47 protein-coding genes, 1 tRNA gene and 1 pseudogene (1 of these 49 running past the window's edge) are annotated in these 57,671 nt (G+C 72.4%); 27 read left to right on the forward strand and 22 right to left on the reverse strand.

The annotated features are described in order from the left end of the window. The 5 genes from IG86_RS45365 to IG86_RS0115815 all read right to left on the reverse strand — a co-directional run. A partial coding sequence (locus tag IG86_RS45365; protein WP_338116748.1) for a carotenoid oxygenase family protein occupies positions 1 to 2,062 on the reverse strand: 2,062 nt, incomplete at its 3' end. Between the two features lie 164 nt (positions 2,063 to 2,226). Then, positions 2,227 to 4,227, reverse strand: a complete 2,001-nt coding sequence (locus IG86_RS0115800; RefSeq protein ID WP_051785206.1) for an AAA family ATPase — start codon at positions 4,225 to 4,227, stop codon at positions 2,227 to 2,229. Between the two features lie 114 nt (positions 4,228 to 4,341). Then, entirely contained in the window at positions 4,342 to 4,734 is a 393-nt protein-coding gene (locus tag IG86_RS0115805) for a nuclear transport factor 2 family protein (RefSeq protein WP_030897352.1), read from the reverse strand. Positions 4,735 to 4,845: 111 nt separating this feature from the next. Further along, positions 4,846 to 6,084: a cytochrome P450, cyclodipeptide synthase-associated gene (locus tag IG86_RS0115810; RefSeq protein WP_030828242.1), complete on the reverse strand. Its 1,239-nt coding sequence runs from the start codon at positions 6,082 to 6,084 to the stop codon at positions 4,846 to 4,848. A gap of 268 nt (positions 6,085 to 6,352) precedes the next feature. Continuing rightward, entirely contained in the window at positions 6,353 to 7,156 is an 804-nt protein-coding gene (locus IG86_RS0115815; RefSeq protein ID WP_078848605.1) for an IclR family transcriptional regulator, read from the reverse strand. Positions 7,157 to 7,555: 399 nt separating this feature from the next. On the opposite strand from IG86_RS0115815, the gene IG86_RS0115825 reads away from it, so the two are divergent. Further along, positions 7,556 to 8,968 carry a phenylacetate--CoA ligase family protein gene (locus tag IG86_RS0115825; RefSeq protein WP_030897355.1) on the forward strand — a complete coding sequence of 471 codons (1,413 nt, stop codon included), beginning with the start codon at positions 7,556 to 7,558 and terminating at the stop codon, positions 8,966 to 8,968. Further along, positions 8,965 to 9,876 (forward strand): hypothetical protein, encoded by a 912-nt coding sequence (locus IG86_RS0115830; protein ID WP_030828253.1) that lies wholly within the window; start codon positions 8,965 to 8,967, stop codon positions 9,874 to 9,876. The genes IG86_RS0115825 and IG86_RS0115830 overlap by 4 nt, the downstream gene beginning before the upstream one ends. Positions 9,877 to 9,910: 34 nt before the next feature. Here the strand turns inward: IG86_RS0115830 and IG86_RS0115835 are convergent, their stop codons facing one another. The 5 genes from IG86_RS0115835 to IG86_RS0115855 all read right to left on the reverse strand — a co-directional run bounded on the left by IG86_RS0115835 (position 9,911) and on the right by IG86_RS0115855 (position 17,710). Beyond that, positions 9,911 to 11,023 carry a substrate-binding domain-containing protein gene (locus tag IG86_RS0115835; RefSeq protein WP_051785231.1) on the reverse strand — a complete coding sequence of 371 codons (1,113 nt, stop codon included), beginning with the start codon at positions 11,021 to 11,023 and terminating at the stop codon, positions 9,911 to 9,913. A 50-nt stretch (positions 11,024 to 11,073) separates the two neighbouring features. Further along, on the reverse strand, positions 11,074 to 12,096 hold the full coding sequence (locus tag IG86_RS0115840) for an ABC transporter permease (RefSeq protein ID WP_045937334.1): 1,023 nt from the start codon (positions 12,094 to 12,096) through the stop codon (positions 11,074 to 11,076). Beyond that, positions 12,093 to 13,685 carry a sugar ABC transporter ATP-binding protein gene (locus IG86_RS0115845; RefSeq protein ID WP_030828262.1) on the reverse strand — a complete coding sequence of 531 codons (1,593 nt, stop codon included), beginning with the start codon at positions 13,683 to 13,685 and terminating at the stop codon, positions 12,093 to 12,095. Before IG86_RS0115845 ends, IG86_RS0115840 begins: the two co-directional genes overlap by 4 nt. A 94-nt stretch (positions 13,686 to 13,779) precedes the next feature. Continuing rightward, positions 13,780 to 16,641, reverse strand: a complete 2,862-nt coding sequence (locus IG86_RS0115850) for a SpoIIE family protein phosphatase (RefSeq protein ID WP_030828265.1) — start codon at positions 16,639 to 16,641, stop codon at positions 13,780 to 13,782. 133 nt (positions 16,642 to 16,774) lie between these two features. Next, complete coding sequence (locus tag IG86_RS0115855) at positions 16,775 to 17,710, reverse strand: cyclase family protein (protein WP_030828267.1); 936 nt, start codon at positions 17,708 to 17,710, stop codon at positions 16,775 to 16,777. Between the two features lie 317 nt (positions 17,711 to 18,027). Here IG86_RS0115855 and IG86_RS0115860 point away from each other — a divergent pair, with 317 nt between their 5' ends. From IG86_RS0115860 to IG86_RS0115870, 3 genes are all read left to right on the forward strand, one after another. Next, positions 18,028 to 19,173 (forward strand): PP2C family protein-serine/threonine phosphatase, encoded by a 1,146-nt coding sequence (locus IG86_RS0115860; protein WP_030828269.1) that lies wholly within the window; start codon positions 18,028 to 18,030, stop codon positions 19,171 to 19,173. Next, positions 19,170 to 20,792: a phospholipase D family protein gene (locus IG86_RS0115865; RefSeq protein ID WP_030897361.1), complete on the forward strand. Its 1,623-nt coding sequence runs from the start codon at positions 19,170 to 19,172 to the stop codon at positions 20,790 to 20,792. The genes IG86_RS0115860 and IG86_RS0115865 overlap by 4 nt, the downstream gene beginning before the upstream one ends. 127 nt (positions 20,793 to 20,919) lie before the next feature. Beyond that, complete coding sequence (locus IG86_RS0115870; protein WP_030828277.1) at positions 20,920 to 22,365, forward strand: glyceraldehyde-3-phosphate dehydrogenase; 1,446 nt, start codon at positions 20,920 to 20,922, stop codon at positions 22,363 to 22,365. An 87-nt stretch (positions 22,366 to 22,452) separates the two neighbouring features. Here IG86_RS0115870 and IG86_RS0115875 read toward each other — a convergent pair whose 3' ends face one another. From IG86_RS0115875 to IG86_RS0115885, 3 genes are all read right to left on the reverse strand, one after another. After that, the gene (locus IG86_RS0115875) at positions 22,453 to 23,643 is read right to left on the reverse strand and encodes an MFS transporter (protein WP_030897364.1); all 1,191 of its coding nucleotides are present in this window, start codon (positions 23,641 to 23,643) and stop codon (positions 22,453 to 22,455) included. A 238-nt stretch (positions 23,644 to 23,881) separates the two neighbouring features. After that, entirely contained in the window at positions 23,882 to 24,880 is a 999-nt protein-coding gene (locus IG86_RS45370; protein ID WP_107056243.1) for an NUDIX domain-containing protein, read from the reverse strand. 521 nt (positions 24,881 to 25,401) lie between these two features. Then, positions 25,402 to 26,025, reverse strand: coding sequence for a LysE/ArgO family amino acid transporter (locus IG86_RS0115885; protein ID WP_030828283.1), 624 nt, complete (start codon positions 26,023 to 26,025; stop codon positions 25,402 to 25,404). Between the two features lie 69 nt (positions 26,026 to 26,094). Here IG86_RS0115885 and IG86_RS0115890 point away from each other — a divergent pair, with 69 nt between their 5' ends. The 8 genes from IG86_RS0115890 to IG86_RS0115925 all read left to right on the forward strand — a co-directional run bounded on the left by IG86_RS0115890 (position 26,095) and on the right by IG86_RS0115925 (position 34,019). Next, positions 26,095 to 26,997 carry a LysR family transcriptional regulator ArgP gene (locus IG86_RS0115890; RefSeq protein WP_030828285.1) on the forward strand — a complete coding sequence of 301 codons (903 nt, stop codon included), beginning with the start codon at positions 26,095 to 26,097 and terminating at the stop codon, positions 26,995 to 26,997. 38 nt (positions 26,998 to 27,035) lie between these two features. Continuing rightward, a complete protein-coding gene (locus tag IG86_RS0115895) occupies positions 27,036 to 27,428 on the forward strand; it encodes a TOBE domain-containing protein (protein WP_030828288.1) in 393 nt (130 codons plus the stop codon). Between the two features lie 147 nt (positions 27,429 to 27,575). Next, complete coding sequence (gene corA, locus IG86_RS0115900) at positions 27,576 to 28,658, forward strand: magnesium/cobalt transporter CorA (RefSeq protein ID WP_037848960.1); 1,083 nt, start codon at positions 27,576 to 27,578, stop codon at positions 28,656 to 28,658. Positions 28,659 to 28,746: 88 nt separating this feature from the next. Beyond that, complete coding sequence (locus tag IG86_RS0115905; protein WP_030828293.1) at positions 28,747 to 29,328, forward strand: GNAT family N-acetyltransferase; 582 nt, start codon at positions 28,747 to 28,749, stop codon at positions 29,326 to 29,328. Between the two features lie 130 nt (positions 29,329 to 29,458). Further along, positions 29,459 to 30,283 (forward strand): chitosanase, encoded by an 825-nt coding sequence (locus tag IG86_RS0115910; protein WP_030828296.1) that lies wholly within the window; start codon positions 29,459 to 29,461, stop codon positions 30,281 to 30,283. Between the two features lie 279 nt (positions 30,284 to 30,562). Further along, positions 30,563 to 30,916 (forward strand): DUF805 domain-containing protein, encoded by a 354-nt coding sequence (locus IG86_RS0115915; RefSeq protein WP_030828299.1) that lies wholly within the window; start codon positions 30,563 to 30,565, stop codon positions 30,914 to 30,916. 221 nt (positions 30,917 to 31,137) lie between these two features. Continuing rightward, on the forward strand, positions 31,138 to 33,357 hold the full coding sequence (locus IG86_RS0115920) for an NADP-dependent isocitrate dehydrogenase (RefSeq protein ID WP_030828302.1): 2,220 nt from the start codon (positions 31,138 to 31,140) through the stop codon (positions 33,355 to 33,357). Positions 33,358 to 33,482: 125 nt separating this feature from the next. Then, positions 33,483 to 34,019, forward strand: a complete 537-nt coding sequence (locus IG86_RS0115925; RefSeq protein WP_030828305.1) for a GNAT family N-acetyltransferase — start codon at positions 33,483 to 33,485, stop codon at positions 34,017 to 34,019. A gap of 31 nt (positions 34,020 to 34,050) precedes the next feature. Here IG86_RS0115925 and IG86_RS0115930 read toward each other — a convergent pair whose 3' ends face one another. Then, positions 34,051 to 34,521, reverse strand: a complete 471-nt coding sequence (locus IG86_RS0115930) for a hypothetical protein (protein WP_157854833.1) — start codon at positions 34,519 to 34,521, stop codon at positions 34,051 to 34,053. A gap of 227 nt (positions 34,522 to 34,748) precedes the next feature. Here IG86_RS0115930 and IG86_RS0115935 point away from each other — a divergent pair, with 227 nt between their 5' ends. From IG86_RS0115935 to IG86_RS0115945, 3 genes are all read left to right on the forward strand, one after another. Beyond that, entirely contained in the window at positions 34,749 to 35,303 is a 555-nt protein-coding gene (locus IG86_RS0115935; RefSeq protein ID WP_030828308.1) for a hypothetical protein, read from the forward strand. 407 nt (positions 35,304 to 35,710) lie between these two features. Beyond that, entirely contained in the window at positions 35,711 to 37,375 is a 1,665-nt protein-coding gene (locus tag IG86_RS0115940) for a glycoside hydrolase family 71 protein (RefSeq protein WP_030897369.1), read from the forward strand. 111 nt (positions 37,376 to 37,486) lie between these two features. Continuing rightward, positions 37,487 to 38,698, forward strand: a complete 1,212-nt coding sequence (locus IG86_RS0115945; protein ID WP_244305882.1) for an aminotransferase class V-fold PLP-dependent enzyme — start codon at positions 37,487 to 37,489, stop codon at positions 38,696 to 38,698. Here the strand turns inward: IG86_RS0115945 and cobF are convergent. Continuing rightward, the gene (cobF, locus tag IG86_RS0115950; protein ID WP_030828316.1) at positions 38,685 to 39,437 is read right to left on the reverse strand and encodes a precorrin-6A synthase (deacetylating); all 753 of its coding nucleotides are present in this window, start codon (positions 39,435 to 39,437) and stop codon (positions 38,685 to 38,687) included. The two genes, IG86_RS0115945 and cobF, sit on opposite strands and share 14 nt — an antisense overlap. A gap of 18 nt (positions 39,438 to 39,455) precedes the next feature. Between cobF and IG86_RS0115955 the strand changes: the two genes are divergently transcribed. The 4 genes from IG86_RS0115955 to IG86_RS0115970 are packed head-to-tail and all read left to right on the forward strand — an operon-like array spanning position 39,456 to position 42,781. Beyond that, a complete protein-coding gene (locus IG86_RS0115955) occupies positions 39,456 to 40,250 on the forward strand; it encodes a (Fe-S)-binding protein (protein WP_030828320.1) in 795 nt (264 codons plus the stop codon). Positions 40,251 to 40,270: 20 nt separating this feature from the next. Further along, complete coding sequence (locus IG86_RS0115960) at positions 40,271 to 41,734, forward strand: lactate utilization protein B (RefSeq protein ID WP_030828323.1); 1,464 nt, start codon at positions 40,271 to 40,273, stop codon at positions 41,732 to 41,734. Then, positions 41,731 to 42,381, forward strand: coding sequence for a LutC/YkgG family protein (locus IG86_RS0115965; RefSeq protein WP_030828326.1), 651 nt, complete (start codon positions 41,731 to 41,733; stop codon positions 42,379 to 42,381). Before IG86_RS0115960 ends, IG86_RS0115965 begins: the two co-directional genes overlap by 4 nt. Positions 42,382 to 42,385: 4 nt before the next feature. Beyond that, positions 42,386 to 42,781 (forward strand): VOC family protein, encoded by a 396-nt coding sequence (locus tag IG86_RS0115970; RefSeq protein ID WP_030652441.1) that lies wholly within the window; start codon positions 42,386 to 42,388, stop codon positions 42,779 to 42,781. 51 nt (positions 42,782 to 42,832) lie between these two features. Here the strand turns inward: IG86_RS0115970 and IG86_RS0115975 are convergent, their stop codons facing one another. Next, entirely contained in the window at positions 42,833 to 43,219 is a 387-nt protein-coding gene (locus tag IG86_RS0115975; RefSeq protein ID WP_078905911.1) for a DUF309 domain-containing protein, read from the reverse strand. A gap of 202 nt (positions 43,220 to 43,421) precedes the next feature. On the opposite strand from IG86_RS0115975, the gene IG86_RS0115980 reads away from it, so the two are divergent. Beyond that, positions 43,422 to 43,498: transfer RNA gene (locus IG86_RS0115980), tRNA-Pro, on the forward strand. A gap of 401 nt (positions 43,499 to 43,899) precedes the next feature. On the opposite strand, the gene IG86_RS0115985 is transcribed toward IG86_RS0115980, so the two are convergent. Then, positions 43,900 to 45,213 carry a hypothetical protein gene (locus IG86_RS0115985; protein ID WP_030828332.1) on the reverse strand — a complete coding sequence of 438 codons (1,314 nt, stop codon included), beginning with the start codon at positions 45,211 to 45,213 and terminating at the stop codon, positions 43,900 to 43,902. A 210-nt stretch (positions 45,214 to 45,423) separates the two neighbouring features. Beyond that, a complete protein-coding gene (locus IG86_RS0115990) occupies positions 45,424 to 46,332 on the reverse strand; it encodes a LysR family transcriptional regulator (RefSeq protein ID WP_051785207.1) in 909 nt (302 codons plus the stop codon). A 272-nt stretch (positions 46,333 to 46,604) separates the two neighbouring features. Between IG86_RS0115990 and IG86_RS0115995 the strand changes: the two genes are divergently transcribed. The 5 genes from IG86_RS0115995 (at position 46,605) to aspA (ending at position 52,171) form a co-directional block, all read left to right on the forward strand. Continuing rightward, positions 46,605 to 47,399 carry a gamma-glutamyl-gamma-aminobutyrate hydrolase family protein gene (locus IG86_RS0115995; RefSeq protein WP_030828338.1) on the forward strand — a complete coding sequence of 265 codons (795 nt, stop codon included), beginning with the start codon at positions 46,605 to 46,607 and terminating at the stop codon, positions 47,397 to 47,399. 31 nt (positions 47,400 to 47,430) lie between these two features. Continuing rightward, a complete protein-coding gene (locus IG86_RS0116000; RefSeq protein WP_078613352.1) occupies positions 47,431 to 48,162 on the forward strand; it encodes a FadR/GntR family transcriptional regulator in 732 nt (243 codons plus the stop codon). Next, the gene (locus IG86_RS0116005; RefSeq protein WP_030897375.1) at positions 48,159 to 49,598 is read left to right on the forward strand and encodes an amino acid permease; all 1,440 of its coding nucleotides are present in this window, start codon (positions 48,159 to 48,161) and stop codon (positions 49,596 to 49,598) included. The genes IG86_RS0116000 and IG86_RS0116005 overlap by 4 nt, the downstream gene beginning before the upstream one ends. A gap of 90 nt (positions 49,599 to 49,688) precedes the next feature. Further along, complete coding sequence (locus tag IG86_RS0116010; protein WP_030828343.1) at positions 49,689 to 50,705, forward strand: asparaginase; 1,017 nt, start codon at positions 49,689 to 49,691, stop codon at positions 50,703 to 50,705. 56 nt (positions 50,706 to 50,761) lie between these two features. Beyond that, positions 50,762 to 52,171, forward strand: a complete 1,410-nt coding sequence (aspA, locus tag IG86_RS0116015; protein ID WP_030828345.1) for an aspartate ammonia-lyase — start codon at positions 50,762 to 50,764, stop codon at positions 52,169 to 52,171. Positions 52,172 to 52,268: 97 nt separating this feature from the next. On the opposite strand, the pseudogene IG86_RS44365 reads toward aspA, so the two are convergent. Together IG86_RS44365 and IG86_RS0116020 are read right to left on the reverse strand one after the other, a co-directional pair. Next, a pseudogene (locus IG86_RS44365) lies at positions 52,269 to 52,578 on the reverse strand (transposase); the annotation flags it as partial. A 115-nt stretch (positions 52,579 to 52,693) separates the two neighbouring features. After that, entirely contained in the window at positions 52,694 to 53,017 is a 324-nt protein-coding gene (locus IG86_RS0116020) for a helix-turn-helix domain-containing protein (protein ID WP_030828347.1), read from the reverse strand. On the opposite strand from IG86_RS0116020, the gene IG86_RS44370 reads away from it, so the two are divergent. Next, the gene (locus tag IG86_RS44370; RefSeq protein ID WP_167751150.1) at positions 53,010 to 53,252 is read left to right on the forward strand and encodes a hypothetical protein; all 243 of its coding nucleotides are present in this window, start codon (positions 53,010 to 53,012) and stop codon (positions 53,250 to 53,252) included. The genes IG86_RS0116020 and IG86_RS44370 overlap by 8 nt on opposite strands. 628 nt (positions 53,253 to 53,880) lie before the next feature. On the opposite strand, the gene IG86_RS0116030 is transcribed toward IG86_RS44370, so the two are convergent. Both IG86_RS0116030 and IG86_RS0116035 read right to left on the reverse strand, forming a co-directional pair. After that, entirely contained in the window at positions 53,881 to 57,507 is a 3,627-nt protein-coding gene (locus tag IG86_RS0116030) for a trypsin-like peptidase domain-containing protein (protein ID WP_157854834.1), read from the reverse strand. A gap of 39 nt (positions 57,508 to 57,546) precedes the next feature. After that, positions 57,547 to 57,671, reverse strand: partial view of a trypco2 family protein gene (locus IG86_RS0116035; RefSeq protein WP_051785208.1) — the 3' portion only. It continues 178 nt past the right edge of the window; 125 of the gene's 303 nt are visible here — the last part of the coding sequence; the start codon falls outside the window, past its right edge; its stop codon occupies positions 57,547 to 57,549.

Consider the following 57,671-nt stretch of genomic DNA (forward strand, 5'->3'; position numbering starts at 1 on the left):
GTGGCAGGGTCCGTCTCCGATCGGTGGCAAGGCCCGGCCCGGTTCGCCGATCGCGACGAACGCGGCCGGCACCCTGGTGGCGTTCGTCGACACCAATGGAAACCTTGTCAATGACTGGGTGAGCAACGGGGCGTGGCAGGGGCCGTCCGGCCTGGGCGGTCAGCCGCGCGGGGATTCCCCGCTGGCGTTCAATGCCGCCGGTGACCACATCTACTTCATCGACGGCAGCGGCGACGTCGCCAATGACTGGGTGAGCAATGGTGCCTGGCAGGGTCCGTCCCCGATCGGTGGCAAGGCGCGGGCAGGTTCCGGTCTCGCCACCGACGCCGCCGGTACGCATGTCGCGTTCGTCGACACCAATGGCAACCTCGCGAACGACTGGGTGAGCAACGGGGCGTGGCAGGGGCCGTCCGGTATGGGCGGTCAGCCGCGCGGGGACTCGCCACTGGCGTTCAATGCGGCCGGTGACCACATCTTCTTCATCGACGGCAGTGGCAGTGTCGCCAATGACTGGGTGAGCAACGGTGCGTGGCAGGGTCCGTCCGGGATCGGTGGCAAGGCGCGGGCGGGTTCGGGTCTCGCAACCGATGCCGCCGGTACGCATGTCGCGTTCGTCGACACCAACGGCAGCCTCGCCAACGACTGGGTGAGCAACGGGGCCTGGCAGGGGCCGTCCGGCCTCGGCGGCACCAGCCGCTGACCGCCACCCCGGCACGCGGGGGGTGTCGGGGATCCAGGAGCCGTGGAGGCCGGCGGTGACGCGGTGGGGGAGGTGGATGGTGGCGATCTTGTCGAGGCCGGTGGCGTCGAGGACGAGGAGCTGCGAGGCGTCCTGCTTGATGTCGGAGACGACGGTGAGGAGGTAGCCGTCGTCTTCGTTGGTGGCGCCGGTGGCGGGGACGTAGACGGCCTCGCTGGGCAGGCGGGCGTCGCCGACCTGGTGGATGCGGCGGGCGCCGGTGGTGCGGTCGTACTTGACCAGGCCGTAGCCGCCGAGGCCGTTCTCGTCGGGGAAGGCGATGGCGTACTGGTAGCGGTTCTCGCTGCCGAGGTAGTCCTCGTTGAGGGTGGGGAACTCGACGGGGAGGTCGTCGATGATGTGTTCGTCGACGGTGCCGGCGGTGAGGTCGATGGTCCAGCGGCGGGTGTAGGAGCGGGAGACGGGCTCGCTGCCCCGTCCGGGGGAGCCGGTCCACCAGTTCCAGGAGAGGCGGAAGCCCTCGCGGTCGACGGTGGGGCCTTCGAGGACGATGCGGCCCTGGCCGTCTTCGTAGGCGTTGGAGACGTGGAGCATGTTGCCGGGTTCGATCGAGAACCAGCGGACGTCGCGGGCTCCGTCGGCTCCGCGGGGCATGACGCCGATACGGGAGGGCTGCTGGTCGCTCCAGCCGTACGGGATGCCGGAGGGTTCGGTGGGGTCGAAGGTGACGTTGCCCTCGATGAAGACGACGTGGCGGCGGGTGAGGGCGAAGTCGTGCTTGAGGGCGCCGGTGGCTCCGGGGACTTCGGCGCTGTGGACGAGGGCGCCCTTGGCGTCGGCGACGTGGTAGGTCAGGAACGGGGGGACGGGCGAGGAGCCGAAGAAGTGGAGCTCGCCGGTGACCGGGTCTTCCTTGGGGTGGGCGGTCATCGCGGTGGGGAGCTTGCCGTCGAAGTCGTAGGCGCCTACGGTGCCGAGGTCGCGGTCGAGCTCGAAGGGCAGGTTGGCCTCGCACAGGGCGAGGAGCCGTCCGGCGTGTTCGATGACGTGGGTGCCGGCGGCGCTGGCGGTGAGGTCGGGGCCCTTCTCCGTCATGTAGGGGGCGCCGTCGAGGGCGGGGGTGTGGACCCAGCGGTTGCGGTACCACTCGGCGCGCCCGTCACGCAGGCGGATGCCGTGGACCATGCCGCTGCCCTTGAACCAGTGGGTGGGGGTGACGCCGGGCTTCGGGTTGTGGCTGTTGCGCAGCAGCCGGCCGGTCAGCTCGGGCGGAATGGCGCCCTCGATCGTCAGGTCCGTGGCGGTGACCTCCTCCACCACAGGAGTGAAATGACCGGTCAGATAGGGCTTCGATGTGGTCATGCCGAGATTCCTTCGATCGTTCGGGTCGGGACTTGAAGCGGGGGGACGTCCACGGCGCACAGACTCACGCCGGGCGGTGTCCACAATCCAGACCCACCGGAGGGGAGGGGTGTCCACTGCTGTCCGCACCTGTCCACCCGCCCCCGCCGGCCGTGCACGGCCGCCTAGCGCGGGCCGGTCAGCTCCCGCTGCCAGAGGGCCTCGGAGAGCAGGTCCAGGCCCTGGCGCAGATGGCGGCGGTAGGTGCCGTACGGGAGGCCGAGGCGGCGGGCCGCGCCCTCCTGGGTCGGCACCCCGGAGAGGTACCCCGCGGCCAGGGCGTCGCGGGCGCGCACCCCGCGCGGGTCACCGGCGAGGTCGTCGACGCTCTCGCGCAGCAGCGTGCGCAAGTCCTCGACGGGATCCCCGAGGTCGGCCGCGAGACGCGTACGCATCAGGGCGCAGGCGGCGAAGGCGTTCGGATCACGCCAGTGCGCCAGCGCTTCGCGCACGGCCTGGTCGAAGGCGCTGCGCGAGAGGGCCGACGGCGCCGAGGGGACCGGTAGGTCGGGCGTCGATATGAAACGGTGGAGCCAGCTCTCCACGGGGACCTCGCGCCAGTCGACGCCGAACACCCCGTAGGTGTGCTCGCCGACCCGGGGGCGCTCCCCGGTGTCGAGCAGGGTGCCCTTGACACGCGCGGCCCACGCCTCGGCGTCCTGGTAGACGGCGAAGCCGAAGGCGCGGCCGCGGGCGCGGGCCGCCTCCGCCTGGGCCCGGGAGCTGCTCAGGTCGATGACGCGTGAGGGCACTTGGTAGCGCTCGGGGTAGACCGAGAAACGGCTGATGCCGATGTGCTCGCCGGGGCTCACCGGGGCGGTGGCGTCCGTGTAGCGCCACGCGGCGGCGACGACGGGGTCGGTGGCGACGTCCTCGGGGTCGGGCGGGGCCGGCAGGGCGAGCCGGGCCGTGAAGGCGACGACGCGGCCCGTGCTCACGCGACGGTAGACGCTGAAGGCCTGCGGCTGGCGCCGCGCCCAGTAGCGGACCAGCTCCGCCGAGGCCGGCCCCTCGGTCTCCTGCGCCATCCGCAGCACCACGTCCATGTCCTCCGGGTGCAGCGGACGGTCGTGCACCTCGTCCTCGCGGGACCAGGTGCGCAGCCGGGCCAGGGTCTCGCCCTCCCGGAAGAGGTAGAAGAGCTCGTCGGTGACGGTCCACACCCGCTCCTCGGGTGCCTCGCGCAGGATGCGCAGGTATTCGTCCGCGAGGCGCTGGCGGATCGTCTCGAAGGCGTTGGGAGCACGCCAGCGCAGATCGGCGGCGAGTGTCTCGCGCGCCGCGTCGTGCGGGTGGAGTCCGCGGTGCGTGGACTCCATGAAGGGCAGGTCCCGCAGCCAGGAGAACAGCAGATGGGCGTCCTCCCCGGGCAGTACGCAGGACAGCAGTTCCTCGGACGTCGAGTGGGCCTGCGCCGCCACCTCCAGGGCGCGGCGATGGGCGGCCGTGGGGACCTCGCCGATCAGCCCCGCGAGCAGGGTGCGCAGGACGTCCGCCGACGGGGCCCAGATCTCCTCCCTGGCGCAGCCCGCCGATCCGGCCGCGGCGGCCAGGGACAGGGCCAGCGGGTTGCCACCGGCGAAACGCAGCACCCGGTCGCGCAGTTCGGGCCGGATCTGCGCCGCGACCAGCAGCGTCAGGGCCTGCTCCGGGGAGAACGGCTCCAGCTCGGTCACGTGCAGGAGACCGGACCAGGCCGGGTCGGCGGTCCACTGCGGCTGCGGGGCGCGCCGCCCGGCCAGGACGACCAGGGTGTCGTCCGCCGCGCGGGGCAGGAAATGGTGCCACAGCCAGCTCTCCAGCCACTGGCAGTGGTCGAACGAGTCCACGAACAGGACCGTGCCCGGGACGTCGAGGAACGGACCGGCGGCGTGCTCGAAATCGGCCGGGTCGCGGCTGACGAACCGGCCGTCGAGTTCGACGAGCAGCCGGCCGGCGTCCCGGGCGTGGTCGGCCAGACGCCGCAGCAGCGTGGACTTCCCGATGCCGCCCGGCCCGCACACGTAGAACGCGAACGGGGCCTGCGGGTCTGCGGCCAGCGCCTGCTCGAAGAGCCCGAGTTGTTCCTCACGGCCGATGAAGGCCTGTACCCGGGCCCTGTTGAGTCTTTCTCCTACGGACACCATGGTGGTTCGCATCCTCCTTGCAACAGCACCGGCCCTCCGTGCCCGAGGCACGGAGAGCGCTCTCTTTTGAGTCGGTTTCCCCCTGCGGAGCCCCTGCCGGAGCCCCTGTCCGCGTCACTTGACGCTGCCGAGGTTCCCGTCGTCGGGGTGGCCGGTGACCAGGAGGGTGGTTTCCTCGACGGACTGGAAGCGGCCGTCGGGGGCCATCCGGGCGAAGAGGTAGACCTCGGTGCTGGAGGTGCGTCCGTTGTGCTGGGTGACGGTGACGGTGTGCCGGTCCGCGTAGCGCTCCCCGTCCCGCAGCTCGTCGTGGACCTCGATGTGGCCGTCGCGGACCAGGCTGCGCAGTCGCGTCATGTGCTGTACGAAGTCGGTCCGGTCGCTCCAGACGCCGTCGGTGCGCTGGCGGTAGTCGGGGGTGAAGTGCCGGTCGAGGGCCTCGGTGAGGTCGAGGCCGGGGGTGAACAGCAGGTCGGTGATGGCTCTGGTGATGTCGGTCGATGTCATCGTCGTCTTCGCCTAGGGGTGGTGGGGGGTTTTCCGTAACCGGCTTACGGGGCCGGGGAGTACGGGCCACGGCCGGTCCGGGCCGTGGGCGTCATGCAAGACGGGAGTCAGTCACGGCAGGTTCCAGTTCGGTGTGACGGGAGTGAAGTCCAGCGACAGGGCGACCGGGCCCCGCGTGTACAGGCCGGTCTCCCGGTAGCGGAACCCGGGGCTGTAGCGGACCTCGTCCAGCAGCGGCAGGAGCATCGCGGCGACGGTCTCGATCTCGGCACGGGCGAAGGCCGCGCCGACGCACTGGTGCAGTCCGGTCCCGAAGGCCAGGTGCTGTGCCGCCGCGGTGAAGGAGCGGGCCGTGCCCAGGTCCGCGCGGTGGATGTCGAAGGTGTCCGGGGCGGTGAAGGCGGCCGGGTCCCGGTTGGCGGCTCCGATCATGCAGAAGACGGTGGCGCCCGCCGGGACGGTGGTGCCCGCCAGCACGGTGTCCTCCTCCGCCTGGCGGGGAATGAGCTGGACGGGCGGGGTGAAGCGCAGGGTCTCGGCGATCGCGGCGCCCAGCAGGTCCGGGTCCCGGCGGACCTGCGCCAACTGCTCGGGGTGGTCGATCAGATGCCTGAAGAGCAGTGCGAGGGTCTTGTCCGCGGGCTCGGCGGCGGCGATCAGCACGTTGAGGATCAGGGCGGTGACATCGCGATCGCTCATGGAGACGCCGTCGAACTCGGCGGTGCACAGGCCCGATATCAGGTCCTCGCCGGGGTCGCGGCGCCGCTGCTCGATCACCGGAGCGAGATAGGCCTCCAACTGCTCGGCGCAGTCGAGGCAGTGACGGCGGCGCTCTGGTGTGAGGGACAGGCTGGTGACGAACTCGGCGACGCCGCGGTGCCATTCGGCCACCTGCTGCCAGTCCGCACGGTCCAGGCCGAGTGCGTCGAGCGCCACGTGGACGGCGAACGGCTTGCCGAAGTCGCCCACCAGGTCCATCCGGCCGCGGGGGAGGAAGGGGGCCAGGAGTTCGGCGGCGTTGGTGCGGATGGCGCGTACCTGGGCCTGGAGGGCAGCCCCGGTGAATGCCCGTACGACGATCTTCCGCTTGGCGGTGTGCTCGGCTCCGGTCATCTGGGCGAGGACCCGCCCGCGCATCACCGGCTCGGCGCGCGCCTGGAACATCTCGGTGGTGAAGGCGTCGTGGTCGGTCAGTACCCGTTTCACGTCCTCGTGGCGGGAGACGAACCAGCTGTCGATCGCCGGCTCGTGGTGGACCGGGGCCTGCTCCCTGAGCTGTGCGTAGAAGTGGTGTGGCGCGGCGGCGAATTCATCGGACAGGACGCTGAAAGGGGGAGTTGCCAGGGGCATGTTCGGCCGACCTCTCGAAGGTTGCGCATCGTGCGGTGTGGGGGGCCGGGCGCGTTGGGCCGCGCCCGAAATTTCGAGGGATGGTACCGATGCCGAACGAACGACCGGCCGTACCCGCCGGTCGGTGACTGATGCGCCTCGACCTGCGCCGAACAGCATGGGCCGCGTACGGGCCGCGCACGGGCCGCGCACGGGCACGTAGGGGCACGTACGGGCCACCGCGCAGAGGCGGGGGCGACGGACGCCGCCCCCGCCCCCGCCCGCGTGCCTAGTGCCGTCGTGCCGGTGCCAGCACGGCGTGCGCGGCCCGGCCGGCCGGGCCCTGGGCGGGCTCCCACTCGCGGCGCGGCCGCGCCGTGGGGGCCGGCAGCCTCGACAGGTTGGCGCTGACCATCGCCGCCGTACGGACCACGGCCTCGCCCAGCGGTGCGATCCGCTTGCCGTCCAGTGCGGTCGCGGCCACCGCGGCCACCACGTGCCCCGCATCGGAGAACACCGGCGCCGCCACGCACGACAGCGCGCTCACACACTGCCCGTACTGGAAGGCCATGCCCTGCTCCCTGGCCCGCGCCGCCTCCCGCGACCACGCCGCCCGCGACCACCCCGCGGGCGCGCCCGCCTCCCGAGCGGACGCCGTCAGGATCAGCTCGGCCGCACTCCCCGGCGGCAGGACGACCCCGGGATGCAGCGCGAAGACGTCGTCCACCTCGCTGCGCGTGCTCCCCACCACGATGGCGTGTCCCGCCTCGGGAACGGACAGGCTGACCGTCAGCCTGCCGCTCGCCGAAGCCAGTTCACGCAAGGGCCGCGCCGAAGCCGCCCGCAGCGCCCGCGCCGGGTGCCACGCCTGCCCCAGCCGGAACGTCCTCGGGCCCAGCCGGTAGCGGCCCGAACAGCTCTGTACCGCGCCGAGCGCGACCAGTTGCCCGAGCAGCCGGTGCGCCGTGGCCTTGGGCAGTTCGGCGTCCGCCGCCAGCCTGGTCAGGCCGATTTCGTCGCCGTGCGCGAGCACCTCCATGAGTGCGAACGCGCCCTCCAGTACACCCCGCCCCTCAGTGCCGGATCTGGCCATGAGCGGTTCCCCCTTCCGTACGGACGCCACCGGTCGGATGGTGCCCGTAACTCCCCGTTCGTCCCGGCCCATCAGCAAGAACGGTGGTGCCGCCCTCCGCTTCCGCCGGTCCGTTGAACGGACCCGATCATTGCCCGCAACACCACGATCGCGCCAGGGTGTTGTCACCCAGGGACGCACGGACCGGCCCCTCACAGGGCACGGAACGTCCGTCCGCCAGGAGCGACAAAAGGAGGATCCGATGAGCGCGATCAAGACCGGCGCCAAGCAGTTCAAGTACGTCATGGGTGCCATGACGGCCGTCTTCTTCGGTTCTTGTTCTGCCAGCTGACGCAGATTCGGGGGGTGGGGGCGGCGTGCCGCCCCCACCCCTTTTCTTCACGTTCCAGGGAGGTACGAGTGCTGGAGACCGGTGTCCGGCAGGTCCGGGTGGCGATGGCCATGGTGTTCGGTCGGAAGCTGAACGTGAGGGCCGTGGAGCGGCTCGTCGCCGACGCCCTCGCCACGCTGGAGGAGTTCGGCTCCCTCGGCGACGACGTCGACGAACTGGCCGACGGACCGTTCGCCGACCCGGACGAGCGCCGTGACCTGCAGAACCGCGCCCTCCAGCGGACCGTGCGCCGACTCGCCAAACGCTCGCCCTTCTACCGCGAGCGGCTCGCCGGCATCGACCTCGACGGACTGACCACCGAGACGCTCACCCGGATCCCGGTCACCCGCAAGGCCGACCTGCTCGAGCGCCCGGCCGACTTCCTGTGCAGCACCCCCTACCTGGCGACCCAGACGACCGGCACCACCGGTCGCCCCGTCCAGATGTGGCTCTCCCGCTACGAGATGGAACTCTGGCCGGCGCTGATCGCGCTGTCCGTCGTGCTGCGCGGGGACATCCGCCCCGGCGACCGGATGCAGATCAACCTCAGCTCCCGGGCGACGGCCGCCGTGCAGGAGGACGTGGAGGTCTGCCGGCTCGTGAACGCCTCCTGCCACGTCGTCGGCCAGGTCCCGCCCGAGGAATCCGTCGAGCACCTGCTCGGCGGCAACGGCACCCGCCCCACCCTGCTCACCGGCAACCCCAGTTACCTGGCCCGGATGCTCACCGCGGCACGCCGTCGTGGCTACGGACCCGACGACTTCGGCCTCCGGTCGATCTACGCCGGCGGCGAGATCGTGTCACCGGCCTTCGTGGCGGCCCTGCGCGAGACCTTCGGCGCCGAGACCATCGGCGACAACTTCGGCATGACCGAACTGCTGCCCGTCGGCGGCCGCACCTGCAGCCACCACCACCTCCACATCGACCCCAACATGGGCTACACCGAGGTGCTCGGCCTCGACACGGGAGAACCCGTCGCCCCCGGACAGCTCGGGGAACTGACCGTCACGCCGTACTACCCCTACCGGGAGTGCATGCCGGTCCTGCGGTACAACACCGGCGACGTCGTCCGCACCCTGGAGGGCGAACCCGACTGCGAACTGGCCGCGGTGCCCGCCGTGTCGCAGATCCTCGGCAAGGCGGGCACCCTGCTGCGCACCGCCGACGGGGTCGTGACGCCGCGCGACGTCGTCGAGGCCCTGGACGGCACCCCGGGCATGCCCTGGCCGCTGCGCCACCGCGCGCAGGTCGGCTCCGACGGCCGCCTCCACGTGGAGGTCGCCTCGCGGACCGCGACGACGGCCGAGGTGACCGAGCGGCTGCTGGCCCGCGACATCGACGCGCGCGTCACCGTCCTGCCGCTGGACGACGAGGAGGCCGCGCGCCGCTTCCCCCTCCGCTGTGACCTGTTGGAGCACACCTTCACCCGGAGCCACGCATGACGGTCTTCTTCCAGCTCGCGGTCACCGCGGCCCTGGCCCTCGCGGTCGTCGTCGGCACCATCGCCTACTTCCGTGCCGTCCGCACGGCGAGGCCGCCCGTCGGCGTCTTCAACGGCCGGGACATCTTCATGATGATGGGCTTCGTCCTGGCGCTGCCGTACGTCTACCTCGCACTGCCGGGTGCCGTCCTCCCGGTCGTGCTCGCCCTGGTCTTCGCCGGCGGACTGTCCGTCGGCTACCAGCCGATCATCGGCAACGGCCGGCTGCGCTGGGCGCTGATCACCGCGTTGATCGCGAGCGTCCTCGTCACGCACCTGGCCTTCGGGGAGACCGCGCCGCCGTACTGGGTGGCGAACAGCTGTGTCGTCGGCCTGGTCGTCGTCTCCGCCACGAACCTCAACGTCCAGGGCGGCATGCGGCTGAAGAACGTGGCGTGGTTCCTGCTCGCCCTCGCCGCCTACGACGCCTTCTTCGCCTGGGTCGTCCCGCTGACCCAGGAGCTCGCCGACGCCGTCCAGGGCTATCCGTACGCACCGGCCGCGGGCCTGCGCATCGGTGAGGACCTCGGCGCCGTCGTCGGCATGGGCGACCTGCTGGCCTACGCCCTCTTCACGACCACCGCCTACAAGGCGTACGGGAAGCCGGGGCTGCGGACCGGGATCACCCTGGTGGTGCTCTTCGGGGCCGTGGCTCCCGTGGCGGCCCTGCACCTGATCTCGGCGGCCACCGGCGACGCCCCCGGCATCATCCCCGCCCAGGTGTTCTTCGGCCCGGCCGCCTTCGTCGCCTACCAGGTCCTGCGACGCCGGGGGCCGGAGCGCCGGATGGCCGACATCGTCTTCCGCGGCGACCGCGCGGACGCTCCGCGGCAGACCCCGGTACGCGCCGAGGCCCGGCCGGTGGCCTGAGCGGGCACGGCCGGGGGGCCCGGGGGCCGGGGCGCTACCCGCGCCAGATCTTCTCGTACGCCTCCTGGTACCCGCGGGGGTCCCAGGAGGTGGCCCCGCCGCTGTTGTCGGCCGTGACCACGTGGACCGGGGCGACGTAGCCGCTCGCGGGCCGGCCGGCGAAGGCTCGGTTGAACTCGTCGACGATCTGCCAGCCCTGCTGCGAGAGCGGCTCCGGAACGGTGGCGGCCTGGTACTGCCGGCTGTTGATGCGCTGGAAGGCGGACGGATCGCCGTCGCCGGCACCGATGTTGGACGGCGGTCCGCCGCCCGGCTTCCCGGCGGCGCGCAGGGCCGGGGCGGCGTCGGCGAAGTAGAGGTCGTTGATGGCGACCGAGTGGGTCCACTTCTTCCCGAAGCGGGACAGCAGGGAGGAGACCTCCTGCGGGGTGCGCCGGCTCGCGTCCGGGATCGGAATGTTCTCGTACGCCAGGAGGTCGACGCCGGGGCAGTCGGCGAGGCGCCGCTCGATCAGGTCGGCCTTCGTCCTGGCGAAGGGGATCGAGTCGTCGGTGAACAGGACGACGCCCGCTCCGCCGTCGGACCGGGCGATGATCCAGTCCGCGCTGATCCTCGCCACGTCCTGCACCTTCGTGGTGATGTTGGTGAAGAGCGGCGGGTTCGTGCTCGGGCCGGGTGAGTCGACCGCGTGCCAGCCGACGAGCGGGATGTCCGCGGCCCGGGCCCGCGCCACCTGCTGCGAGGTCAGGCGCGGGTCGAAACCGCCGATGACGATGCCCGAGGGCCTGAGGGTGACGGCCTGGCTCAGCGCCGCCTGGATCCCGGCCGGGCTGCCCTCCCCGTCGATCACCCGGACCTGCCAGCCGATGGTCTTCGCGGCCTGCTGGAGCCCCTGCGCGACTCCCGCCACGCCCGGATTGGTCATGGTCTGCGCGACGTAGACGATGCTCTTGCCGGGGACCGCGGCGGGCCCGGTCGTGGGCCCGGTCCACGAACTGTCGGTGCTCTCGGCCTTCGCGACGTCGGCCCGCGCCTCCTGGAGGACGGTCGGGCAGCCGGCCGCCGAGGGCCCGGTGGTGCCCGCCGTGCCGCCGCCGCATCCGGCGACGGCCGCCGTGAGCAGGGCTGCGGCCGCGAGAAGGGTCATGCGGTTGGGGTACACGGTGCTCCTGACGCTCTGTGCGCTGCGAAGGGGTCTCAGGGGGCGTCCTGCCGATCGTGCCGGGTCCGCGCGGCCCCTCCGGTCGCGGTGGCGCCGGCGCGCAGCCGGCGGCGGGCGGAGTAGCCGGCCAGGCCGACCGCGATGAGCAGGGTCGCGCCGTTGAACAGCGGGGTCGCCCAGAACTGTGCGCCGAGCTGCCCGATCCCGGCGAGGCCCACGGCGAGGACGGTCACGGCGACGAGGGTGCCCAGGGCGTTGGCACGGCCCGGTTTGATCGCGGTGGAGCCGAGCAGGGCGCCGACGAACGCGGGCAGCAGGTAGTCCAGCCCGACGCTGGGGTTGCCGATCTGCTGCTGCGCCGCGAGGAGGACCCCGGCGAAACCGACGATCAGGCCCGACGCGGCGAAGGCGACGACGGAGTAGCGGTGGGTGGGGATGCCGAGGATCGCGGCGGCCCGGGGGTTGGAGCCGATGACGTACAGGTACCGGCCGAGCGGCAGCCGTTCCAGCAGCACCCAGAGGGCGGCGACGAGGGCGAGCACGTAGAAGGCGGGGAGGGGCAGGCCGAGGAACCTGGAGTCGTACAGGCCGGTGAAGGCGGCCGGGAGGCCTTCGGGGCCGGGGACGATCCGGCCGCCGTCGGTGATCCAGCCGGTCGCCGCGTACATGATGCTGCCGGTGCCGAGGGTGGCGATGAGGGAGTCGATGCGCGCGAACTCGACGATGATGCCGTTCACGACGCCGGCCAGCGCCCCGCCGACGACGACCGTGAGGCAGGCCAACTGCCAGGGCCAGTGCTCGTCGACGATGAGGTGCATCACCATGACGTGCGCCAGGCCCAGGCCGTAGCCGATGGACAGGTCGAACCGGCCGGCCGCGATGGGCACCGTCACACCGAGCGCGAGGATGGCGGGGATCGACTGGTTGGACAGGATCGAGGAGACGTTGTCCATCGTCGGGAAGGTGTCCGGCAGGACGAGGGAGAAGACCAGGAAGAGCAGGACCGTCAGGGTCAGCAGGCCGTAGGTGCCGGCGAAGTGGGCGCGCCGGCGGATCACCGGCCCGAACCGTTTCCGGTGATCGCGGGCAGGGCCGAGGCGGTGCGCGTGAGCTCGGTGACGTTCAGCTTCCCGCCCGCCAGCTCGGCCACCACGGCGCCGCGGCCGAAGACCAGCGCACGGTGGCAGAGGTCGGCGACCTCCTCGAAGTCGGTGGAGATGAGCAGGACGGCGAGGCCCGAAGCCACCGCCTCGTCGAGGATGCGGTGGATCGCCGCCTTGGCTCCGACGTCCACGCTGGCGGTCGGCTCCTCCAGGATCAGCAGGCGCAGGTTCCCCCGCAGCCACCGGCCGACGACCACCTTCTGCTGGTTGCCGCCGGACAGGGTGGCGATGGGCACCTCGCTGTCCCGGGGGCGCACCGAGAACCGCTCGATCAGGGCGCGGGCCTCGGCGCGTTCGCGCCGCGGACCGGTCCAGCGCCAGTCGGGCACACCGGCGGCCCGCGGATTGGCGAGGAAGTTCTCCCGCACGGTCAGATCGGCGGCGCAGCCCTCCTCCTGACGGTTGCCGGCGACGAAGCCGACGCCGTGGCGCAGTGCCTCGGCGACCGTGTGCGGACGGTACGGGCTGCCGTCCAGCAGTGCCCGGCCGCCGAGGAGCGGCAGCGCGCCGGCGAGGGCGCGGCCCAGGTGCGTGTGGCCGGCGCCGGTCAGGCCCACCATGCCGAGGATCTCGCCCTCGCGCAGCTCCAGGGCGACGGGCCCCGTGCGTCCGGTCGACACGCTGTCGAGGCTCAGGACGGCGGGGCGCGCCGCGCGCGCGGAGCCGGAGGCGGCTGCGGATGAGGATGCGGGGGCGGGCGCGGGGTCGGTCCGGCGGCGGGCCGGTTCGTGGCCCACGATGTCCCGCACCAGGCGGGCGGGGGAGTAGGGGGCGAGCGGGCCGTGGCTGACGAGGCGGCCGTCGCGCAGGACGGCGAAGGTGTCGGCGACCTCGTACACCTCGTCGAGCCGGTGGCTGACGTAGAGGATGCCGTGTCCCCGGTCGCGCAGGGCGTGCAGGACGTCGAAGAGCCGGGCGCAGTCGGCGGCGGGGAGGGTGGCGGTCGGCTCGTCGAGGACGAAGAGCCGGGCGTTGCGCGCCAGCGCGCGGGCGATGGCGACCAGGGACCGCTCGGCGGGGGCGAGGTCGGCGATGCGGGCGTCGGCGTCCAGGTGTCCGGCGACGGTCCGCAGGGCCTCGTCGCAGCGCTCACGGGTCCGGCGCCACGAGATCAGGCCGCGGCGCAGCGGGTAGCCGGCGCCCAGGGCGATGTTCTCGGCGACCGTCATCCACTCGACGAGACCGAGGTCCTGGTGGATGAAGGACATCTGGCGGAAGGCGGCCTCTGAGGGGAGCGGGTGACCGGCCACCGTCACCTCGCCCGCGTCGGCGTGGTGGACCCCCGCGAGCACCTTGATCAGGGTGGACTTGCCGGCCCCGTTGGGTCCGAGGAGGGCGAGGACGCTGCCGCCGTGGATGTCGAGGCCGACCGAGTCCAGTGCGAGCGTGCCGCCGAACCGCTTGCTGAGACCGCGTATCCGGACGAGGGGTTCCCCGCCGGAACGCGGGGGCGGGCTCATCGAGGTGACGGGAGTGTCATGCACGGACTTCTCCGGGGCCGCCTGGGGGAGGTGGTGCTGCGTTACGGAACAGTCAGGATGCTACTTGGAGCTATCGCCACATGACGGACATTGCGGGTCATGCCGCGTCCAGGGCGCATTCGGCCCAGATGACCTTGCCCCGGGCGGTGTACCGGGCTCCCCAGGCCTGGGAGAGCTGCGCGACGAGGAACAGGCCGCGGCCGCCCTCGTCCGTGGTGGCGGCCCGCCGCAGGTGGGGGGCGGTGTTGCTGCCGTCGGAGACCTCGCAGATCAGGGTCCGGTCGTGGATCAGCCGGACCTGGATGGGCTCGCTGCCGTAGCGGACCGCGTTCGTGACCAGCTCGCTGAGCATCAGCTCGGCGGCGAAGGCGAGTTCGTCCAGCCCCCAGTCGGCGAGCTGGCGGGTGGCGGCGCCCCGGACGTCGGAGACGAGGGACGGGTCCGGGGCCAGGTCCCACGTGGCGATCCGGTCGGCGGGAACGGCACGGGTGCGGGCGACGAGCAGCGCGACGTCGTCGCCCGGATGCTCCGGAGCCACGGCCTCCATGACGGCCCGGCAGGTGTCCTCCGGGCTCCGGTCCGGGTGGGCCAGCGCGTGGCGCAGCTGGTCGAGCGACACGTCGATGTCGCGGTGGCGGCCGTCGACGAGACCGTCGGTGTACAGCACCAGCGTGCTGTGCTCGGGGAGGCGGATCTCGGCGGTCTCGAAGGGCAGCCCGCCCAGACCGAGGGGCGGTCCGGCGGGCAGGTCGGGGAAGGCGACGCTGCCGTCGGGGGCGACCAGGGCGGGCGGGGGGTGGCCGGCGCGGGCCATCGTGCACACCTGCGAGGTGGGGTCGTAGACGGCGTACAGGCAGGTGGCGCCGACGATGCCGTTGCTGCCGGTGGCGCTCGCGTCGTCCTCCTCCCGGTCCAGGCGCACCAAGAGGTTGTCCAGGTGGGTGAGCAGCTCGTCGGGCGCCAGCTCCAGCTCGGCGAAGTTGCGTGCCGCGATGCGCAGCCGGCCCATGGTGGCGGCGGCGTGCAGTCCGTGCCCGACGACGTCGCCGACCAGCAGCGCGACGCGGGTGCCGGAGAGGGGGATGACGTCGAACCAGTCGCCGCCCACCCCGGACTCGGCGGGCAGGTAGCGGTGGGCGACCTCCACGGCCCCCTGCTCGGGGAGGCCGCGCGGGAGAAGGCTGCGCTGCAGGGCCAGGGCGAGGGTGTGCTCGCGGGTGTAGCGGCGGGCGTTGTCGATGCAGAGTGCGGCGCGGGCGGCCAGTTCCTGGGCCAGCCGGGTGTCGTCGTCGCCGAAGGGGGCCGGGTCCTCCGAGCGGTAGAAGGTGGCGATGCCGAGCAGTACGCCGCGGGCGAGCAGCGGGACGCAGATCATGGAGTGCACGTTGTGGGCCAGGATTCCCCGGGCGTGGTCGAGGCCCGGGACCATCCAGGCAGGAGTGGTGGCCTGGAGGTCGGTCTCCAGAACGGCGGGCGCGCCCTCCAGACAGCGCATGTGGGGGGTGCCGGGGTCCAGCCGCACCTGGTGGCCGACGGGGTAGAAGGGGCAGTCGTCGCGGATGCCGTGGACCACCGTGCGGTGCAGCTCGGCCTGCGGGTGGGCGGACTCCTCGCCGCGAAGGACGGCCCCGGCCAGGTCGACCGTGACGTAGTCGGCCAGACGCGGCACGGCCGTCTCGGCGAGTTCCCAGGCGGTGCGGCTCACGTCCAGGGTGGTGCCGATCCGGGTGCTGGCCTCGGCCAGCAGCTCCAGGCGGCGGCGCGCGGCGACGGCGTACTTGCCCACCTCGGGCTCGCCCACCAGCACCAGGCCCCGGACCGCGCCGGGGGCGTCGGCCGCGTCGTCCACGCCGGTGGTCGGGCCGGCTGCCGGGCCCGCGGTCGGGCCTGCGGTCGGGTCGGCGGTCGGGCCGGTCTGCCCGTCGCCCCGGGCGGAGGCGTCGGCGAGGTGCCAGGTCAGCGACTCGGCGCGTTCCGTGGCGGCGAGGGCCAGGGCGCCGAGGGCGGAGGCGGTCGGCTTCGAGGCGGCGAGATGGTGCGCCGGCGGGGACTCGCCGGTGAGGACCGCCTCGACGACGACGCCCTCCACCCCGGACAGGCTCGTGACCGGGCTGCTCAGGAGGGTGACCCCGCGCCCGTGGGACAGGGACACCTCGACGGCGGCCCGCTGCGGGGAGCAGATGAGTTCGGTGGCCTTCGCCTTGAGGACCATCTGGTCCTGCCGGTCCAGGCCGCCGTCGGTGAGCTCGTCCAGTCCGATCAGCTGCCCGTCGTCGGCGGCCTCCCCGCCGCGGGCGCGGAGCCGGGCGTCGAGGTACGTCCGCAGCAGGGCGCGCTCACGCGCCGAGCTCTGCTCCATGAGCCGCCGCTCGATGGACTCCGCCGCCCGGCGGACCAGGACCGGCAGGGCCGGATCCTCGTAGCTGCGCGGGTACCCGAAGCAGAGGACGCCGACGATGTGGCCGCTGAACTGGTCGCGGATCGGCGTCGCGGAGCAGGCGTTCGACTGGGACCGCTCGGCGAAGTGCTCGGCGCCGTACACCTGGCACAGCCGCCTCTCGGCGAGCGCGAGACCGATGCCGTTGGTGCCCGCGTAGCGCTCGGCGAAGACGAAGCCGGGGACGCTCTGGATCGGCGGCAGCCGCCCGGCCAGGGCGGGCTCCCCGAACCGGCGCTGCAGTACGGTCCCGTTCCCGTCGGCGAGGGAGACGTTCATCTGGCTGCCCGAGAACCTGGACTGGAGCTGGTCGAGAACCGGTTCGGCCGCCCGGACGAGCCGGCTGTCGGGGTCGAAGTCGTCCGTGTACGGGAGGTCCGTCTGCTCCGGTGAGAGCCCCAGCATCCGGCTGCGCATCCACGAGTTCAGGATGGGGCCGCGGACGCTGCCCTCGACCGACTCGCCCAGCAGGAACCGCTCACGGGAGCGTACGGGGCTGATCTGGCCTCCCGTGACCCCCATCTGCACCACTTCCCCTTGCCGTGCCGCCTGCCGCACCGGGATGTTCGCACCGAGCGAGTGCTGTTCGAGTATATTCCTCCGCTTTTAAATGAATATGGTCGGATGGATCCGTTCTTGCAGTGTTGACCCTTCATCACAGGACCGCGACCGGATTGACCGGCGAACCCGTCCCGCCGGGCACCCTGAGCGGGGATACGACGATCATGAACTCGTACCGCCGCGCCTCGGCGCAGGCCGCCGAGAGGGCCTCCAGGTCCAGGTTGTCCAGCAGCGGCACGCCCATGGCGGCGACGGCCAGCGCGTGGACGGGGGAGTGCACCCCCTCGACCGGCGAGGGGCGCACGTCGCTGTCCCCGTCACCGCCGAGCAGGGCGATCCCGCGCTCGGCCAGCAGCGGCACGGCGTCCACGTGGAAGCCCGCGCAGGCCGCGTCGGCGTCCCAGGGGCCGAGCTCCCGCCGCCGCCGGAAACGGCCGGAGCGCAGCAGTACGGCGCAGCCCTCGTCGATCGCCACCCTGAGCGCCCGCTCCGCGGCGGCGACGTCCCGCGCGCGGACCGCGTGGCCCGGTTCCAGCCACCGCGTCCCGAGGACGGCCGGCAGGTCGAGGAGCACGCCTTTGGTGACGAGCGGGCCGAGGGCCTCCACCGAACCGAAGCGGGCGCCCCCGGCGTCGACGGCCTCCCGCGCCGGACGGCCGTCGTAGAGCCGGCCCCGGTAGGCGACGTGGGACAGCGCGTCGAGGTGGCTCACGGCCTTGCCGTGGTAGTCGGCGGCGATGAAGTCCTTGTACGTGGCGGGCTCCGCGGGCTGCACGTCACCGAGGTCGGACATGTAGTGCAGGGCCGGTCTGCCGTTGTCCGGTCCGGAGCGGGTGTTCCACGGCAGGCCCAGCGGCACCGTCGTGCCGGACCGCACCAGGGCGGCGGCCCGCAGCACGTGATCCGCGGTGACCCGGTTCCAGGCGCCGCGGTCGGCCGGGGACCACCGGCCCCATGTGCTGACCGAGGCGAAGAGGGATTCGAACTGCGCGCGCGACACCCCGGGCCCGCCGCCGGCGGGGTCCGGCAGGGGGGCGGGCCCTTCCGCGGACTCTTCCGCGGGCCCCTCCGCGGGACTGCTGCTCACCTGCTTCTCCTCACACTCGCGCGTGCGGCTGCGGTGCTCCACGGCCCGGGACGCGTTCCCCGGTGTGCGCACGCAAGGACATGCCCGCCGGTCGGCCGCCCTACTCCGGGGACACCGCAAGGTCGGCCGTATGGAGGCGCGCCACGGCCCCGGCCGCCGCCGCCCCGGCCGCCGCCGCCCCGGGCGGCGTGGTGCCGCGTGCCGCCGCCCGGTGTCGCGGCGAGTGGCGGTGACGAGGCCCGACGGCGCAGGCTGTATGCATGCGGGTGCCCATCCGCTCCTCTCCCCGACCGGGAGGCGGCGGTCACCATCAGGTCCTCTTCGTCCTCGCGGAGTGCGTGCCCTTCGTGATCGCGCTCCTGGTGCTGGTCATGGAGTTCACGCCCGCACACGTCCTGTACACCGGGCCCTTCCTGGTGGCCACGCCCGCGCTGGCCGCGGTGACCATGGGCCCCAGGGGCACCGTCGCCGCGGCGGCCCTGGCCGTGGCCGTGAGCATCGCCACGGCCACGTACAACCAGGCGTGGGGCAACCAGCAGGTCTACAGCAACTTCCTCGCCCTCTTCCTGGTGTCGGTGGCCAGCGTGACGACCAGCCGCATGGCCCGCGCACGCAGCGCGAGCGAGCTGAACCAGGTCCGCCGGATCGCCTCGGCGGCGCAGAAGGTCCTGCTACGGCCCGTCCCCGAACGGCTGGGCCCCCTGCGCGCGGCCAGCCTGTACCTCGCGGCCGAGAAGGGCGCGCAGATCGGCGGGGACCTCTACGAGGCCATGGAGACCCGGTACGGGATCCGGATGATCGTCGGAGACGTACGGGGCAAGGGCCTGCCCGCCGTGCGCACGGCCGCGGCCGTGCTGGGCGCGTTCCGGGAGGCCGTGTACTACGAGGACGACCTGGTGGACGTCATCAGGCACTGCGAGGCGGCGATGCGCCGGGACGCCGCCGTACCGGGCGCGGTCGACGAGGAGGCGCTCGTGGAGGGCTTCGTCACCGCGGTCGTGGCCCAGGTGCCCGACAGGCACGTGGTCGAGGTGGTCAACCGCGGCCATCCGCCGCCGCTGCTGCTGCGCGACGGCAGGGTCCAGGCCCTGATGCCCAGCACTCCGCTGCCGCCCCTCGGCCTGGGCGAGTTCATCGCCGGCCCGCCCGGCACCCGGGACAGCTACGCCTTCCTGCCCGGCGACCGCCTGCTGCTCCACACCGACGGCGTCAACGAGGCCCGCGACCGCGGCAACGCCTTCTTCGCCCTCCCGGAGGCCATGGAGGCGATGCCCGACCGCGGGCCCCGGGAGTTCCTGGACCGGCTGTGCCAGGCACTGGTCCGCCACACCGAGGACCAGCTGGCGGACGACGTGGCGATGATCCTCGTCGACCGGCGGGACGAGTCCGGGAGGCCGGCCCGATGACCCGTGTGCAGTGGCTCCTGGTGCGCGGCGAACGCGGCAACCCCGCGACCCGCCTGGACGACCGGCGCGCGGACGGCGCCGCCTGGTCCTGGGGCAACCAGGCGCGGCCGCTGGTCCACGGCGCCTCGTACTTCGCCGAGCTGCTGGCGGCCGTCGACGCGATGCGCGAAGGGGACCTGCTCCTGTTCACCGACTGGCGCGGCGACCCCGACGAGCGGCTCGACGGGCCCGGCACCGAGATCGGCGCGGTCCTGTGCCGGGCGGCCGAGCGCGGCGTCGTGGTCAAAGGACTGCTGTGGCGCTCCCACCTGGACAGCCTCCACTTCAGCGAGAAGGAGAACCTCAGCTTCGGCAAGGAGATCGCGCGGGCCGGCGGCGAATGCCTGCTCGACATGCGGGTCCGGCCCGGCGGCTCCCACCACCAGAAGCTCGTGGTGCTGCGCCACCGGGACCACCCCGAGCGGGACGTCGCGTACGTCGGCGGCATCGACCTGTGCCACAACCGCAACGACGACGCCGAGCACCGCGGCGACCGCCAGTCACTGCCCCTGGCCGCCGCCTACGGGCCGCACCCGCCGTGGCACGACGTCCAGCTCGCCCTGCGAGGGCCGGTCGTCGGTGACGTCGAGGCCGTCTTCCGCGAACGCTGGGAGGACCCGGCGCCGCTCACCCGCAGCCCCCTCACCCGCCTGCGGGAGCGGATGCACCGCGAGGACGTCCACGCGGACCGGCTGCCGCCCCAGACCGCGGATCCGGAGCCCTGCGGCACACACACCGTCCAGTTGCTGCGGACCTACCCGAACCGTCTCCTCCTCGGCTACCCCTTCGCCCCCGACGGCGAGCGCAGCATCGCGCGCGGCTACCTCAAGTCGCTGCGACGGGCCCGGGCGCTCATTTACCTGGAGGACCAGTACCTGTGGTCGCCCCGCGTGGTGGCCGGCTTCGCCGAGGCGCTGCGCCGCAATCCGGAGCTGCGGATGATCGGCGTCGTCCCCACCTTCCCGGACCAGGACGGAACGCTCACCCTGCCGATGAACCTGATCGGGCGGATCAACGCGCTGGCCGAGCTGCGCCGCGCCGGCGGCGACCGGGTCGCGGTGTACGGCCTGGAGAACCACGCCGGAACGCCCGTCTACGTCCACGCCAAGGTGTGCGTGATCGACGACGTGTGGGCCTCGGTCGGGTCCGACAACATCAACCTCCGTTCGTGGACCCACGACTCCGAACTCGGCTGCGCCGTCCACGACGAGAGCCCGGACCCGCGCAGTCCGCGGGACCCGGGCGGCCTGGGGGACGGCGCCCGCGTCTTCGCCCGGGAGCTGCGCCTGGAGCTCATGCGCGAGCACCTGGACCTTCCGGACGGCGACGGAGGCGACGCCGACCCCGACGGCTCGCTGTGCGATCCCGTCGCCGCCTTCGAGGCCTTCCGGGCGGCGGCCGCTGCGCTCGACGCCTGGTACGAGGGCGGCCGCAGCGGCCCCCGCCCGCCGGGGCGGCTGCGCCCCTACGGTCCTCCGGACCTGCCCGCCGGACGGAGGCTGCTGGCCCGCCCGCTGCACCGGATCCTGGTCGACCCCGACGGCCGCCCGATGGGACTGAGGTTGCGCAAGAGGTTCTGAGCGGTGCCGCGTACCAGGGTGAATCCCTGCAAACCGGGGCGCCGTGCACTTGGGCGGGTACCCCTTAAGCGGCCAATGAGTAGTGGGGTTAGCATATGAGCGCCGCCTAGCTCGAAAGATAAAGCCTGTGACTGTCAACGAGGACTCGTTCACCAACTGGAACCACCGCGAGGAGATCGCGGAGGCGATGATCCCGATCATCGGGAAGCTGCACCGGGAGCGGGACGTCAACATCCTGCTCCACAGCCGCTCCCTGGTGAACAAATCGGTGGTCAGCATCCTCAAGACCCACCGCTTCGCCCGGCAGATCGACGGCGAGGAGCTGTCGGTCACCGAGACCATGCCGTTCCTGCAGGCGCTCACCGCGCTCGACCTCGGTCCCTCGCAGATCGACCTCGGCATGCTCGCCGCCACGTACAAGGCCGACGACCACGGCCTGTCGGTGGAGGAGTTCACCGCCCAGGCCGTCGCCGGCGCCACGGGCGAGAACAAGCTGGAGCGCAGCGAGGGCCGCGACGTCGTCCTGTACGGCTTCGGCCGCATCGGCCGCCTGGTCGCCCGCCTGCTCATCGAGAAGGCCGGCTCCGGCAAGGGCCTGCGCCTGCGGGCCATCGTCGTCCGCGGCGGCGGCGACCAGGACCTGGTCAAGCGCGCCTCGCTGCTGCGCCGCGACTCGATCCACGGCCAGTTCCAGGGCACGATCACCGTGGACGAGGCCAACAGCACCATCGTCGCCAACGGCAACGCGATCAAGGTGATCTACGCCAACGACCCCTCCGAGGTCGACTACACGGCGTACGGCATCAAGGACGCCATCCTCATCGACAACACGGGCAAGTGGCGCGACCGCGAGGGCCTGTCCAAGCACCTGCGCCCCGGCATCGACAAGGTCGTCCTGACCGCCCCCGGCAAGGGCGACGTCCCGAACATCGTGCACGGCGTCAACCACGACACCGTCAAGCCGGACGAGCGCATCCTGTCCTGCGCGTCCTGCACCACCAACGCGATCGTCCCGCCGCTGAAGGCCATGGACGACGAGTACGGCGTCCTGCGCGGCCACGTCGAGACCGTCCACTCGTTCACGAACGACCAGAACCTGCTGGACAACTACCACAAGGCCGACCGCCGCGGCCGCTCCGCGCCGCTGAACATGGTCATCACCGAGACCGGCGCCGCCTCCGCCGTCGCGAAGGCGCTGCCCGACCTCAAGGCGCCCATCACCGGCAGCTCGATCCGCGTCCCCGTCCCGGACGTTTCGATCGCCATCCTCAGCCTGCGCCTGGGCCGCGAGACCACCCGTGAGGAAGTCCTCGACCACCTGCGCGACGTCTCGCTGAACTCGCCGCTGAAGCGCCAGATCGACTTCACCACCGCCCCCGACGCCGTCTCCATGGACTTCGTCGGCTCGCGCCACGCGTCCATCGTCGACGCCGGCGCGACCAAGGTCGACGGCGACAACGCGATCCTCTACCTCTGGTACGACAACGAGTTCGGCTACTCGTGCCAGGTCATCCGGGTCGTCCAGCACGTCTCCGGCGTGGAGTACCCGACCTACCCGGTTCCGGCGGTCTGATCCCGCCCGACCCGTGTCGCCGCCGCCCCGCCGCTCCGCGCCGCGGGGCGGCGGTGTTCCCGCCCCCGCACGCGCACGGGCCGGTGCTCACGCGTCCGCGGGCACCGGCCGACGCGTCAGGTAGACGGCGGCGGCCCCGACCAGGGCGGCCATGCACGCGATGAACACCAGCCCGGCGCCCTCCAGGCCGATCGGGTCCACGAGCAGTCCGACGCCGATCACGGGTACCGAGATGCCCGCGTAGGCCACGACGAACAGCGTCGAGATCACCGCCGCGCGCCGGTCCGGCGGCGAGGCCGCGGCCACCGCCGCCAGCGCCCCGCGGAACGCGAGCCCCTGCCCGACCCCGCCGACCACCGCGCTCGCCACCACCAGCGCCAGCAGGTCCCACACCAGAGCGCCCGCGAGCAGCGCCAGCCCGGCGAGCAGCCCCGCGCAGCCCAGCGGCAGCGACCGCCCCACCCCGACCCGGCCGACGGCCAGCTGTCCGGCGGTCGAGGCGAAGAAGGCCAACGCGACGACCAGCCCGCTCACGGCGTGATTGGTCACGTCGAGGGACTGCGCGAGGAAGGCCGGGCTGACCGAGGTGAACACCCCGAACAGCGCGAAGCCCGCGAACGCGGCGATCGCCGCCGGCCCGAACACCGACCGCACCTGCGGGGGCACGCCCGGCCGCTGCGGCCGAACGGTGCTCAGCGGCCGCCGCTCCCGTACGGTCTCGTCCAGCCCCAGCACGACGGCGGCCGAGACGGCGACCAGGAGCAGGTGCACGGCGAACGGCAGGTACAGCGGCCAGGGGGCGTACTGCGCGAGCACACCGGCGAGGAGGGGCCCGCAGCCCAGCCCGCCCATGTTGGCGGCCGTCGCCACGAACGTGGCCCGGGAGGCCCCGCCGGGCGGCGCGAGTTCCATCACGTAGACCGTGGCGGCTCCGGTGAACAGCCCGGCGGACAGACCCGACAGCAGCCGTCCGGCGTACAGCCAGCCCATCGCGGTGGCGCACAGGAAGCAGACCGCGCTGGCCGCGGAGAACCCGAGGCCCGCCAGCAGTACCGGCCGGCGGCCGACGGCGTCCGAGGCGTTGCCCGCCAGCAGGAGCACGCCGATGACCCCGAAGGCGTACACGGCGTACACGACGGTCACCACCAGCTCGGAGAACCCGAACTTCTCCTGGTAGAGGCCGTAGAGCGGGGTCGGCAGCGTGGTGCCGGCCATGCACACGGCGAACACCGCCCCGCTGAGCAAGCACTGGCGCCACCCTCGGCGATCACCGTCCATGCCGCCGACGTTAACCCGGGCTCCGCGGCCCCGCAGGGCGGGTCCAGGGGGTGTCTTGCCGGTCAGGCCGGGCTCGCGGCGGATGGGGCCGCGCCTCGCCGCGTTGTCCTCGGTCGACGACGCTCCGCGTCGCCTCCCTCGTCCGCCTCGCGATCCTTCCCCTCGGCCCTTCGGGCCTGGGGAGACCCCATGGCACGATCCGACGCTCCCTGATCCGGCCTGATCGACAAGACACCCCCTAGGGGCGGCCCGCGTGGAGTTCCAGCGGGCCGGCGCCGCTCGCCCGGGCGTCGAGGCAGGCGGTGATCTGGCGCCGCAGGGCGCCCTTGACCAGGGCGGGGAGTTCCTCGCGCGGGACGGTGCGCCACTGGAGGAGTTCGGTGGGGTCCAGCCGGATCCGGGCGAGGGTGGGGGCGTCGAGGACGCCGCCGTCGTAGAGGAAGCGGATGCGGGCCGGACGGCCGGGTTTGTGCGACCAGTTCACGGCGAGCAGACGGCCCGGGGCCAGGTCGAGGCCGAGCTCCTCGCGGACCTCCCGCCGGGCGGCGGCGCGCGGGATCTCGCCGAGGTCGCTGTCGATGCCGCCGCCCGGCAGGTTCCAGCGGTCGGTGCGGCCGTACGCGGGCTGCACGAGCAGGATCCGGCCGTCGGCGGCGGTGAACACCACGCTCGCCGCGGTCAGGGCCTTCGGCCGGCTGGCCCGGTGGCTGGCCGCGTCGAGTTCGCCCGCGTGCTCCAGGGCCGCCCGCCGGACCGGATCCAGACCGGCGGGCGAGCCCGGCTGGGGCACACCGTCGACCAGGTGGGCGAAGGAACCGGTGTGCAGGGCGGCCAGTCCGGCGCGCAGCCGGGGCGCGACCCGGGCGGGCAGGACCGCGCAGGCCTCCTCCGGCCGCAGCCAGCGCCCTCCGGCGAGCGCCGCGGCCTCCCGGGGCGGGAGCGGTCCCACGAGGTGGACGTGCACGATCAGGGAGCGGCCGGTGGGTCCGGGCGGGCCCGGCGGCCGCGAGTCCACCGCCAGCAGTCGGCCGACCGGTACGGCGAGCCCCAGCTCCTCCCGCAGGCCGCGGGCCAGCCCCTGTTCCGGCGTCTCGGTGACCTCGACCGTGGCGCCCGGCAGGTCCGTGTCCGTCCCGCGTGAAGCGGTCAGTACGAGGACCCGCCCGCAGGTGTCCAGGACGATCCCGGTGGCGGCCACGAGCGGCGCCGGCCGGGCGGGGGAGGGGCTTTCGGGCACGGCGGGCTCCTGGGGCTCGGGTCGTCGGCAGGAGCACTATGCCGCTTTCGCCAGGCCGCCCCACCGCCGACATGCGAATGCGCCGCGGCGCACCCCAACACCCCCGGCCTGCGGCCTGGCGGCCCTGCGGCCTGGCGGCCTGGCGGCCTGGCGGCCTGGCGGCCCTGCGGCCTGGCGGCCTGGCGGCCTGGCGGCCTGGCGGCCTGGCGGCCTGGCGGCCTGGCGGCCTGGCGGCCTGGCGGCCTGGCGGCCCTGCGGCCTGGCGGCCCTGCGGCCTGGCGGCCCTGCGGCCTGGCGGCCCTGCGGCCTGGCGGCCCTGCGGCCTGGCGGCCCTGCGGCCCTGCGGCCCTGCGGCCCTGCGGCCCTGCGGCCCCGCGGCCCTGCGGCCCCGCGGCCTGGCGGCCTGGCGGCCCTGCGGCCTGGCGGCCTGCGGCCCCGCGGCCTGGCGGCCTGCGCGCCTGCGGCCTGCGGCCCGGCCGTTCGGTGGACTTGCCGTGGTTGTCTGCTGCGCCCCGGGAGGGCTACGCGCGGGCCAGGAGGAGGCCGCCCATGGTGACCATCGTCGCCGCGACGAGGCCGTCCATGACCCGCCAGGCAGAGGGGCGGGCGAGCAGGCCGCTCAGCAGGCGGGCGCCGTAGCCCAGGCCGGCGAACCAGGTCAGGCTGGCCAGGCCGGCCCCGATGCCGAAGGCCCAGCGCAGGTCGCCGCGGTCGGCGGCGAGGGATCCGACGAGCAGCACGGTGTCGAGGTAGACGTGCGGGTTGAGCCAGGTCATGGCCAGGCAGGTCAGCACGGCCCGGCGGGCGGACCCGGAGGCCGCTCCCTCCGCGGTGAGGGCGGCGCCGGGGACGGGCCGCAGCACCCGGCGCGCGGCGAGGACCCCGTAACAGACGAGGAAGGCACCCCCGGCCAGCCCCACGGCGGTCAGGGCGGCGGGCCAGGCGGTCACGAACGCCCCGACGCCGGCCACGCCGAGGGCGATGAGGAGCGCGTCGGAGAGGGCGCAGATGGCGACCACGGCGAGGACCGCGTGGCGGCGCACGCCCTGACGGAGGACGAAGGCGTTCTGCGCGCCGATGGCGACGATGAGGGAGAGTCCGGTGCCGAAGCCGGCCAGGGCCGCGGTGGTGATGCCGTGTGTCATGGCTCCGACCGTAGGCAGCCAGCACCTTTCAGTACAGCTAAAGATTTTTACGTACCATTAGCGCTCGTGATGGACGAGCTTCCCCTGGACCAGGTACGCACCCTCCTCGCCGTGGTCGACGAGGGCACCTTCGACGCGGCGGCGGCCGCCCTGCACGTGACGCCGTCGGCGGTCAGCCAGCGCGTCAAGGCCCTCGAACAGCGCACCGGCCGGGTGCTGCTGATGCGGACGAAGCCGGTGCGGGCGACGGAATCCGGTGAGGTGGTGGTCCGCTTCGCCCGGCAGCTGGCCCGGCTGGAGCGGGACGCGCGCGCCGAGCTGGGCATGGCCGACGAGCGGGGCCCGGTGCGGCTGCCGATCGCGGTGAACGCCGACTCCCTCGCGACGTGGTTCCTGCCGGCGCTGACGCGGGTCCCGCAGGACCCGCCGGTCTGCATCGAGCTGCACCGCGAGGACGAGTCGCACACGACGGCGCTGCTGCGCGAGGGGCAGGTGATGGCGGCGGTGACCTCCTCCCCGGACCCGGTGGCCGGGTGCAGCGTACGGATGCTGGGACTGGCCCGGTACCTGCCGACGGCCAGCCCCGCCTTCGCCGCCCGGTACCTGACGCACACGCCGGAGCGGGACCTGCGGGAGGCGCCGACGATCGTCTTCGACCGCAAGGACGACCTCCAGGACGCCTTCGTCCGCTCGCTGACCGGGGACGGGACGGCCGGGGCGGGGCGGGTGCGGCACCACGTGCCGACGTCGGAGGGCTTCCGCGACGCGGTCGTCGCCGGGCTGGGGTGGGGGCTGGTGCCCGAACAGCAGGCGGAGCCACTGGTGCGCGCGGGGGAGCTGGTGCTGGTGGTGCCCCGGCGGCCGATGGACGTACCGCTCTACTGGCAGCAGTGGAAGCTGGACTCACCGTCCCTGTCACTGGTCGCCGACGTCGTCGCGGCGGCGGCCGCGGAGGCACTGCGCGGCCCTTGACCCGGTCTCGCCCGGGCCGGCGCATAGGCTTGCCGACCATGGAGTCCTACACGATCGGCCAGGCCGCCCGGCTGCTCGGCGTCAGCATCGACACCGCCCGGCGCTGGGCGGACGCCGAACGCTTCCCCACCCACCGCGAGGGCACCCGCAGGATGGTGGACGGGCCGGACCTGGCCGCGTTCTGCGTCGAGGCCGCGCAGGAGGGAGCCGAGGGCGAGGAGGCCGCCCACACCTCGGCACGCAACGCCTTCCCGGGAATCGTCACCGGGGTGAAGCTGGGCACGGTCGACGCGCAGGTGGAGATCCAGGCCGGTCCGCACCGCATCGTGTCGCTGCTGACGCGGGAGGCGGTGGAGGAACTCGGCCTGGAGGTGGGCGCGCGGGCCACGGCGCGGGTGAAGTCGACCAGCGTGTTCATCGACCGGGTCTGAGGCCCCCGCCGACCGGGTCCGGGGCCCCGCCCCCGGGGCCCGTCGGCCGGTGGGCCCGGGTCCGGGGGGGGTGGGCCCGGGCACGGGCGGTCCGGCGGCGATGGCAGACTGGCCGCTGATCCGCCGAAGGGGAGTACGCCGTTGTCCATGTTCAGCAACCTGCGCCGGGCCGTGCGCCGCGGCTACCGGCGGGCCGTCGACCTCAGCCACCCCGCCCGCTCCCCGCTCGGCAGCTCGGTGGTCAACTGCCTCGTCTACCGCGAGGGCGTACGGCAGGACGACTGCGCCGAGGTCGAGGAGGCGCTGCGCCGGGTCCGCAAGACGGGCGACGGCTTCGTCTGGATCGGCCTGCACGAGCCGGCGCAGTCCGAGCTCGCCGGGCTCGCGGAGCTGTTCGGCCTGCACCCCCTCGCCGTCGAGGACGCCGTGAACGCCCATCAGCGCCCCAAGGTGGAGCGCTACGGCGACACGCTGTTCTCCGTCTTCAAGACCGTGCGCTACGTCGAGCACGAGGAACTGACCGCGACCAGCGAGGTGGTGGAGACCGGCGAGCTGATGGCCTTCACCGGCCAGGACTTCGTCATCACCATCCGGCACGGCGGCCGCGGCACCCTCGGCCCGGTGCGCGAGGAGCTGGAGGCCGCTCCCGACCAGCTGCTCAGGGGGCCCGCGGCGGTCCTGCACGCCATGGCCGACCACGTGGTCGACGACTACGTGGCCGTCACGGACGCCGTGCAGAACGACATCGACGCCGTCGAGACCGCGGTGTTCAGCGAGAACGGCGGCCGCGGCGACGCGGGCCGGATCTACCAGCTCAAGCGTGAACTCCTGGAGCTGCGGCGGGCGGTGGCTCCGCTGAGCCGCCCGCTCCAGCAGCTGGCCACCCAGCCGATACCGGTCATCCCGCCGGAGATCCGCGCGTACTTCCGGGACGTGGCGGACCACGTGACCCGGGCCACCGAACAGATCGGCGCCTACGACAACCTCCTGGACTCCATCCTCCAGGCCCACCTCGCGCAGGTGACGGTCGCCCAGAACGAGGACATGCGCAAGATCACGGCATGGGCGGCCATCGTGGCCGTCCCCACGATGGTCTGCGGGGTCTACGGCATGAACTTCGACCACATGCCGGAACTGCACTGGACGTACGGCTACCCGCTCGTCCTCGGCGTCATGGCGCTCGCCTGTTTCGTCATCCACCGGGGCTTCCGCCGCAACGGCTGGCTCTGAGTCCGGGAAAACCCGGCGAGGAGGGGAGCACCCGCCGAGTAGGGTCCGCCTGTCATTCGAAGATCGACAGAGCGGACGGCACACACCCATGGACGGCGAACTGCTCGGCGAGAAGGTACGGCTGGAGCCGCTGGCGCACCGGCACCACGACGGACTGTGCGAGGCGGTGCGGGACGGGAGCCTGTGGGAGCTCCCGGTGACGATCGTCCCGCACCCGGACGGCATACGGGCCTTCATCGAGGACGCGCTGGCGGCGCGTGCGGCGGGCACGCAGATCCCGTACGCGACGGTGGACCCCGCGACCGGCGCGGTCGTGGGCTCCACGCGGCTGATGGCGATCAGCACCCAGTTCCGGCGGCTGGAGATCGGCTTCACCTTCCTCGGGGCGTCCCGGCAGGGGACCGGGCTGAACACCGAGGCCAAACTCCTCATGCTCACCCACGCGTTCGAGGACCTGGGCATGAACCGGGTCGAACTCCTCACCGACGTGCGCAACGCCCGGTCGCGGGCGGCGATCGCCGGACTCGGCGCCACCCAGGAGGGAGTGCTGCGCCACCACATGGTGATGCGCGACGGCCACATCAGGGACACCGCCGTCTACAGCATCACCCGGCCCGAATGGCCGCACGCCAAAGCACTGCTGACGGACCGTCTGCTGCGGCGGGGCTGAACGGGCGGGGCAGTTGACGGTGGACGCGCGGGTCTTGAGGCTCTCTCGGCTCTGGTAGTAAAGTTTCCTAACGAAGCCGGGACGCCTCAACTCCCCCCATGGAGGCCTTGTGTTCACCCCCCACCGCAAGATGCTGGTGACCGGAGCCCTGCTCGGCAGTGCGCTCCTCGCCGTCCCCGTCGCCGCCCACGCCACCGCCGCCCCGCCCGACGCCGCCCGTACGGGGCTGACCGCGGCGCCGGCGGCGGCGGGGCTCGACGATCCGGCGAAGAAGGAGATCGCCATGAAGATCGTCTCCAGCGCGGAGAACTCCTCGCTGGACTGGAAGGCGCAGTACAAGTACATCGAGGACATAGGCGACGGCCGCGGCTACACCGCCGGCATCATCGGCTTCTGCTCCGGCACCGGCGACATGCTCGACCTCGTCGAGTACTACACACAGGTCAAGCCGGGCAACGTGCTCGCCAAGTACCTGCCGGCCCTGCGCGAGGTCGACGGCAGCGACTCGCACGCCGGACTCGATCCGAACTTCACCAGGGACTGGGCGAAGGCCGCCCAGGACGCCGAGTTCAAGAAGGCCCAGGACCGCGAGCGCGACCGGGTCTACTTCAACCCGTCCGTGAAGCAGGGCAAGTCGGACGGCGTCGGCGTCCTGGGCCAGTTCATCTACTACGACGCCATCGTGATGCACGGCGACGGCACCGACCCCACCAGCTTCCGCGGCATCCGGGCGCGCGCCCTGTCCAAGGCCAAGCCGCCGTCCCAGGGCGGCAACGAGACCGCCTGGCTGAACGCCTTCCTCGACGCCCGGGTCTGGGCCATGAAGCAGGAGGAGGCGCACAGCGACACCAGCCGGGTCGACACCGCGCAGCGGGTCTTCCTGCGGAAGGGCAACCTCAACCTGAACACGCCGCTCGACTGGAAGGTCTACGGCGACTCGTTCCACATCGGCTGACGCCGGCGGCCGCGGTGTCGCGGCGCGGTAACGATGTGAATAACGATCCGGGTGGCTCCCGGGGCGTCAAGTAGGCCTCTCGCGAGGACGATTCGGACGTCCCGGGACATGGCGCCGCGGTTGTGTCCCGAACGCGTAACTCCGGTGCCGGAAATCGGGCAGTCCGGCTGATTTGCCGTCCCCGTAAGTGGCTTGACCCCGACGTAAGGGGGGCATAAGTTCTGCCCCGGCTTGCTCCAGCAGGACGGGCCGAACACACCGTCCTCTGGGGGGACCCTCATGAACCACTACACCGACGTCCTGAAGAAGTACGCCGTGTTCTCCGGCCGCGCACGCCGCCAGGAGTACTGGATGTTCACCCTCTTCCAGGTGGCCGTCGTGATCGTCCTCGCGATCCTGGACGCCGTCATCGGCGCCAACTCGATCATCGTCGGCCTGTACCTCCTCGGCACCCTCGTACCGACCCTGGCCCTCACCGTCCGCCGTCTGCATGACCTCGGCAAGTCCGGCGCCTGGTACTTCATCGTGTTCGTCCCCTTCATCGGCGGCATCTGGCTGCTCGTCCTGACCGCCACCGCCGGTCAGCCGCAGCCGAACCAGTACGGCCCGGACCCGAAGGTCCTCGCCGCCTGAGGTGACGTACGGGCCTGATCGGGGCCCGTACACCTGAGCGCCGCCCCGGCTGGAAACAGCCGTGGGCGGCGCTCTCGCCGTTTCCGGGGCCGCCGGACCCCGCGTGACGTGCGTCTCGCCGACTGGCGGCAGGGGGCTGTGCTGACCGGCCCGATCACGAGATATCTTGATGTCGAGCAATGTTGCAGACGAGAGACGCAGACTGTGGAGCGGAGCATCCGGTGACTGACTCGACCATCATCTACACGCACACTGACGAGGCCCCGGCCCTCGCGACGTATTCCTTCCTGCCTGTGATCCAGGCGTACGCGTCGACGGCCGGTGTGAATGTCGAGACCCGTGACATCTCCCTGGCCGGTCGGATCATCGCCGTGTTCCCCGAGTACCTCGAGGAGAGCCAGCGGATCGCCGACGCCCTCGCCGAGCTCGGCGAGCTGGCGAAGACCCCGGAAGCCAACATCATCAAGCTTCCGAACATCTCGGCTTCGATCCCGCAGCTGAAGGCCGCGGTCGCCGAGCTCCAGGGCCAGGGCTACGCCCTCCCCAACTACCCGGACGACCCGAAGACCGACGAGGAGCGCGACATCCGCGCCCGCTACGACAAGGTCAAGGGCAGCGCCGTCAACCCGGTCCTGCGCGAGGGCAACTCCGACCGCCGCGCGCCCGGCTCGGTCAAGAACTACGCCAAGACGCACCCGCACCGCATGGGCGCCTGGGTCCCCGAGTCGAAGACGAACGTCGCCACCATGGGCGAGAACGACTTCCGCTCCACCGAGAAGTCCGCGGTCATCGCCGAGGCCGGCACCCTGCGCATCGAGCACGTCGCCGCCGACGGCGCCGTCACCGTGCTGCGCGAGTCCGTACCGGTCCTCGCCGGCGAGGTCGTCGACGCGTCCGTCATGCACGTCGACGCGCTGCGCACCTTCCTCAACGACCAGATCGAGCGTGCCAAGGCCGAGGACGTCCTGTTCTCCGTGCACCTCAAGGCCACGATGATGAAGGTCTCCGACCCGATCATCTTCGGCCACGTGGTCCGCGCCTTCCTCCCGAAGACCTTCGCCCGCTACGGCGAGACCCTCGCCGCCGCCGGCCTGTCGCCCAACGACGGCCTCGGCGCCATCCTGAACGGCCTGGGCGCCCTGCCCGACGGCGACGCGATCAAGGCCTCCGTCGACGCGGAGATCGCCGAGGGCCCGGCCCTCGCCATGGTCGACTCCGACAAGGGCATCACCAACCTGCACGTGCCGTCCGACGTCATCGTCGACGCCTCCATGCCGGCCATGATCCGCACCTCGGGCCACATGTGGGGCCCCGACGGCAACGAGGCCGACACCCTCGCCGTCCTCCCGGACAGCAGCTACGCCGGTGTCTACCAGGTCGTCGTCGACGACTGCCGCGCCAACGGCGCCTTCGACCCCGCCACCATGGGCTCGGTGCCGAACGTCGGCCTCATGGCCCAGAAGGCCGAGGAGTACGGCAGCCACGACAAGACCTTCGAGATCGCCGCCGCGGGCACCGTCCGCGTCGTCGACGCCGCGGGCAACACGGTCATCGAGCAGGAGGTCGCCGCCGGCGACATCTTCCGCGCCTGCCAGACCAAGGACCTGCCGATCCAGGACTGGGTCAAGCTCGCCGTCACCCGTGCCCGCGCCACCGGCGCCCCGGCCGTCTTCTGGCTCGACGAGAACCGCGCCCACGACGCGCAGCTGATCGCCAAGGTCAAGACGTACCTGGCCGACCACGACACCGAGGGTCTGACCATCAAGATCCTTTCCCCGGTCGAGGCCACCGCCTTCTCCCTGGAGCGCATCCGCCGCGGCGAGGACACCATCTCGGTGACCGGCAACGTGCTGCGCGACTACCTGACCGACCTCTTCCCGATCCTGGAGCTGGGCACCAGCGCCAAGATGCTGTCGGTCGTCCCGCTCATGAACGGCGGCGGCCTCTTCGAGACGGGCGCCGGCGGCTCCGCCCCGAAGCACGTCCAGCAGCTGGTCAAGGAGAACTACCTGCGCTGGGACAGCCTGGGCGAGTTCTTCGCGCTGGCCGCCAGCTTCGAGCACCTCGCGGTCACCACCGGCAACGCCCGCGCCCAGGTGCTGGCCGACACCCTGGACCGCGCGACCGGCACCTTCCTCAACGAGGACAAGTCGCCGAGCCGCAAGCTGGGCGGCATCGACAACCGCGGCAGCCACTTCTACCTCGCCCTGTACTGGGCGCAGGAACTGTCCCGGCAGATCGACGACCCGAAGCTGGCCGCGGCCTTCGAGCCGCTCGCCAAGACCCTCGCCGAGCGCGAGGAGACCATCGTCGCCGAGCTCATCGCGGTGCAGGGCTCCCCGGCCGACATCGGCGGGTACTACCAGCCCGACGCCACGAAGGCCGCGGCGATCATGCGCCCGTCCGCGACCCTCAACGAGGCGCTCGGCCTCCTCGGCTGACACCCGTTGACGCGCTCCGCCCCGGCCGGCCCCGTGCCCGCCGGGGCGGACCCGTCTGCGGCCCCGCCGCCCGACAGCGGTAAACCCCATTGCGGCCCGCCCGGGGCAGCGGCTAGGAAGAGCCGGTGATCAGCGGACAGCTGGCCGGCCTGCGCGCCCGCCTCCCCGAGGACGTACCCGTCCTGCACGCCGAGCTCCACGACGACGTCGTGACCCGCTCGCAGGCGGACTCCAGGCCCTGGAGTCCCCGCCCGGCCACCGGCGGGCACTCCCCGTACGAGCCCGCCCCGCCCTCCGCGGACGCGGCGGTGTTCTCCGTGGTCGAGCTGACCTCCGGCGACCTGGCCGGCGAGGCCCTGCTCTGGGGCATCGACACCCACAACCGCTGCGCCCACCTCGGCATCTCCCTCCGGCCGGGCCTGCGCGGGCGGGGGCTGGGGCGGGAGGCCGTCCAGCTGCTGTGCCGCTACGGCTTCACGGTGCGCGGCCTTCGCCGCCTCCAGATCGAGACGCTCGCCGGCAACACGGCGATGACCGCCGCCGCGACCGCCGCCGGCTTCGTCCGCGAGGGCCTCCTGCGCCGCTCGGCCTGGGTGTACGGCGGCTTCGAGGACGAGGTGATCCTGGGACTGCTGTCCGACGAGTGGACCGACCCCCTCTGAGGCCGCCCGCACCGGTTCGCCGACGGGCCGGTCAGAGCCGGTGGATGCGTTCCTGGTCGAACGCCAGCGGCGACCGGCCGGCGGCCAGGATCCGCAGGCCGGGCGCCACGGCCAGCAGCTTGCGCAGCCAGGCCAGGGCGTCCTGGCCGAGCTGCTCGGTGCCGTCCAGGACGAGCAGCATGTCCCGCTCGGCCAGCCACGACGCGGCGTACGTCGTCGTCCCGCAGGGCGGTGCGGGCACGCCGGGTACGGAGCCCAGTTCGGCCGTCAGTTCGCGGACGCCGTAGCCGCCTTCGAGCGGGTCGAGGTCGACGACCGCCACCCCGTCGTAGAAGTTGGACGCGAGCCGTCGCGCGATCTCCCGCACCAGCAGGCTCCGCGGCTCGCGGAAGCCGCCCGCCACGGTCAGCACCCGCCCCCGCCGGACGGCGGTGAGCAGCCGGGACATCTCGGCGGACGTCGCCGGGAGCCGTCCGGTCGACCCTGATTCCCTCAGCGGCACGATGCCCCCCATCGCATGCGTGACCAAGCGCGGCCGTGGCTACAGGGAGCTTTCGGCCGTGTGACGATGATTATGCGCCACTTGCGCCGTATCGCTAGGGGAATGTCGCATTCCGATCAGGGGGTCCGCTGCCGCCCAGGTCAGACCCACGAGGCGCACGCCGGCGCCGGCGTCGGCGGGTCGGTGGGGTCGGTAGGGTCGGCCCCACAGTACGAAGGGGGAGCGCTGTGGGGACCTACCGGCAGACCGTGGTGGATCTGGAAGCCTCCGCGCAGGAGGCGGCGGCACTGGGCGGGCGCGCCAGGGGGTGGCTGGAGGCCGAGGGTTTCATCCGCCCGGTGCCCTGGCGCGGCGGTGTGGTGCACCTGGCCGGTCCGCGCTGGCGGGACGCCGTCGACCTGGCTTCCTGGGACCGGCTCGCCCGGACCGAGGAGTCGGAGGAGGAGCCCTGCGGGGAGGTGGAGGTCGTCGTGGGACGGACGATCTTCTTCTCCGGCCTGAGCGCGGCGCCCGCCGCGATCTGCCCGAACTGCCGCAGCGCCGACCCGACCTGGCCGGGCGAAGCCGTCGACGCCTGGAACGCCACGGGCGCCGCCGACCTCGGCTGCGCGGCCTGCGCCCACCGCGCCCCGCTCCCGCAGTGGCAGTGGACCGACGACGGCCTCGCCTTCGCCCACCTCGGCTTCGAGTTCGACGACTGGCCGGCCCTGCACCCGGACTTCACCGCCGCCCTCGGCCGGACCCTGGGCCACCGCACCCGGGTGTTCGAGCGCAAGATCTGACCGCGCCACCCGGACACCCGCGTTCGTCGGTCACGAACTACGGCGCGCGCGTACGGGCCGAGCACCGCCCGGACCGTACCGCGGATCCACAGGGGGGTGGCCGCCCCTACAGCGACCCGATGAAACGGTTCGAACGGCAACCGCGCCCGGCCGTCGGCGCCGTGCGGCGCACGCGGGCTTCCGAACCCCCCGACCAAGGGGAATCCGGCCTCCCGCGCCACGGTTCGGCGCCCCCGCACGCCCGGTCCCCGCCCCTGGGAACGGTTGTCCGGAAGCCGGTAATGGGCTCTACTGCTGTCCAGCCCCACCGGGGCATATTCGCGGGAGGGGCCAGAATGACAGCGGACCGGCGCACGGACCGGCGAGCACGACGAAGAACGCGCGGAACGGACCGGCCGGCGCGACCCGTGTCGCACGGGCGCCGGCCGGCCGTTCGCGGCGGCCGGCCGCTGCTGGCCCTGCTGCTCTCCGCCTTCCTCCTCGTCGGCGTCTGCGCGGCCACCGGCATCGCCTGGGACCCGCTCAGCGGCACCCCCGCGCAGAACGCCACCGCCCACGGCCCCGGGGCCCCGCAGCCCACCGGGCCCGGCCCCGCCGCCACCGGCCCGGCCGCCCCCGCGCAGCCGGAGCAGAGCCCGCCGCCCACCAAGGCCGCGGCGGGCAAGGGCGATCCCGAGGACGCGGTGGACTCCGGGGCCGGGCGCCCCGCCGGGGCCCTGCCCTTCGACATGCCCCAGCCGGCCGCCCTCCGCTCCGGCGAAGCGGGCAAGAAGCTGGTGTTCGCCCACTACTTCACCCCGTACCCGCTCTCCCTCGACAACGCCGGCGCGGACAACGACTACTACACCCGCAACTACCTCAACCCCGACGGGGAGAGCGGAAAACACGGCCGGTACGGCGGCCTGCTGCGCGACCGCCCCCTGCCCGTGACACCCAAGACCGGCGACTGGGAGTACGCCAACCTCCAGCAGGAGGTCCGCACCGCCCGGGCGGCCGGCATCGACGGCTTCACCCTCGACCTGCTCTCCCTCTCCGGCAAGAACTGGGACCGCTCCAACCTGCTGATGGCCGCCGCCCGTTCGGTGGACCCGGCCTTCAAGATCATGCTGATGCCGGACATGACCTCGCTGAAGACCGACGACCCCCGCGTGCTCGCCGAGGCCATCGCCACGCTCGCCGACACCTCCGCCGCGCACCGGCTCCCCGACGGCCGGCTCGTCGTCTCCCCCTTCAAGGCGGAGGCGAAGAACGTGGCCTGGTGGACCGAGGTCATCCGCGTCCTCAAGGCCGACCACGGCATCCGCACCGCCTTCGTGCCGCTCTTCCTCGACTTCGGCGCCCACAGCGGCGACTTCGCCCCGATCAGCTACGGCTTCTCCGAATGGGGCAGCCGCAGCTACGTCGGCCAGGAGAGCTCCACGCGCGACGTCCAGCGGGCCCACGGCATGGGCAAGATCTGGATGCAGCCCGTATCGGTCCAGGACGCCCGCCCCAACCAGGGCATCTACGACGAGGCGGGCAACACCGCGACCCTGCGCGCCACATGGACGCGCGCCATCGAGGACGACGCCGACTGGGTCCAGCTCACCACCTGGAACGACTACTCCGAGGGCAGCCAGTTCGCGCCGTCCCTGCACAACGGCCACGCCTACCTCGACCTGACCTCGTACTACCTGACCCGCTTCAAGACGGGCGGCTGGCCGAAGATCGTCCGGGACACGCTGTACCTCAGCGCCCGCACGCAGTTCGCGGACGCCGACCCGACCGGCGACCAGTCACTGGTGATGTCGCTGCGCAAGGGGAGCGCCCCGTCCCGGGACACGGTGGAGGTGCTCAGCTTCCTCACCGGACCGGCGGTCGTGCGCACGACGGTCGGCACGGCCCGGGGCAGTCACGACGCACCCGCCGGGGTCCACTCCAAGCTGCTGCCGCTGAAGGCGGGCACCAGCTCGGCCCACGTCGCCCGGGACGGAGAGACGGCGGCGGAGGTCGACCTCCCGTACCGGGTGGACCCCAAGGTAGAGGTCCAGGACCTGCAGTACTACGCGGCGACCAGCGGCCGCGAACCGTAGCCGCGGGACGGCGTCGTACGGTTCCGGCCGGGGTGGCGGCGGCGGTGTTCCCAGGGCCGGAGGCGGCGGGGGATGATCCGGGCGACAGCCGCGCCGCACCCCGGAGGTCCCGTGACCGAGACGACACGCCCCGCAGACCGCCCCGCCCAGCCGCCCGCAGACCGCCCCGCCCGGCCGCCCGTGGGGGAGGGGCCCGGCGAGTTCCCCGGCGGGCCCGCCCTGTTCCGCCTGGACCCGGACGTCGCCCACCTCAACCACGGCTCCTTCGGCGCGGTCCCCCTGCCCGTCCAGGAGGCCCAGGCCGCGCTGCGCGCCGAGGTGCACGCCGACCCGGACGCGTTCTTCATCGCCGTGCCGGACCGCCTCGCACACGCCCGCGCCCGGATCGCCGCGCACCTCGCCGCCGACCCCGACGGCCTCGCCTTCATCGCCAATGCCACCGAAGGCGCCAACCTCGCCCTCGACGCCGTCCAGCTCGCCGACGGCGACGAGATCCTGGTCACCGACCACGGCTACGGCACCGTCACCGCGGCCGCCGCCCGCCGCGCCCCGGTCACCACCGTCGCGCTGGACCCGGCCCTGCCCGACGAGGACGCCGTACGGGAGACCGTGCTGGCCGCGCTGACACCCCGTACCCGGGTCGCCGTGCTGGACCACGTCAGCTCGCCCACCGCCCGGATCATCGCCTCGCCCCGGCTCCTCGCCGAACTGCGCGAACGCGGCGTCACCACCGTCGTCGACGGCGCCCACGCCCCGGGCATGCTCGCCGACCCGCTCGCCGGCGGCGCCGACTTCTGGTTCGGCAACCTGCACAAATGGGGCTACGCCCCGTCCGGTAGCGCCGTGCTCGCCGTCGCCCCGCAGCACCGCCACCGGGTACGTGCGCTCGTACCCTCCTGGGAGGACGGGCACGGATTCCCGCGTTCCGTCGAGAACCGCGCCACCGCCGACTACACCGGCTGGCTCGCCGCCCCCGAGGGGCTCGACCTCATCGAAACCCTCGACGCGGCCAAGCTCCGGGCCCACAACAGCGCCCTCGCCGCCCACGGCGCCGCGCTGCTCGCCGGGATCCCCGGGCTCACACCGCTCCCGCACACCCCCGGCCTCGCCATGCGCACCCTGCGCCTGCCGCCCGGCATCGCCGAGACCCCCGACGGCGCCCGCGCGCTGCGCGAGGAGATCGCGGCGCGCGAGCGCGTCCGGGTCCTGATCTGGCCCTGGCCGGGCGGCGGCGGCATCCGGATCTGCGGGCAGATCTACAACCGGCCCGAGGAGTACGAACGCCTCGCCGCCGCCCTCCCGGCGTACCTCAGGCGCGCCTGAGCAGGTAGGTGTCCATGATCCAGCCCTTGCGGGCGCGGGCCTGCGTCCGGAGCTCCTCGATCCGACCGGCGACCTCAGCCAGCTTGCCCTGCACCAGGATCTCGTCCGGGGTGCCCACGTAGGCCCCCCAGTAGATGTAGAGGTCCTGGTCCAGGTGGGCCGTGAAGGCGTGCCGCGCGTCCAGCATCACCACCACGTCGTCCACGTCGGCCGGCCAGCCCTCGGCCAGCCGACGCCCGGTGGTGATCTGGACCGGCCGCCCCACCCGGTTCAGGTTCGTCCGGTGGCGCGCCAGCAGCGCGGAGATGCTGCTGATACCGGGCACGACCTCGTGCTCGAAGGCCACCCGGCCGCGCTCCAGCACCTCGTCGAGGATCGCGAGCGTGGAGTCGTAGAGCGAGGGGTCGCCCCACACCAGGAACGCCCCGGTCTCGCCGTCCGCCAGGTCCTGCGCGATGAACCGCTCGAAGAGCTCGGCCCGCGCGCTGCGCCAGCCGTCCACCGTCGGGGTGTAGTCGGAGGGCGTCCGGTCCCGGTCCGGGTCACGGCCCTCGACGAGCCGGTGGCCGGGGCGGGCGTGCGCGTCGAGCATCGCGCGCCGCAGCCCGGTCAGATCCGCCTTCTCCTCGCCCTTCTCCAGGATGAGGAATGCGTCCGCCGCGCCGATCGCCCTGACCGCCTGGAGGGTCAGATGGTCCGGGTCGCCCGCGCCTATGCCGATCACTGAGAACTTCTTCACCCGGCTATTGTGCCCACCATGCGTGTCGCCCTGTTCGTCACCTGCGTCAACGACGTGCTGTACCCGCGGACCGGCATCGCCGTCGTACGCCTCCTGGAGCGCCTCGGCGTCGACGTGGACTTCCCGGCGGGCCAGACCTGCTGCGGGCAGCCGCAGTACAACACGGGCTACCGGCACGAGACCGAACCGCTGCTGCGGCGCACCGCCGAGGCCTTCGCCGGCCACGAGTACGTGGTCACCCCCTCCGGCTCCTGCGCCGCGATGATCCGCGAGCACTACCCGCGGATCGGCCGGAAGGCGGAACGGGAGGGGCGCGGCTCCGGCCTGGCGGACGCCGCACGCTCGCTCGCGCCGCGCGTCCACGAGCTCACCGAGTTCCTGGTCGACGTGCTCGGCGTGACCGACGTGGGCGCGTACTTCCCGCACACCGTCACCTATCACCCCTCCTGCCACGGCCTGCGCGGCCTGGGGCTGGGGGACCGGCCCCGGCGGCTCCTCGCCGCCGTCAGGGGCCTGCGGCTGGTCGAGCTGCCGGGCGCCGAGGAGTGCTGCGGATTCGGAGGCACCTTCGCCGTCAAGAACCCGGACGTCTCCACCGCCATGGGGACCGACAAGATCGCCTCCGCGGCGGCCACCGGAGCCGAGGTGCTGTGCGGCGCCGACAACTCCTGCCTCGCCCACCTCGACGGACTCCTGCGCCGGGCCGACGTCGCACCGGGCACCCCGCACCGACCCGTGCCGCGCCCCGCGCCCCGCACCCTGCACCTCGCCGAGATCCTCGCCGCGACCGAGGAGGAGGGACCCCTGCCGTGACCGGTGGCACCTACCTCGGAATGCCCGCCTTCCCCGTCGCCGCGCGCGAGGCCGTACGGGACGGCGTGCTGCGCGCCAACCTCCGCCGCGCCACGCACACCATCCGCGACAGGCGGGCGCGTGCCGTCGCCGAGCTGGCGGACTGGGACCGGCTGCGCGCCGCGGGCGCGGCCGTCAAGGACCACACCCTGCGCCACCTCGACCGCTACCTGCTCCAGTTGGAGGAAGCGGTGAACGCCGCCGGCGGCACCGTCCACTGGGCCGTCGACGCGGACGAGGCCAACCGGATCGTGACGGAAATCGTCCGCGCGACCGGGGAGCGCGAGGTCGTCAAGGTCAAGTCGATGGCCACCCAGGAGATCGGCCTCAACGAGGCCCTGGAGGCCGCCGGGATCGCCGCCTACGAGACCGACCTCGCCGAGCTGATCGTGCAGCTCGGCCACGACCGGCCCTCCCACATCCTGGTCCCCGCCATCCACCGCAACCGCGCCGAGATCCGCGACATCTTCCGCGCCGAGATGGGCCGTTGGGGCCGCCCCGCACCCGACCCGCTCGGCGACGACCCGCGGGAACTGGCCGAGGCGGCCCGCCTGCACCTGCGCGAGAAGTTCCTGCACGCCAAGGTCGCCGTCTCCGGAGCCAACTTCATGGTCGCCGAGACCGGCACCATGGTCGTCTTCGAGTCCGAGGGCAACGGCCGGATGTGCCTGACCCTCCCCGAGACCCTGATCTCGGTCGTGGGCATCGAGAAGGTCGTCCCCACCTTCCGCGACCTGGAGATCTTCCTCCAGACCCTGCCGCGCTCCTCGACGGCCGAGCGCATGAACCCGTACACGACGATGTGGACGGGGCTGGGTCCCTCGCGAGGGGCGGACGGCGACGGGCCCTCCGCCTTCCACCTCGTCCTCCTCGACAACGGCCGTACCGACACCCTCGCCGACGAGACCGGCCGGCAGGCCCTGCGCTGCATCCGCTGCTCCGCCTGCCTCAACGTCTGCCCCGTCTACGAGCGCGCCGGCGGCCACGCCTACGGCTCGGTCTACCCGGGCCCCATCGGCGCCGTCCTCAGCCCCCAACTGCGCGGCACCGACAGCGACATCGACGCCTCGCTGCCCTTCGCCTCCACCCTGTGCGGGGCCTGCTACGAGGTCTGCCCGGTCGCCATCGACATCCCCGAGATCCTCGTCCACCTCCGCGAACGGGTGGCCCAGGGCGGCCCGGCGACCCGGGACGGCATCCGGGTACGGATCCGCCCCGCGCACGGGCACGCCGCCGAACGCGCCGCCATGCGCGCCGCACGCCTGCTCCTGGACCGCCCCGGGGCCCTGCGCGCGGGGGAGCGCCTGCTGGCCCGTGCCCGCAGGCTGGCGCCGCGCCGCCTGCCCGGTCCCGGCCGGGCCTGGACCGACACGCGCGAGCTGCCGCCCGTACCCGCCGAGTCGTTCCGCGACTGGTGGACCCGAGAACGGGGAACCGGGCGATGACCAGCAAGGACCGCATCCTGGCCCGCATCCGCCGGGCCGTGCCGCAGCCCCCGCCGGGACCGGACGCCCCGGTCGCTCCGCAGATCCCGCGGGACTACCTGCGCGTACACGGCGCCCGCACCCCGCGCGAGCGCGTCGACCTGCTCGCGGCGAACCTCACCGAATACCGGGCGCTGGTCCACCGCACCGACGAGGACGGGCTGCCGCTCCTGCTGGCGCGACTGCTGGCCGAACGCGGCTCCCGCACGGTCCTCGTCCCGCCCGGACTGCCCCCGTACTGGCTCTCCGCGGCCGACCAGACCCGTGTCCACGACCGCGAGGCCTCCACCCCGCAGGAACTGGACCGGGTCGACAGCGTGGTCACAGGCTGCGCCCTGGCCGTCGCCGAGACGGGTACCGTCGTTCTCGACGGGGCCCCCGACCAGGGCCGGCGCCGCATCACCCTGATCCCGGACCACCACGTCTGCGTGATCCGCGTACCGGACCAGGTGGTGGACTCCGTACCGCAGGCACTGGAAGGGCTCGACCCCGCCCGCACCCTGACCTGGATCTCCGGTCCCTCCGCCACCAGCGACATCGAGCTGGACCGGGTGGAAGGCGTCCACGGGCCCCGCACCCTGGAGGTCGTCCTCGTCGGCGCACAATGAGGGCATGCCATCCCACATCGCCCTGACCGCCCTCGTGGTCCACGACTACGACGAGGCCATCGACTTCTACACGCGGGCCCTCGGCTTCGACCTGGCCGAGGACACGGCCCGCCCGGACGGCTCCCGCTGGGTGGTCGTCCGCCCGCCCGGCGCCACCGAAACCGCCCTGCTGCTGGCCCGCGCCAAGGACGACGCCCAGCGCTCCCGCGTCGGCGACCAGACCGGCGGCCGCGTCGGCTTCTTCCTGTACACCGACGACTTCGCCCGTGACCACGCCCGGATGACCGCCGAGGGCGTCCGCTTCCTGGAGACCCCGCGCCACGAGCCGTACGGCTCCGTAGCCGTGTTCGAAGACCTGTACGGCAACCGCTGGGACCTCCTCCAGCCCGCCCTTCCGTAGAGCGGCCCGGGTCGTGTCTTTCGGAGCGCGGCCTGATCCGAAAGACACGCCCTACGAGGCGCCGCCCAGGCGCGGGGCCTCCCGTGCGGCGTCGACGGCCGGGCCGGGCCGCTCCACCCGGTCCGCCAGTTCCCGGGCCCACCGGACCAGGCCCGGTACGTCGACCCCGTACGGGGCTCCGGCCAGCGCCTCGATCCCGTCGGCGCCGCGCCGCAGCAGCCGCGCCCCGCCCACGGCGTTGCCCCGGGCGGCGTGCGTCAGCCCGACCGCGAGCTGCGCGAGCCCCCGCCACAGCGGGGCCGAGGCCTCGGGCCCCGACTTCCAGGCGTCCTCGAACACCTCGTGCGCATGGAACGGCATCCCGGCGTCCAGCAGCCGCTGCGCCTCCCGCACCGTCTCCGCGGGCGAGCGCACGACCCCCTCGGGCTGCCGCTCCACCCCCGGCGCCCCGTAGCCCAGCGGCCGCCCCAGCCCATCCCTCGGCCGGGCGTTCCTCGCCCGACCGTCAACGTCCCGATCCCGTGCGTTCACCACCCCATCCTCCCCCTCGCCGATTACCCGTGCATGCACACCCCTCGGCGTGGGGTAATGTTCTGCATGTGCCGCCGAGCACGGGGAAACCCGCAGGTCGAAGGTACATCGGGACGTGGCGCAGCTTGGTAGCGCACTTGACTGGGGGTCAAGGGGTCGCAGGTTCAAATCCTGTCGTCCCGACCATGCTTCATGCAGGTCGGAGGCCGTTCTCTCGCTAATGAGAGGACGGCCTTTCGTGCGTCCGGAGCCATGGTGGTCGCAGTGTGGTCGCACGTCCAGTCTGTGGCCGGTTGGCGGTGGCGCTGAAGGCCGGTGGCGCTGAAGGCCGGTGGCGCGGGGGAGCGGAGTCCGCGGAAGGTTTCGCGGAGCTTCTGCAGGTGGTTGCGTGGTGGTCGCAGCCATGCCGGGCGGCGAGTTTCGGATCGCAGCGGCCGGAGTCCGGAGCTCGGGGCGCAGCAGGCCAGGTGCGTTTGGTCCCGAGGCCGTCGACGATCACCGTCTCCGGTCGTCTCGCCGGTACAGCGGCCAGGTCAGGCTCCGCCTACCCCGCGCAGCGGTACTCGCAGCGGGCCGGCGGCACCAGCTCAAGGCCCCGGGCCGTCGCCTCGGTCTACGGACGGCCGTGGCGCTTGACGGATTGCGGGTGTGGCCGCCGTCTGTTCGTCGGTCAGGCGGGCCCGCCAGTCGCTGACGTAGTCGTCGGGCATGGACGCCAGGCGGGCGATTTCTCCGTCGCTGCGCCCATCGGACCAGGCCAGGATCCGTGTCACGGTGCGGTTCCGTGCCGCGCGGAAGTCCTTGAGCATGTTCTCGAGGCGTTCGACTTCCTCGGCTTCGCGGACGAGCTGCTGGTCGACGGCGGAGCGTTCCTCGGCGCGCAACCGGCGCAGATGGGCGTCCAGGCCCGTCAGGACCAGACCCTCCTCGTGCGCGGAGTTCTGGAACCCTTCGGCCAAGGCCGCCAGCACGCAGTCGGGGACGTCGGCGAGGGTGGCCCCGGGGGGCTTGGCCGCCTCCCAGGTGCCCCGACCCGCCTCTGTCGTCTCCAGCCAGACGCGGGCGTCTGTCGGAACACGGTCGCCGCACGCCTGCGCGCGGTAGGCGTACAGGGCGGCACGGTGGCCGTAGAAAGTGAAACCGTCCTCGATCTGCCGGTCGGCGGCGCGGCACATCCGCCCCGGTACACCGCCATAGCCGCTCTCGGGACTGTAGTCGGCGTAGGCATCGAGTTCCGCGTCCGTGGCCAGGCCCCAGGAGGGATCGCACAGACCGGGGTTCATGGCGAGGAACGCGCCGACCTCGACACGCCAGGCGGGGATCGGTCTCGTGCGCAGCCTGGGCCAGCGGAGATCGCCGGAGGGATCGAAGGTGTGGGTCGCGGCCTGCTCGATGTCGTCCCAGGCGGTGGCGGCCTCGGCCGACCACTCCAGTTCGTCGCCCGGTCCGATGCGGTGGATGGAGTCCACGAGCCGCTGCACGGCGGGGAGTATGCGCAGGGCGAGCGCGTGCAGTTCCTCGGCGGTGAAGAAGCGCCAGGAGCAGCCGCGCTGTTCGTCATGGGCCAGGTGGCCCAGCAGCTGCACCATTATTCCGGAGGCCGGGACGGCCCCGTCGCCGAGTGCCCTGCGGGGGAGGCCGGGGAGCTGGCTGCCGAGGTCTTCGGACGGGGCCCGCCAGTCGATGTCGCCGAACCATACGGCGCCGTCGCGTGCGTCCACTGCCAGCCACTGGTGGTAGCCCGCACCCGGGCCGTAGCGCTGCTCCTGCTGCTCGGCGTGCTCGTCGTGCCATACGTACTCGCCCGGAGGCGGGTCCAGCTCCACGGCCATGAAGCCGTCCTCGGGGCGGTAGCCGGTGAGGACGCGGGCCGTTCGCGGCGCACTGTCGGCGGCGGTCATGAGGGGTTTCCTCTCGCTGGAACGTCAACCGCCGCAAACGTAGGGCGCCCGTCACACAATAGTTTAACTTTCAGCCACTGTGTCCGGTAGTCGGACAAGCCGGGAGACCTGGCGTCACCACCCGGTCTACGCGCGTGCGGCCGCCGTCAACTTGGCGCATTTCACGTGGGTTCACGCTCCGTTCGCCTCCGGTAGCCGCCCGCCGCAGCCTCATGCGAGCGCGGCCAGCGCTTGCGCGGCGAGCATCTGCTCCAGGTCCAGGACGGCGCGCGGGGCGTGCCGGGTGTCGATGCGGACGGCGTAGATGAAGCGCGTCAACTGCGGCTCGGCCAGGGGGCGGGCCACGACCTGGGTGTTGGCGCGGGGCAGGGCGAGTTGCGGCATGACGGCCACGCACAGGCCTGCGGCCACGAAGCCGAGCACGGTGTTGAAGTCGTCCCCCTCGTATTGCAGGCGGGCCTGGAAGCCAGGCGTCTTGGCCATCTGGGAAAGCAGTTCCAGGCGCAGTGCGGCCTCCGGAGCCGCGATCCAGGTCTCGGACGCGAGGCTGGCCAGGTCGATGACCTCCCTGTCGGCCAGGCGGTGGTGTGCCGGGACCACGGCCACCACCGGATCCCGTGCGACCAGCGTCCGGCGCAGCATTCGGGGCGGTGGGACGGGGATGAAGTCGTAGTCGTAGCTGAGGGCCAGGTCCATGTCCCCCCGCTTGAGCCGGTTGTAGCAGGCCTCGGGTTCCAGTTGGCTGAGGCTGACCTGCACGTGGGGGTAGGTCGCGTGGAGTTGGGCCAGCGCTTGCGGAACGATGCTGGTGGCGGCCGAGGCGAAGGCGCCGAGGCGGATCCGTCCGGCCGTACCCGCGCGCATGGCGTCGAGTTCCACCGATGCCGTCGCCAACGCGTTGCGGACGCCCTGCTCGGCGTCGAGAAGGACTTCGCCGGCCGGTGTGGCGCGCACGGGCCGACGCTCCAGCACTCTCAGGCCCGCGCGGCGTTCGAGTTCGGCGATCTGCTGGGAGACCGCGGGCGCGCTGTAGCCGAGCTCGCGTGCGGCGGCGTTGAAGGAGCCGTGCCGCACGACGGCTTCGAGGGTGGCGAGCAGGCGGGGGTCGAGTCCGTGCACGGAGTTAAGGCTCACTTATCTGTCGCGAAGATGTGTTTTCTTGTGATTGCGGCTGAACGCCAGCAGGATTCTTGCTCGCGGCAAGAAAAACGCAAGCCCGCGCTCCCGGATCGTGACCGCCCCTCCACCTTGTCGCCGGGGCGCCCTCCGCCAGTGCCCCGTCCGCCCCGTCCGCCTTTTCTGCCGCAGCCCGCCATGGCCGGGGACGTCCGGCGGGGCGGGTGTGCACCCGGCCGTCGACGATCACCCCTCACGCCCTGAAAGGAAGTGGTATGCCCCAGCCACCACTCATCGGACTCACCACCTACCTGGCCGACGCCCGGTGGGGCGAGTGGGACCTGCCCGCCGCAGTGCTGCCTGCGGCCTACGCCGGCTGTCTCCAGGCCGCGGGCGGCCGGGCCGTCCTGCTGCCGCCGGACGCCCCGTCGGCAGCGGCCGATCTGGTCGCACGTCTGGACGCGATCGTCCTGACGGGAGGAGAGGACGTGGATCCCGCCCTGTACGGCGCCCGGCCCCACCCGCGCACGGGGCCGCCGGTCCGCGAGCGCGACCGGTGGGAGCAGGCTGTACTGGCCGCCGGTCTCGCCCGCGACATACCCGTGCTCGGAGTGTGCCGGGGTATGCAGCTGATGAACGTACACGCCGGAGGCACCCTCATCCAGCACCTGCCCGACAGGGTGGGCCATCACGGCCACAACCCCTACCGGGGCCACTTCTGTGCCCACACCGTCACCACCGCGCCGGGGACGCGGATCGGCGCCCTCCTGCCGGGGACCCGCGAGGTCGCCACGCACCATCATCAGGCGGTGGATCGCCTGGGCGCCGGGTTCATCGTGGCCGCCCGTGCGGCGGACGGCACCGTCGAGGCGATCGAGAGCACCCGGCACCGCTTCGCCGTGGGCGTCCAGTGGCATCCGGAGATGGGTGTCGACACGCCGGTGGTGCACGCCCTGGTGGATGCCGCCGGTTTCGCCGCAGACACCGATCGGGCGGCTTCGGTGGCAGGACGGAAAGTGCGCACGGTACGAAACTCGCCGGGCCGGACTTTCCCGACACAGGTGTCTTGACACCCTCCGGCGCACCCATCAGGATCACACCGTGAACCTGTCAGACAGCCAGACAGGTGGCCAGGCCCCGCGGCGCGTCAGCGCGATGGAAGCGGTCTTCGGCCACCTGCGCAGCGCCATCGAGCGCGGTGAGTACGTCGTGGGCGACAAGCTCCCCTCCGAAGCCGAGTTGTGCCGGACCCTGGAAGTCAGCCGGCCCGTGCTGCGGGAGGCGCTCCGAGCCCTCCAAGCCATCGGCCTGACCGCCTCCAAGAGCGGCAAGGGCACGTTCGTCCTGGCGAACACGGTCGAGGACCCCACCTTCGGCGACTACGTCGCCAGCGACCTGCTGGAGGTGCGCCGGCACGTCGAGATCCCGGTCGCCGGGTACGCCGCGCTGCGCCGCACCCCGGAGGACCTGGACCATCTGGGCCATCTGCTCGACCGGATGGAGCAGGAGACCGACACCACCGCGTGGGTGGCGATGGACACCGTCTTCCACCTGGCGGTGGCCGAGGCATCCCGCAACCCCGTCTTCCGCCGCGTCATCGAGGAGATCCGCGACGCACTGGCGCGTCAGTCGACCTTCCTCAACGAACTGGGCGGCCGGCGCGAGCAGTCCAACTGCGAGCACCGGGCGATCCTCGAGGCGCTGGCCGACGGCAGCGAGCACGACGCGGTGGAGGCCATGTCCCACCACCTCCTGAGGGTCGAGACGACCCTCACAGAAATCGTGCGCCCCCAGCGCGCGGCCACCTCCACGGAAGGCAGACCCGAGGCGTGAGCGAGCAGTTCCTCAAAGACGAGAAGCGCCCCACGACCCGTCACGTGGACTCCGGGGACACCGGCTACAGCAAGTCCTTGACACCCCGGCACGTCAACATGATCGCCATCGGGGGTGCGATCGGCACCGGGCTCTTCCTCGGCGCGGGCGGACGCCTCGCCGACGCCGGCCCCTCACTGTTCGTCGCCTACGCCGTCTGCGGGATCTTCGCGTTCCTCGTCGTACGCGCGCTCGGCGAGCTCGTCATGTACCGGCCGTCCTCCGGCGCCTTCGTCTCGTACGCCCGGGAGTTCCTCGGGGAGAAGGGCGCGTACACCGCGGGCTGGATGTACTTCCTCAACTGGGCGACCACCGGCATCGCCGACATCACCGCCGTCGCCACCTACACCCATTACTGGCGCCTGTTCTCCGACGTCCCGCAGTGGGTGATCGCGCTCATAGCCCTGGCCGTGGTCCTCACCGTGAACCTCATCTCGGTGCGGATCTTCGGCGAACTGGAGTTCTGGTTCGCCATCGTCAAGGTCGGCGCGCTGGTCGTCTTCATGGCCATCGGGATCTTCTTCCTCGTGACCCGGCACCCCATCGACGACGCCGTGCCCGGTCCGTCCCTGATCACCGACAACGGCGGGATCTTCCCCAACGGCCTGCTGCCCATGCTGCTGATCATCCAGGGCGTCATCTTCGCCTACGCCTCCGTCGAGCTGGTCGGAGTCGCGGCCGGTGAGACCGAGAACCCCGAGGAGATCATGCCGAAGGCGATCAACTCGATCATGTGGCGCGTCGGCCTCTTCTACGTCGGCTCGGTCGTCCTGCTGTCGATGCTGATGCCGTGGAACAGCTACAGCGCGGGCCAGAGCCCGTTCGTGACCGTGCTCTCCCACATCGGCATCCCGGCGGCCGGCGACGTGATGAATCTGGTCGTTCTCACCGCGGCCATGTCCTCGCTCAACTCCGGCCTCTACTCCACCGGCCGCATCCTGCGCTCGATGGCCGTCAACGGTTCCGCCCCGCGGTTCACCGCCCGGCTGAGCCGCACCCAGGTGCCCTACGGCGGCATCCTGCTCACCAGCGGCATGTGCGTCCTCGGCGTCGGGCTCAACTTCGTCGTTCCGGCGGACGCGTTCGAGATCGTGCTCAACCTGGCCGCCATCGGCATCCTCGCCACCTGGGGCATGATCATGCTCTGCCACCTCCTCTTCTGGCGGAAGACCCGTGACGGCGAACTGACCCGTCCCTCCTACCGCCTGCCCGGGTCCCCGTGGACCGAACTCGTGACACTGGCCTTCCTCGCCTCCGTCCTGGTCCTCATGTACGCCGACGGAGGAGCGGCGCGCACCACCGTGCTGTGCGTGCCACTGATCGCCGCGGCGCTGGTCGCCGGCTGGTACGCCGTCCGCGGCCGCGTGGCGCGCGCCGCCGCGAAGAGCGAGGGCTGAGCCGGGCGGCGGGCGCGGCCCGTCCCCCCCGGGCCGGGCCTGCCGCCGGCCACCCCGGTCAGCAGCAACCCACCACCGAACGAGGCAGTGATGCGCAGCAGTCTCCTCGCGGACGCGCCCGCGATGCGCGAGCCCCAGCATGCACCCGTCGCCCACGCCACCCGGGGCGGCATGATCGAGGGAGTCCACTACGGATCCGTCGTCGTCCTCGGCGGTAATGGCGACGTCCGGTTGAGCATCGGAGACATCGAGGCCGCCTGCTACCCGCGCTCAGCCCTCAAGCCGGTCCAGGCCCTCGCCATGGTGCGGGCCGGGCTGCCGCTCGACGGCGCCCTGCTCTCCCTCTCGATGGGCAGCCACTCCGGCGAGGAGCACCACCTCGCAGGTACCCGGCTGATCCTCGAACTGGCCGGCCTCACCGAGGACGACCTGCGCAACGTCCCCGACCTGCCGTACGCCCCGGCGGTCCGGGATGCCTGGGTGCGCGAGGGCCGCGGGCCTTCCCGGCTCGCCCAGAACTGCTCCGGCAAGCACGCGGCGATGCTGTACCTGTGCAAACTGGCCGGCTGGCCCCTGGAGAGCTACCTCGACCCGGGCCACCCGCTTCAGAGGGCGATCGCCGGGGTCGTCGAGGAACTCACCGGCCAGCACATCGCGAACGTCACCGTCGACGGCTGCGGAGCCCCGCTGTTCGCCGTGTCCCTGCACGGCCTGGCCCGCGCCGCCGCCCGCATCGCCACGGCCGGTCCGGACACCGCCGGGCGCCGGGTGGCGGACGCGCTGCGCGTCCACCCGGAGATGGCCTCCGGCACAGGGCGAGACACGGCCCAGCTGATGCGCGCGGTGCCCGGGCTGCTGGCCAAGGACGGCTTCGAGGGCGTCCAGGTGGCCGCGCTGCCCGACGGCCGGGCCGTCGCAGTGAAGATCGCCGACGGGGCGGACCGGGCGCGCATCCCGGTGACGGCCGCAGCCCTCGCCCGGGCGGGAGTCGAGCCGCGGCTGCTCGCCGGGTTCGAGGGCGAGCCCATGACCGGCGGCGGCCGGCCCGTCGGCGGCATCCAGCCGGTGGCGGCGCTGAACCCGCCCAGCATCCCCGCCACCGCCTGACTCCATCCCCTTTCACCACCTTGACCCACCCACCTCAGGAAGAGGGCCGCACACCCATGACCGCCGCCACCCGCAGCGAACACGACCTGCTCGGAGACCGCGAAGTCCCCGCCGACGCCTACTGGGGCGTCCACACCCTGCGCGCCACCGAGAACTTCCCCATCACCGGGACGCCCATCTCCGCCTACCCGCACCTGATCGACGCCCTCGCCGCCGTCAAGGAGGCCGCCGCCCTCGCCAACGAGGGACTCGGCCTGCTGGAGCCCGCGAAGGCCGCCGCGATCGTCGCCGCCTGCCAGGAGATCCGCGGCGGGAAGCTGCACGACCAGTTCGTCGTCGACGTCATCCAGGGCGGCGCCGGCACCTCGACCAACATGAACGCCAACGAGGTCATCGCGAACCGGGCGCTGGAGCTGCTGGGCCATGCCAGGGGCGAGTACCGGCACCTGCACCCCAACGAGGACGTCAACCTCGGCCAGTCCACCAACGACGTCTACCCGACCGCCGTGCGGATCGCGACCGTCTCCGCGGTGCGCGGCCTGCTCGGCGCCATGGCCGTCCTCCAGGACACGTTCGCCCGCAAGGCCGTCGAGTTCCGCGACGTTCTGAAGATGGGCCGCACCCAGTTGCAGGACGCCGTGCCGATGACGCTCGGGCAGGAGTTCTCCGCTTTCGCCGTCATGCTCGACGAGGACCGCAGCCGGCTCGCTGAGGCCGTCGAGCTGATCCTTGAGATCAACCTCGGCGCGACCGCGATCGGCACGGGTCTCAACGCCCCCGCCGGATACGCCGAATCGGCCCGCCGCCACCTCGCCGACATCACCGGGCTGCCCCTGGTCACCGCGGCCAACCTGGTCGAAGCCACCCAGGACTGCGGCGCGTTCGTCCAGATGTCCGGTGTACTCAAGCGCATCGCCGTCAAACTGTCCAAGACCTGCAACGACCTGCGCCTGCTGTCCTCCGGGCCGCGCGCGGGCTTCGGCGAGATCAACCTGCCGCCGGTGCAGGCGGGTTCGAGCATCATGCCCGGCAAGGTCAACCCGGTGATCCCCGAGGTCGTCAACCAGGTCGCGTTCGAGGTGATCGGCAACGACGTCGCCATCACCATGGCCGCCGAGGCGGGTCAGCTCCAGCTCAACGCCTTCGAGCCGATCATCCTGCACTCGCTGTCGGAGTCCATAACCCACCTGCGCGCGGCCTGCCTCACCCTCGCCGAGCGCTGCGTGGCCGGCATCACCGCCAACACCGAGGTGCTGCGCGCCACCGTAGAGAACTCCATCGGCCTGGTGACCGCCCTGAACCCGCACATCGGGTACACGGCCGCCACCGACATCGCCAAGGAAGCCCTCGCCAGTGGCCGGGGTGTGGCCGAGCTGGTCCTGGAGAGGGGCCTGCTGCCGGCCGAGAAGCTCGCCGCCCTGCTGCGGCCCGAGGTGATCGCGGGAACCGGCGCGACCATGGCCTGACAGGGGTCCGCTGTCGGCTTACCGGTCCGCGTGCGACTCCGGCGCTGCTCCTCACTCCGGCCGTGGCCAGCCGTGGTGCGGAGGGTGGGGTGGCGGTGGCGGGATGGTGGCCGTTCCCGCTCCACGGCGATGCGCTGGGCGCGGCCGCCTGCGGGTGCGCGGACTCGTCCGAGCGGACGGCGACGCCGTAGTCCAGCCCGCGTTCCGCCAGGCCGTGGCGGAACGCGGTGATCTGGCCGTAGCCGGTCGGCGACGATCACCATCGGCTCCAGGCCCCAGGCGACCGCCTCGTCAATGAGGTCCAGAGCCAGGCGCCATTTCTCCCGGTGCCCGACCTCTTCGGGTAGGCCGGCTTTTATGCGGCGTTCAGTGTCGTCCTGCCACTCGGCGGGCACAAGCAGGCGCCAGTCGCCGTGGGACCACGCGGAGGTGCTGCGGGCCGTGTCGCTCCCGTGCTCGTGTACCACGTGCGACCGCAGGCCAGGATGCGTCGCCGTCCGAGTGGAAACATCCAGCCACCCGTCAGGCCACTGGCACTTCGGAGGGTGCGACCCGGGAACTGCTGTGGAGGGTGCGGTGCTGGCTGGGTGTCGTTCCGTAGTGCTCCAGGAACACCTGCCTCATCGTCGAGGCGGAGCTGAACCCGCAGCGCCTGGCGATCGAGGCCAGCGGCAGTGCCGTGGAGACGAGGAGTTGTGCGGCCGCCTCGGCTCGGGCGGCCCGTACGAACTGGGCAGGTGTCTGTCCGAGCTGGTCGAGGAACAGCCGGGCCAGGTGGCGCGCGCTGACTCCCGCGTGCGCGGCGAGCGCGGTGGCGCCGAGGTCGTCGCCGAGGACCGTGACCACACCGCTCGTACCAACGTCTCTGCCTGACTGGGCATGGGAGCGCGCAGATGTCCGCCAAGCCCTCCGCACCCGCGATATCGGCACCGTGTTCCGCCACGGCCAGCAGTACAGCAGGGCCGGCCAGGCGCGCATCGCGGCTGCCGTCGGCATGACGCAGGCCCGCGTCAACGCCATGGACAGCAAGGTGTCCCTCTGGAAGATCTTGGCACTCCGCCCGGTGGAGCGCTCGAGCTGACTCGCCAGTTCCTGACGGGCGGTCGATGTCCTCGCACACCCGATTGAGCCTTTCCGGGGTCGTGCCGGGTGACGATCAGACGGGCGTGGGCTGTCGCCCGGCAGGGTGTTGTGGAGCCTGGCCAGATGGCCGAGGCGTCGTCGCGGTGCGGGTCGGGCAGCCGGATCGGGCGGACAGGGATGGTGCGTTCGCGGCCTTCGGCGGCGGCCGTCCACGGGACGGGGCACCCGGAGTAGCACAGGGTGGTCAGGACGAAGAGGCCGTCGGCGTAGACCTCGACGTACTCGCCAATGGTGAGGATGCGCAGCGTGGCGGCGGGTTCGGTCAGGACGGTCTCGCCGAGCCGGGCCCCCTCGGGGCCGGTGACCCAGAGGTTCTTGCCGTCGCAGCCGACAACGAGGGCGGCGGGGCTGCCGTCCGGGGAATCGGTCCGGAGAACAGCGTCGACGGGCCCGGTGAGGCCGATGTCGCCGACTGCGTGCGGGGCGGGGTGCTCCGTTTCCTCGCCGAGCCAGAGGCGCGCTATAGGTCACGAGCTGGCAGCGTGAACGGAGCGCCTGCCGATGGTAGCCAGGTGAATTCGGCCTCGTAGACAGCTGCGGCCTTGTCGCAGAGGCCTCGAGGCAGGTCAGCGCCGGGCAGACAGTCCTGAGTCGGCTGAGGGTTCCTCCCGCGAGGCGTGGCGCCGCGTTTCCGCGTCGAGCGCCGAGCGGAGGCGATCTGCGTACGGCAGGTCTCCGTGCCGGGCCAACCAGCCGGCTGCCAGACGCATCACGTGGACTCTCTGGCTCGGCGAGAGCGCCGGGAGAGAGAGCAGATCCTCGATGACCAGACATACCTTCGGCCCCGTGCCGTGCGCTTCCAGCCAGTTCAGGGCGTTGTCGACGGCGCGGGATCGTCGGTCCTCGTCGAGTGCCGGGTGGCGCAGGACACCGGAGAGCACGGAGCGGGACTTCATCGACCGGTCGGTGCTCAGTCGGTCCAGAGCGATGTCAATGCCGATGTGTGCCTGTACGACGGACAGGTCTGTGCGTGTGAGGAAGGAAGCGAGCACCGGGCGCTGGACCTTGCCGCCGTGGCAGGCGAGCCACTGCAGGCTGACGTCCGCGATCGACCGTGCCTGATCGCGCGTCAGCCCACGGAGCTGGCTGAGCATGACGGCCATGAGCACGTGATCATCCGGACGTGCGAGGAGCGCGGCGCATCCGAGACGGATGGCACGCTGCAGCTGTGCGGACGGCAGGTCCGGCACGCGCAGGAGGGCGCCCAGAACGGAACCGACCGCCTCGTGGTCAGGGCGGCTGTCGAGCCACGTGAAGGCGAGCGTGACGGCGGTCCGAGCCTGGTCCTGGGTGAGTTCCTCGTAGTGGATGAGCAGGCGAAGGAGTATGGCCGGGCCGGACTGGGCGTCAGGTTGCGACCTCAGCCGTTCAAGGAGAAGGGCGGCGGAGTCCGCAACGCTGTCGGTGGACAGCAGCGTGCCCAGGACGCGGGAGCCTGCCGGGTTGCCGGCAGGGCCCTCAGCCGCCCACCAACGGGCGACGGCGATCACCCTGGGACGCAGCTCCGGCGGACACCCGTCCGTGGACAGGAGTCTGTGCACGACCCGGCCCGTGCTCGGGTACATCTGTCCCGTCTCCAGCCAGTCCAGTGCGCTTCGGATCAATGTCGCGCGGTCCGGGTCCGGGAGGTGGTGGTCTTCGAGCAGAGCACACAGTTCCGGACCGATGTTCACGGCCGGGCGCAGATCGGAACGCAGCCACACGAGGCCGTGGTCCACGAGCTTCCGGCGGGCGACCGCGTCGATGTCCGCACGCTGCAGGAACATACGCATCACGGGTGCGACTCCGACGGACCGGTACGGAGTGAGCCACGCCAGTACGCCCGCGACCACTCTCTCCAGTCGATCCCTGGAGTGGTCCATGCCGAGCAGGCGTTTCCACAGCGCGGGCGTATGACGCCAGTCGGGCCGGGAAGACACCCAAGCGAGGGTGCAGTCGACCACCAGGTCTTCAGTGCTCGGCGAAAGGTCGGGGCGTTCGATCAGTGCGAGCAGAAGATGCTCCGTGTCGGTCTGTCCGCCCCGGCGGACGAGCCATCCGACGGAAGCCTCGACAAGGAACGAGGGAGCGGGATCCATGCCTCTCAGGGCGGCGGTGAGGAACGGCTGCGCGGTGTGGTCGGCCTCGGCGCGGGAGAGCCAGGGACCAACCAGCGTGTTCCATACGGAGCGGTCGAACCCTTGCCAGGGCCGGCTCGTCACCATCGTCAGCAGCGCCTGGCCGCCGTCGTCACCGGCGCCCGCCAGGAGATGGCCGAGCGGATCCACCTGGGCCGTGAGCCATTCCCCGCAATAGCGCTCCAGGGCGGCGATCCGATGGGCCGGGCCGTGCGCTGCCATGTCGACGGCGAGCCGTCGGAGATGGCCGGTGAATACGGAGAACGTTCGTGCATGCCGCGTGAACGCAGCAAAGAGTGCACCAGCAGCGGCTGCGTCGATGCTCCATCCGGGAGAAGGCATCAGTGACTGCAGCAGGAGTTCGTCGGTGACGATGTCGTGGACCACGATCAGCTGTCCGCCGACCTCATCGAGCCACCCAAGAGAGATCAGCGTGTCGACTACGCGCCGCCCCCCGAATGGAACAGCCAGCCCACCGGCCAGCGTAAGGAAGGTGTCGATGGTCTGTTCGACGACCATTCGGGACTGCGGGCTCGCCGCGACCGCCACGGTGAAGGCCAGCTGCTCGATGGCAGGGGTGGTGATACCCAAGGGGGAGGGGCTGAGTGCGGGTCCCGTGGCGAGCGCGTCCCGGCGCATGCCCTCGCGCAGCCAGTCCAGCAGCTCGCCGGGCCGGACCGATGCCGCCACTCCCGGTGTGTGCTGGGCCAGCCCCTGCTCCTCGATCGCCCGCGCGATCAACAGCGCGATTACCGGACGCCGCCCGCAGATCTGGGACAGTGCCTCGTTCCCCCATCGGCGCACGGTCTCGGGTGCGGCGCGGTGGACGACCTGGTCGATGATTGCGGACTGGTGTGGCCAGTCCTCTCGTACATAGATCTCGTCAAGCACTCGGCTGCTGCCACGGAGCTGAACCGTGCTCAGGGATCCGGGCCGCACGGAGGCCAGGCACGCCACGGTCACGCCTCGTCGCTTGGCCTCAGGGATCAGCACGTCGGCGAGGACGCGCAGGTCGACCTGTGGGCAGGCATCGAGGTAGTCCAGTACCAGCAGCACCCGTCGGCGCCCGCACGAGACGACGGATGCGGCCACGTCGTCGACCGTTACGGCGCTGTCGGGCTGGACGTGCAGGACTTGCCAGCCCGCGCGGTCCGCCCGGTGCGCAACCTCGAAGCAAGTCCGCGTCTTGCCCGAACCGGCTGGTCCCACCAGCAGCGCCCCTCGTGAACGGCCAGTGCTCAGCTGGGCGAACAGGTGGTCCGGATGCGATGCGTGGTCCATCCCCGGATGGATGAAGGGCAAGTGCTCCTCGTCGAGGAAGCTGCGCCGTCCAAGCAGGCGCCGTATGACCTCGGCATGGGTGCGTACGCGGCCGCGCACGGCTGGATCGAACGGCGTCGGCACGATGTCCCCCGGTGGCACCGGCTCCACCCCGTGCTCGGCCAGCAGGCGCACGAATTCAGGATCTCGGGATACCTGGGAGAGGTCGGTCGCGGTGAGGCTCGCCGCGCCGGATGGAACGTGGTGGCTCGTGCACACGCCGACGAGAACGCCGTCTTGAGTGAGGACCCCTGCCCCGGACACCCCCCGCCAGGGAGATCCGCTTGATTCCAGCGGCGCAGGGCTGCTGAGGGACAGCTCCATCTCGTGGCTCCCCAGGAAGGAGCCCAGAAGGATTGCCCCGGTCAACTGACGGGTTTTCGGTACATCCTGACGCGACGCATGGTCGGGGAACCCGATCGCGATGAACGGTACCGACTCCACGGTTCGGGGCAGGACGCCCCACCGGGCGGGAGGAATGACGGGCCCGCCCTCCCCGAGAACCAGGAGGGCGAGGTCCACATCGTCGATCCGGTGCCGCAGCACCGCGGTGACCGGAAGCCTCTGGGTCGGTTGCCCTGGAAGTCTCACCTCATAGCTGTCACCGGGATGGGTAAAGCCGTGGCCGGCGCAGATGGCCAGTCGTGAGGCGAGTACGAAACCGGAAGCAGCGAATCGAGGGACGCCGTCGGATCCGCGGCGCACCACCATGGCCACACGCTCCAGGGGTTGCTGCGCGGCGATCAGATCAGCCACCGCCGACGCCACTCTCGCAGGACCGACTCAGCCACGAGGTCAGTCCTCCAGAACGGCGCCACGCCCCGAATCTGTCAGGACCGAGCCGCCGTTGGCCGTCTCGGCCGAGAGTTCCAAAGACACGGTGTGCGTGGCGGAGACGCCCCCGGTTGCCTTACCGCCAG

The sequence above is a fragment of the Streptomyces virginiae genome (assembly GCF_000720455.1).
GTDB classification, from domain to species: Bacteria; Actinomycetota; Actinomycetes; order Streptomycetales; family Streptomycetaceae; genus Streptomyces; species Streptomyces virginiae.

What these genes read in the sequence shown, in the direction of transcription:
- IG86_RS0115800 (WP_051785206.1), bottom strand. Translation starts at nt 4,227, where the DNA reads ATGGTGTCCGTAGGAGAAAGACTCAACAGGGCCCGGGTACAGGCCTTC.
- IG86_RS0115805 (WP_030897352.1), bottom strand. Translation starts at nt 4,734, where the DNA reads ATGACATCGACCGACATCACCAGAGCCATCACCGACCTGCTGTTCACC.
- IG86_RS0115810 (WP_030828242.1), bottom strand. Translation starts at nt 6,084, where the DNA reads ATGCCCCTGGCAACTCCCCCTTTCAGCGTCCTGTCCGATGAATTCGCC.
- IG86_RS0115815 (WP_078848605.1), bottom strand. Translation starts at nt 7,156, where the DNA reads ATGGCCAGATCCGGCACTGAGGGGCGGGGTGTACTGGAGGGCGCGTTC.
- IG86_RS0115830 (WP_030828253.1), top strand. Translation starts at nt 8,965, where the DNA reads ATGACGGTCTTCTTCCAGCTCGCGGTCACCGCGGCCCTGGCCCTCGCG.
- IG86_RS0115835 (WP_051785231.1), bottom strand. Translation starts at nt 11,023, where the DNA reads ATGACCCTTCTCGCGGCCGCAGCCCTGCTCACGGCGGCCGTCGCCGGA.
- IG86_RS0115850 (WP_030828265.1), bottom strand. Translation starts at nt 16,641, where the DNA reads ATGGGGGTCACGGGAGGCCAGATCAGCCCCGTACGCTCCCGTGAGCGG.
- IG86_RS0115860 (WP_030828269.1), top strand. Translation starts at nt 18,028, where the DNA reads ATGCGGGTGCCCATCCGCTCCTCTCCCCGACCGGGAGGCGGCGGTCAC.
- IG86_RS0115865 (WP_030897361.1), top strand. Translation starts at nt 19,170, where the DNA reads ATGACCCGTGTGCAGTGGCTCCTGGTGCGCGGCGAACGCGGCAACCCC.
- IG86_RS0115875 (WP_030897364.1), bottom strand. Translation starts at nt 23,643, where the DNA reads ATGGACGGTGATCGCCGAGGGTGGCGCCAGTGCTTGCTCAGCGGGGCG.
- IG86_RS0115885 (WP_030828283.1), bottom strand. Translation starts at nt 26,025, where the DNA reads ATGACACACGGCATCACCACCGCGGCCCTGGCCGGCTTCGGCACCGGA.
- IG86_RS0115890 (WP_030828285.1), top strand. Translation starts at nt 26,095, where the DNA reads ATGGACGAGCTTCCCCTGGACCAGGTACGCACCCTCCTCGCCGTGGTC.
- IG86_RS0115895 (WP_030828288.1), top strand. Translation starts at nt 27,036, where the DNA reads ATGGAGTCCTACACGATCGGCCAGGCCGCCCGGCTGCTCGGCGTCAGC.
- corA (WP_037848960.1), top strand. Translation starts at nt 27,576, where the DNA reads ATGTTCAGCAACCTGCGCCGGGCCGTGCGCCGCGGCTACCGGCGGGCC.
- IG86_RS0115905 (WP_030828293.1), top strand. Translation starts at nt 28,747, where the DNA reads ATGGACGGCGAACTGCTCGGCGAGAAGGTACGGCTGGAGCCGCTGGCG.
- IG86_RS0115910 (WP_030828296.1), top strand. Translation starts at nt 29,459, where the DNA reads ATGCTGGTGACCGGAGCCCTGCTCGGCAGTGCGCTCCTCGCCGTCCCC.
- IG86_RS0115915 (WP_030828299.1), top strand. Translation starts at nt 30,563, where the DNA reads ATGAACCACTACACCGACGTCCTGAAGAAGTACGCCGTGTTCTCCGGC.
- IG86_RS0115955 (WP_030828320.1), top strand. Translation starts at nt 39,456, where the DNA reads ATGCGTGTCGCCCTGTTCGTCACCTGCGTCAACGACGTGCTGTACCCG.
- IG86_RS0115960 (WP_030828323.1), top strand. Translation starts at nt 40,271, where the DNA reads ATGCCCGCCTTCCCCGTCGCCGCGCGCGAGGCCGTACGGGACGGCGTG.
- IG86_RS0115965 (WP_030828326.1), top strand. Translation starts at nt 41,731, where the DNA reads ATGACCAGCAAGGACCGCATCCTGGCCCGCATCCGCCGGGCCGTGCCG.
- IG86_RS0115970 (WP_030652441.1), top strand. Translation starts at nt 42,386, where the DNA reads ATGCCATCCCACATCGCCCTGACCGCCCTCGTGGTCCACGACTACGAC.
- IG86_RS0115985 (WP_030828332.1), bottom strand. Translation starts at nt 45,213, where the DNA reads ATGACCGCCGCCGACAGTGCGCCGCGAACGGCCCGCGTCCTCACCGGC.
- IG86_RS0115995 (WP_030828338.1), top strand. Translation starts at nt 46,605, where the DNA reads ATGCCCCAGCCACCACTCATCGGACTCACCACCTACCTGGCCGACGCC.
- IG86_RS0116010 (WP_030828343.1), top strand. Translation starts at nt 49,689, where the DNA reads ATGCGCAGCAGTCTCCTCGCGGACGCGCCCGCGATGCGCGAGCCCCAG.
- aspA (WP_030828345.1), top strand. Translation starts at nt 50,762, where the DNA reads ATGACCGCCGCCACCCGCAGCGAACACGACCTGCTCGGAGACCGCGAA.